We start from the raw sequence: 57308 nt of genomic DNA on the forward strand, positions 1-57308 counted from the left end.
TTCCAGGGGCAGGGCAAGGTCGCGTTCGATTCGTTCAAGCTGCGTGCGGACGGGATCGCGAAGGAGCTGAACGCTTCGCTGGCGGCGATCCTCGGCGGTCAGTCGGGGATGGAGCAGGCGTTCGGGTCCGGTGACCAGGAGCAGGGCGAGAACGCGCGGCAGACGCAGGGCTCGGCGAACTTCGACGCGGCCCGCTTCCGCGGCCGCTAGACCGCCAGGTCCTCTTCCGCTTCATTTTTTTCGTTCACGGGGAGTGTGGTTGTGATGGCAGGTGGGACGGACCGTCGTGCGTACGACGTGGGTGCCTCGACGGAGGTGCAGGGCGGCATCAAGGCCGTGATCGGCCAGCTGGAGCAGGTGATCGCGGCGCGTGAGGCGCAGGTCGCGGCGGCGATGACGGATTTCGCGGCGGATGGTGTGGCGGATGACTACCACGCCAAGGAGCTGCGGTGGAAGAACGCGTCGCAGGAGGTCAAGAACATCATCCAGCTGCTGAACACGACGCTGGAGAAGAACGACGCGACGGCGCGCCAGACGCTCCAGCGGGCGAAGGCGGCCGTCGACAACATCGGCTGAACGAGCCGGGCATGAAGCAGGACAGTGGGCTGGTGGTACGGGGGGTAGTCGATGACGTCGTGGGACATTAAGCCGCAGGGCGTGCAGGGCCAGTTGAAGACGGTCGGCACGAACGCCGGCGAACTGGAGAAGGCTCTGAACGCCCTGCTGACAGCGATGTCGGAAGCGGCGCAGGCTGCGGGGACGGCCGTACCCGGCTCGGCGGCGGAGACGAAGATCGCCGGCCCCGTACCGGCCGGGCGGCCCCACCTCACCCAGAAGGCGATGGGCCCGGTCGCGGCCGCGCTGGGCGAGTACCTGACCGCCCGTAAGCCGGAGTTCAAATCGATGGCCGAGCGGATCGAGGCGTGCATCCTCGGCGCGGTGAAGGCCACGAACGAATACCTGGAAGGCGACCTCGACCAGGCCAAGGCCGCCCAGGACGCGGCCCGCGCCGTGAACCTTGACGTACTGCGTGACAAGCCGGGGGGCAAGAAGTGAGCGGGAACGCGCCGGTCGACCCGGCCGAGGTGCCGGTCTTCACCGGAGACCTGGCGGTACTGGACGAGAAGGTGAAGGCGATCTCGTCGGGCGGGGCCGCGGTCTCGACGAAGGCGAGCGACGTCCACACCAGCTTCGGCGGCATCCAGGCGTTCTACCAGGCCCCCGAGGCCGACCAGCTGTTCGCGACGACCAAGCCCGTCTCCGACCTGGGCCTGAAGCTCAGCTCCGACATGTGCACGATCGCCGGCGCCCTGGGCACGTACTCCCGCGACGCCGCCCCCGTCATCAAGAAGCTCGAGAGCCTCAAGGCGGAAGCCCAGTCCTTCCGAGAGAAGACCGACAAAGACGACAAGTGGCGTGAAGACGGCGATCTGATCGACGAGAACCTCGAGCGCCGCAACAAGATCGCCGAGGTCTGGGCCGAGTTCCAGGAAGTGGAACGGGCCGCCCACGCGAAGATCGTCGCCCTGGTCGGCGGCAAGCCGCTGCGGGTCAACGACGGCTCCAACGCCAAGGACATGTACGGCTACGACGCCGAGGCGATGAAGCAGTCCAAGTCCCTCCCCTGGGGCGACGCGGTCGAGGAGTCGATCCCCGCGTGGCAGGTGTGGGAGCACGCCTGGGAGTTCGGCAAGGGCGTCATCGTCGACGGCGTCTGGGGCACCCTCAAGGGCCTCGGCGGTCTCGTCGGCCTCCAGGGCTGGGACGTGTTCAAGCAGTCCTGGACGGGCCTGGCCAAGCTCGGCACCGGCCTCGCCATCATGACGATCCCCGGCGCCGGCCCGCTCTTCCTCGCCGCCCCCGACGACAAACTCCCCTCCTGGCTTCGCGACTCCCGCACCGCGATGAAGGAGACGGGCAAGGCCCTCCTTGCGTGGGACCAGTGGGGCTCCAACCCCTCCCGCGCGGCCGGCGCGGTCACCTTCAACGTCCTGACCACGGTGTTCACCGGCGGTGCGGGCGGCGCGGTCGCGGGCGCGGGCAAGGCGGGCGCGGTCGCCAAGGCCCTGTCCTTCGCGGGCAAGGCCGGCCGGGCCATCGACCCGATGACGTACATGTTCAAGGGCGCGGGCGCCGGCATCTCCAAGATCGGCGATGTCATGGCCGGCCTGAAGGGCATGGGCCACATCGAGATACCGAAGATCGACGTGGACGGCGCGGTATCGCTGCCCGAGGGCGCCATCCACCTCCCCGACGGCGCGATCCAGCTCCCCAAGGGCGCCGCGGTCCCGGAGGGGGCGATCAAACTCCCCAACGACACCATCAAACTCCCCGAGGGCACCGCCGCCCTGCCGCCGGGCACGGTCAAGCTGCCCGTGGACGGCCCGTCGCAGTTCATGGACCCCAAGGGCAACATCTACGACGCGAACGGCGCGATCACCCAGCACGCGAAGGACGCCCCGACGGGCAAGCCGGACGCGGACGCCGACGTCCCGCGGGCCGACGCCCCGAAGACGGACTCCCCGGCCACGGTCAAGGTCCCGGAACGCGAACTGGCCGGCGTCGGCGGCCGCGGCGGCGATGACCCCATCCGCCTCGGCTCCGACCACTCGGGCCCGGTCCACGCTGTCCCCGACGGCCCGCCCGGCCCGCGCGGCAACGACAACACCCCCGGCGGCCACGCCCCGGACAACACCCCGCGGGTCGACGCCCCGAAGACGGACTCCCCGGTCCCGGCCAGGGTCCCGGAACGCGAACTGGCGGGTGTCGGCGGCCGCGGCGGCTCCAACATCTCCGACCCGGTCCACGCGATGGACAACGGCCCGCGCGGCTTCGACAACACACCGGGCGGCCACGCCCCGGACAACATGCCCCGCAACGACCTGAACAACCCGGGCGCCACCCCCCGCCCGGACACCCCGGTCACCCACGGCACCGACACCCCGACCGGAGGCGGCTCCCGCCCGGACGGCCCCGGCGGAGGCGGCACCCACCCGGACACCCCGGGCACAGGAGGCACCCACGACCCCCTGGGCGGCCGCGGCCCCGGCAGCTTCGACAACCTCCCGGGCCTCGGTGACGACGCGGCCCGGGCGGGCGACGGAACGACTCCGGCGGGCGGTCAGGGTGGTCAGCCGACGCCGTCCGGTTCCGGGCACCCGCTGACGCCCGAACAGGTCAAGGCCAAGCAGGACGAGTTCGTGGCGAAGGCGAACGATCCCGACAAGACCTGGTTCAACCAGTACTACCGGTCGGACGGGCACCGCCTCAGCATCCACACCACGATCGACGACGTCGAGCTGCCCATTCTGGCGAAGGACAGCGACGGGTCCTGGATCTCCAAGAACAGCCTTCCGTCCGCCGGCTCCGAGACCAAGTTCGGCCGCGATGCGTTCCTCCGCGACGAGTCCCATCCCGCCATCGACCACCTCGACGACGTCGCCAGGGACCGCAAGGCCTCCGTGGAACTGGCCAACGCCGAGCGCGCGCACAAGGCCTCGCCCACCGCCGAGACGCTGGACGACCTGGCGAAAGCCCAGGAGCGTTTCGACACGCGCATGACCCCGCGGTGGGGCGAGAACACCTCCAACAACACCTCGTTCTCGGAACGCCTGGGCGAGGACGCGGCACGGCTGCACGTGGTCCCGGAGCGGTTCCCCGGCTCGGTGGAGCAGCCTCTGCCGAAGACGCCCAACGGTGCCAACATGTTCGACCAGCTGTACCGCCGCCCGGACGGCAAGCTGATGATCATCGAGGCGAAGGCGCCCTCTTCCGGCCTCCTCTGGCGCAAGGGCGTCGGTCCGGCCGAGGGCTTCATGGTGAAGCAGGGCACCGAGCCGTACCTGCGGACCATCATCGCCGAGATGGAACTCCGGCCGAATCTGAAGGTGACCGACGGCTCGGGCAGAGTGTGGACGAACCGGGAGCTTGCCGATGAGCTCACGAGGGCCCTGGACGGCAAGAACCTGGAGTACGCCATGGTGAAGGCCAGGGACGGCGGCAGTAAGTACGCTGGGGCCGTCCTCGAATTCTTCAAGATCTGACAAAGGAGACAGCGTCCGTGATCGTGCCGCGCCAGGACTATCCGAAGGACGAGATGGCGGGAGTGGTCCCCGGCATGGAGGATTCGCTGTCCTATTCGCTGGAGGAGATCGAGACCTCGCACAACTCCAGGTCCGGTGCGGTCATGAGGTCGCTGAACGTCGCCCTGGTCCGCTGTGTCGGGGACCCCGGTGCCGTCATGCTGGAGACCTGGGAGTCCTGGCTGCTGGCCATGCAGGTGCACTCGGCCGTCTTCGCCGCCACCGCACCCGACCAGGAAACGATCACCTGCAAGATCCGCCAAGAGGAACGCCACCTCGCCACCACCGGCCCGCAGACCTACCTCAACGCGAACACCTGGCTCAACGCCTTCTACCTCGCGATCATCTGCCGTGAGGCAGCCCGCCTCGACATGCTGGCCCAGATCCCGGTGTCCCTGCTGCGCGACTTCGGCGGCGCACTGGACGAGTACACCTATGCCTGGGTGGAGACCCTCCAGAGCTTCTGGCTCCGCCGTGACGACCTGCGCACACACCTGGTGCAGGCCGTGGACCTGAGCGCTCCCGAGCAGGCCCGCGTCATCGACCCTGAGGAAATGGCCAACCTCCGCTACCCGCCGATCATGATGCTCTACCGCTACCTGCGCAACGACGCCGCCGGCTTCAACGAAGCCCTGGCCGACGCCGTCCGCTGGCACAAGGAGTACTGGACCGCCAACGAGGACCGGCAGCAGAACATCCTCGGCATCGTGGCCCTCGGCCCGCTGGCGATCGCCTGCCTGGCGAAGGCCAACGGCCTCCCGGTCGAGGTCCAGACCGACTACCTCCCCGAAGCCCTCCTCGACTTCGCCTGGCGCGGCGAGTTCGACGCCTGACACCACAAGTCCGCGCGCAGCACGGGAGTCGGCGCCGAGTTCGACGAGTACCTCAACACTGGATCGAGACGCTCCAGAACGGCTGGTTCGGCCGGTCCGATGAGCTGATGCCGAACACGCGCTCACAGTCGGTCTTCGACGTCACAGACAGTCAGCATGCCCATCCGCTGATCACTCTTCGCAGTGATATGCATTTCGGGGCAGAATCCCAAAGCCGGTCATAGGAGTTCCGATCTGCGCAGACACTCCGCCAGAAGGGAACTCAGATGGGTCGACCATTCACAGCCCGGGTCATTGCCGCTCTCGCCACTACGGCCGCGCTGGCCGCGTTACCTCCCGCCGACGCGCACGCCAGCGCCATCGGCTCGACGCCCGTGGCCACCTTCGACTACCAGGTCGGAGGCGTCACGATGAAGGTTCCCACAGGCTGCATGTTCACCCACATCATCCGCGGCGAGGACAAGAACATCACGTACCAGAACGCCGGCGTGGACTGCGGATTCGTCGGCGCCCTCAACGCCGGTTTCTGCAACTGGCGCATCGACTTCACCTACGCGGACACCGGCAACAAGACGTACCGCACCTCCCGCGGCAAGACCCACACCGAATGCAAGATCAATCCGATGCGCAACAACGCACCCCAGAAGCTCCCCCGATACGGCAAGGCCTGCGCCCACCTCAACATCAACGGCGTGCGCCGGGTCAGCCAGTGCCACCACATCACGAAGTGAGCCGCACATGAGCCCCCAGCCCACTCCTCCCGCAGACCCCGCCTCGGAAGCCAGACGCCGACGTGCCGGCATCGTCGCCTTCCTCACCGGCCTCGCCGCGTCCTTCGCCTTCTTCGCGTTCTTCCCCGGTCTCCCCCACGTGATCGACTGGGGCGCCATCATCGTGTCCCTCGTCGTCGGCGGGCTCGCCCGCTGGGCGTGCCTGGCCCTGGCGAACAGGGACGTCCGCTGCCGGAAATAGCAAAAGCCCCAGGTCACGGCGAGTGAGTCCTGGGGCTTCTACAGAGCCGCCTTCGGGATTCGAACCCGAGACCTACGCATTACGAGTGCGTTGCTCTGGCCAACTGAGCTAAGGCGGCACCGCTGGTCAGACAAGTATTCCCTCGAAGAGGTGCTCTCATCAGCAGCGGCGCCAAGTCTACAGGGTTTCGGCGGGTGCCCTGAACCAGGTTTGCGGCGGTGGGACGTACGTCACATATCGGGATGAATCTGCCGGTCCTGAGGCCCTGGGGCGGGCCGACTCAGCACTTCTTGCCGTCCGCCGGGGTCCTGCCCTCGAGGAGGTACTGGTTGATCGAGGTGTCGATGCAGTCGCTGCCGCGCCCGTACGCCGTGTGGCCGTCGCCGTCGTACGTGAGGAGGGTGCCCGACTCGAGCTGGTCCGCCAGGGCCTGGGCCCACTTGTACGGGGTCGCGGGGTCGCGGGTGGTGCCGACGACCAGGATCGGCGCGGCGCCCTTCGCGGTCAGCGGCTTCGAGGTGCCCGTGGCCTTCACCGGCCAGTACGCGCAGTTCAGCGAGGCCCAGGCGAAGCCCTCTCCGAAGACCGGGGAGGCCTTCTGGAAGGACGGCAGGGCCGAGGCGACCGCCTCCGGGCCGGCGAAGGCGGGGGCCTGGTCGAGGCAGTTGACGGCGGCGTTCGCGAACATCAGGTTGGGGTACTTGCCGTCCGGTTCGCGCTGGTAGTAGCTGTCGGCCAGGCTCAGCAGGGACGCCCCGTCGCCGTCCATCGCCGCCGTGAGCGCCTCGCGCAGCTGCGGCCAGGCCCCCTCGTCGTACAGCGCCTCGATCACGCCCGTCGTGGCGAGGGCCTCACCCAGGGGGCGGGCCGGTTCGCCCGTGGGCACCGGCTGGGCGTCGAGCTTGCGGAAGAACTCCTTCAGGCGCGCCGCCACCGCGTCCGGCCCGCCCTTGCCGAGCGGGCAGTCGGTCTGCTTCGCGCAGTCCTTCGCGAAGGCGGTGAAGGCCCGTTCGAAGCCCTCCGTCTGGTCCCGGTTGAGGTCGACCGCCGGACGGGCGGGGTCCATCGCGCCGTCCAGCACCAGCCGCCCGACCCGGCCGGGGAAGAGGTCCGCGTACGTCGCCCCCAGGAAGGTGCCGTACGAGGCGCCGACGTACGTGAGCTTCTCGTCGCCGAGCACCGCGCGCAGCAGGTCCATGTCGCGGGCGGCGTCCACGGTGGACACGTGCGGCAGGATGCGCTGCGAGCGCGCCTGGCAGCCGGCGGCGAACTCCTTGAAGGCCGCTACCAGCAGCGCCTGCTCGGCGGCGTCGTCGGGGGTCTGGTCCACCTGTGTGTACTTGTCCATCGCCGGGCCGGTCAGGCACTCGACGGGGCTGCTGCGGTCCACCCCGCGCGGGTCGAAGGAGACCATGTCGTACCGCGCCCGGACGGGCGCGGGATAGCCGATCCCCGCGTACGCCTGGAGGTATCCGATGCCGGATCCGCCCGGGCCGCCCGGGTTGACCACCAGGGAACCGAGCCGCTTGCCCGGGCCGGTGGCCTGGCGGCGGGACACCGCGATGTCGACGTCCTGGCCGGAGCCGGCCTTCGCGTAGTCCAGTGGGGCCTTCATGGTGGAGCACTGGAACCCGGGGACACCGCAGTCGCGCCAGCTCAGCTTCTGCTCGTAGTACGGGCGCAGCGCGGCCGGATCGGGGGACGGCCGCTGCGACGGCGCACCGGATCCCCCTGTGGAGGACGCGGCCGCCCGGGGTCCCGCAGACCCGCCGGAGGTGCAGCCGGCGAGCAGCAGCCCGGCGGCTGCGATCACGGTCCCGGTGGTACGCAGCAGGCGACTGGTGTCCATCCCCGGAGCCTACGTCCTCCCGGCCGGACCCAGGCCGTGGCCCCGCGCCGGACGGAGGAACCCCTTCCGCGCCCGTGCAGGGTGGGGCGCGGGCGGGGCGCGGGCGTGGCCCGGACGGGGAGCCGTCCGGGCCCCGGTGACGGGTCCGCCCGTACGGGTGAGTCGGTCAACCGGACGTTGACGCCGGGGCGGGTCAGCCCGCGCGCAGGGACATCGTCATCGCCTCGACCGCGAGCAGCGGGGCCACATTGCGGTCCAGGGCCTCCCGGCAGGCGATGATCGCCTCGATCCGGCGCAGTGTCCGCTCGGGACCGGAGGCGCGGGCGATCCGGTCGAGGTCCGGCCGTATCTCCTCGTTGGCGATGGCCACGGACGAGCCGAGCTGCAGGGCCAGCACGTCCCGGTAGAAGCCGGTGAGATCGGTCAGCGCCAGGTCCAGGCTGTCGCGCTGGGTCCGGGTGCGGCGGCGCTTCTGCCGGTCCTCCAGCTCCTTCATGACGCCCGCCGTGCCGCGCGGCATGCGGCTGCCGGCGCCCGCCTGGGCACCGAGCGCGGCCCTCAGCTCCTCGGTCTCCTTGGTGTCGACCTCCTCGGCGACCTGCTTGGCGTCCTCGGCGGCGGCGTCGACGAGCTCCTGTGCGGCCTTGAGGCAGCCGCCCACGTCGTCGACGCGGAGCGGCAGCTTCAGCACGGTGGCACGGCGGGAGCGAGCGGCCTCGTCGGTCGCCAGCCTGCGGGCCCGGCCGATGTGCCCCTGGGTCGCGCGGGCGGCGGCCGCGGCGACGGCGGGCTCGATCCCGTCACGCCGGACCAGTACCTCGGCCACAGCGGCGACGGGCGGGGTGCGCAGGGTCAGGTGCCGGCAGCGGGAGCGGATCGTCGGCAGCACGTCCTCCAGGGAGGGCGCGCACAGCAGCCACACCGTCCGCGGAGCGGGCTCCTCCACGGCCTTGAGGAGCACATTGCCCGCGCCCTCCGTGAGCCGGTCGGCGTCCTCCAGGACGATGACCTGCCAGCGGCCCACGGCCGGGGAGAGCTGTGCGCGGCGCACCAGGTCGCGGGTCTCCTTCACACCGATCGACAGCAGATCGGTGCGGACGATCTCCACATCGGCGTGCGTGCCGATCACGGTGGTGTGGCAGCCGTCGCAGAACCCGCAGCCCGGCTCGCCCCCGAGGGCGCGGTCGGGGCTGGTGCACTGCAGGGCGGCCGCGAAGGCACGGGCGGCGGTGGACCGCCCCGAGCCCGGCGGCCCGGTGAACAGCCAGGCGTGGGTCATCTTGGAAGCGACGGGCGGCGCGGTACCGTCCGTGATCGCCGTGACCAGGGCATCGGCATCGCGGGCGGCGGCGGCGAGCTGCTTCTGGACCCGCTCCTGTCCCACCAGGTCGTCCCATACGGGCATCCCGCCCACCACCTTTCACTTCACTCTGCGTGCACCCATTGTGGCGCGCGGCACTGACAATCCGGTCCGGCCCCGGTCAGCGCCGCCGGCGCGGGCCCCGCTCGTCGTCGTCGCCGTACTCGTCGTCCCGGCGGCCCAGCAGTTCGTCCGCCAGCGTCGGCAGATCGTCCAGCGGGGTCTCCTCGGCCCAGTCCGACCGTGCCCGGCGCGGGCGGCCGTCCTCGCCGAGCACCGGGAGCTCACGCGTCCGGTCCGCGCCGGAGGCGCCGCCGCTGACGCCGCCGCTGCCGGAGTCCCGGAAGATGCCCGGCGGCACCCGGTCGGCCGGGTTCTCCTCGGAGCGCCGGGCCGTGGGCCGCGCGGCCTGCGGGCGTGCCGGGGGCAGCACGGCCGTCTCGTCGGCCGGTCCCACGGGGGGCAGCACGGCCGTCTCGTCGGCCGGTCCCACGGGAGGCAGTACCGCCGTCTCGTCGGCCGGTCCCACGGGAGGCAGTACCGCCGTCTCGTCGGCCGGTCCCACGGGAGGCTTCGTCGTGTCCACCTTCGGAACGGGGACGGTCTGCGTGATGTCGTCGGGCTGGACGACCCGCCTGAGCGCCGGCGTCTCCAGCGTCACCGCGTCGTCCGGGTGCGGACCGTCCGCTTCCGGAGCAGGAACCTGCTCGGCACGAGCCTGCTCGGCAGGAGCGGGCGGTGCCGACGCAGCCGCCGAAGCCGCTGCGGCAGCCGACGCCCGGGCCGCCGCCTCGGCAGCCGCAGCCGCAGCCAGCCGGCGCGCTTCCTCGGCCTTCAGCAGGGCCTCCTCGGCCCGCCGCTGCTTCTCCAGCCGCCGTTCTTCGGCCTCGGCCCGCAGCCGGGCCTCCTCCTCGGCCTGCCGGCGCAGCCGCTCGGCCTCGGCCGCCCGCGCCTTCTCCTCGGCCTCCGCACGCAGCCGCTCGGCCTCGGCCCGGGCCCGTGCCTCTTCCTCGGCACGGATCCGCTCCTCCTCCGCCTTGCGGGCGGCCTCCGCCTCGGCCTTGATCCGGGCGGCCTCGGCCTCGCGGGCGAGGCGGGCCTCCTCCTCGGCCTTCAGCCGGGCTTCCTCCGCCTTGCGCGCGGCCTCTTCCTCCGCCTTGCGGCGGGCCTCCGCCTCGGCGAGCCGACGGGCTTCCGCCTGCGCGGCCACCTCGGCCTCGGAGAGCGGGAGCATCCGGTCCAGCCGGTGCCGTACGACGGTGGTCACCGAGTCCGGGTCCTGGCCCGCGTCGACCACCAGGTAGCGCCCGGGGTCGGACGCGGCCAGGGTCAGGAACCCGGCCCGCACCCGCTGGTGGAACTCGGCCGGCTCCGACTCCAGCCGGTCCGGAGCCTCCGTGAACCGCTCGCGCGCCGCCTCCGGCGACACATCGAGCAGCACGGTCAGGTTCGGGACGAGCCCGTCGGTGGCCCAGCGCGAGATCCTGGCGATCTCGGTCGGGGAGAGATCGCGGCCGGCGCCCTGGTAGGCCACGGACGAGTCGATGTAGCGGTCCGAGATGACCACCGCTCCGCGCTCCAGGGCCGGGCGCACCACCGTGTCCACGTGCTCGGCGCGGTCGGCGGCGTACAGCAGGGCCTCGGCGCGGTTCGACAGCCCCGCCGAGGAGATGTCGAGCAGGATGGAGCGCAGCCGCTTGCCGACCGGCGTGGCCCCGGGCTCGCGGGTCACGACGACCTCGTGCCCCTTGCCCCGTATCCAGTCGGCGAGCGCCTCCACCTGGGTGGACTTGCCGGCGCCGTCGCCGCCCTCCAGGGCGATGAAGAACCCGGTGCCGGACGGCGCCTGCACCGGCTCCCCGCCGCGCAGCGCCTCGCGCAGGTCCCGCCGCAGGGGTACGCCGCTGCGGTCGTCGGCCTTGGCCAGGACCACGGCCGCGACGGGCAGCAGCAGCGCACCGACCAGCATCAGGGTGAAGGCGGCGCCGCCGTAGGCGAAGACGACATCGCCGCCGCCCAGCCGGTGCGGCCCGATCACCGCGGCCAGCACCGGGGCGAGGACGGCTCCGAGCGCCACGGCCACGCGTACGACCGCGTGCAGGTGCTCGGTGACCCGCGTCCGCCGGAACTCCTCGGTCTCCTGGTCCAGCAGCGTGTGGCCGGAGTTGGCGGCGACTCCCGCGGCGGCGCCGGCGAGCAGCGACAGGAACAGCACGGTCGCCGTGTCCCGGATCAGCCCGGCCAGCAGCAGCGCGAGCCCCGCCACCGCTATGGCGAGGGACAGCAGCCGGCGCCGGGACAGGGCGGGGAGCACTTTGCCGGCCTGGGTGGCGCGGATGCCGGCGGCGGTGCCGCCGACCAGCGCGAGGACGAACAGCGCGAAGGCGGCCGGGCCGCCGCCGAGGTCGAAGGCCAGCAGTACGGCCACGGACACGGCGCAGGACACCGCTCCGGCGACCGCCGCTCCGGCCAGGACCAGCAGCGGGATGGCGCCGGTCCGGCCCTTGTCGGGCCGGTCGCCCGCCTTGGGGGCGCGCAGTCCCTCCAGCGGCGAACGCGGCCGCGGGGTCTTCGCCCCGGGCAGCACGAGCGGCAGCAGCAGCGACACGGACGCCGCGAAGAGTCCGGAGGCCACGTACGAACCCAGCGCGGCCTGGTTCGCGGCGAACCAGTCGATGCCGAGCCCGAGGGCCTTGCCGACGAGGGTGGCGGCGAGCAGCGCGGCCGCGGCGATCGGGAGCGCCGCGAAGGCGGTACGCAGGGTCAGCCGGCGCAGCGCGTCCAGGTGGTCCGGCAGCGGCCGTACGGTCGCCCCCTCGGGCGGCGGCACCGGCAGCAGCGCGGGAGCGGCGCTCTCCTTGGCCAGGGTCCACAGCCGCTCCGCGGCGCCCGCGACGAAGACGGTGGCCAGCAGCGCGGTGAGCGCGTGGGCCGGGATCCAGTCGAGCCACAGCGGGGCGACGACGAAGAGCCCGAGCCGGAAACCGTCGGCGCCGATCATGGTCCAGCGGCGGTCCAGCTTGCCGCCGGGGGCGAGCAGTCCGGAGAGCGGGCCCAGCAGGACCGCGCCGAAGAACAGGGTGGCGAGGATCCGGACTCCGAAGACGACGGCCACGGCGAGGGCCGCACCCCGGTAGCCGCCGCCGAAGGCTCCTTCGGTGACGGCCGCCTGGAGGGCCAGCAGCACCAGCACCAGCAGGGCGAGGGCATCGCCGATGCCGCTCACGAGCTGGGCGCTCCACAGCCGGCGCAGCCTGGGGGTGCGCAGCAGTGCGCGCACCGCACGCTCGCGGGAATCCGCGGCTAGGGCTTCGTCGTAGGTGGGGTTCGCGGGGGCGGTCACGACCGTTGGCTGCTCGGCTCGCGTCATCCGCCCAGCCTATCCGCTGCGCTTGGCCGGTGCGGAAGCCTGTGGACAAGGTCCGCTGTGACCCCGGCCCCACCTCTCCCGGCGCTCCCCGCACAAGCGGCCCCGGCCCCGGCTGCGCCCGGCTTTCGGGGCTCCGCCCCGGCCCCCGCGCCTCAAAAACGCCGGTGGGGCTGGAATTGCGCTCCGCGCAACCCAGCCCCACCAGTTCCGCCTGCGGCTACTCGTCCGCCTTCTTGGCCGCGGTCTTCTTCGCCGCCGTCTTCTTGGCGGTCGTCTTCTTCGCCGCCGTCGTCTTCTTCGCGGCAGCGGTCTTCGTCGCCGTCGCCTTCTTCGCGGGGGCCTTCTTGGCCGGGGCCTTCTTCGCCGTCTTCTTGGCCGGGCCCTTCGCCCGCTTCTCCGCGAGCAGCTCGTAGCCCCGCTCCGGCGTGATCGTCTCGACGTCGTCGTCCCGCCGCAGCGTCGCGTTCGTCTCGCCGTCGGTCACGTACGGCCCGAAGCGGCCGTCCTTGACCACCACCGGCTTCTCGCTGACCGGGTCCGTGCCCAGCTCCTTCAGCGGGGGCTTGGCCGCGGCCCGGCCCCGCTGCTTGGGCTGCGCGTAGATCGCCAGCGCCTCGTCCAGCGTGATCGAGAAGAGCTGGTCCTCGGTCTCCAGCGACCGCGAGTCCGTGCCCTTCTTCAGGTACGGGCCGTAGCGGCCGTTCTGGGCCGTGATCTCCACGCCCTCCGCGTCCACGCCGACCACGCGCGGCAGCGACATCAGCTTCAGCGCGTCGTCCAGCGTGACCGTGTCCAGGCTCATCGACTTGAAGAGCGAGGCCGTCCGCGGCTTGACCGCGTTCTTGCCCGTCTTCGGCGTGCCCTCGGGAAGGATCTCGGTCACGTACGGGCCGTAGCGGCCGTCCTTCGCGACGATCTCGTTCCCGCTGACCGGGTCCTTGCCCAGCGCGAACTCGCCGCTCGGCTTGGCGAAGAGCTCCTCCGCGTACGCGACCGTCAGCTCGTCCGGAGCCATGTCGTCCGGTACGTCGGCCCGCTGGTGGCCCTCCGCGTCCTTCTCGCCCCGCTCCACGTACGGCCCGTAGCGGCCGACCCGCAGGACGATGCCCTCGCCGACCGGGAAGGAGGAGATCTCCCGTGCGTCGATCGCGCCCAGGTCCGTGACCAGCTCCTTCAGACCGCCGAGGTGGTCCCCGTCGGCGGGCACGACCTCGGTCGCGTCCTCCGAGCCGAAGTAGAACCGCTTCAGCCACGGCACGGACTGGGCCTCGCCCCGCGCGATGCGGTCGAGGTCGTCCTCCATCTTCGCGGTGAAGTCGTAGTCGACGAGCCGGCCGAAGTGCGTCTCCAGCAGGTTCACCACGGCGAACGACAGGAAGGACGGCACGAGCGCCGTGCCCTTCTTGAAGACGTAGCCGCGGTCGAGGATCGTGCCGATGATCGACGCGTACGTCGACGGGCGGCCGATCTCGCGCTCTTCCAGCTCCTTGACCAGCGAGGCCTCGGTGTAGCGGGCCGGCGGCTTGGTCGAGTGGCCGTCCGCCGTGATCTCCTCGGCGGCGAGCGCGTCGCCCTCCGCGACCTGCGGCAGGCGCTTCTCGCGGTCGTCGAGCTCGGCGTTCGGGTCGTCCGCGCCCTCGACGTAGGCCTTCATGAAGCCGTGGAAGGTGATCGTCTTGCCGGAGGCGGTGAACTCGGCGTCCCGCCCGTCGCCCGCCCGGCCGCCGATCTTCACGGTGACGCTGTTGCCGACCGCGTCCTTCATCTGGGAGGCGACGGTCCGCTTCCAGATGAGCTCGTAGAGACGGAACTGATCGCCGGTGAGGCCGGTCTCCGCCGGGGTGCGGAAACGATCACCCGAAGGACGAATCGCCTCGTGCGCCTCCTGGGCGTTCTTGACCTTGCCGGCGTAGACGCGCGGCTTCTCCGGCAGGTAGTCGGCCCCGTAGAGCTGCGTGACCTGCGCCCGGGCCGCCGACACCGCGGTGTCCGACAGCGTCGTGGAGTCGGTACGCATGTACGTGATGAAGCCGTTCTCGTACAGCTTCTGCGCGACCTGCATGGTCGCCTTCGCACCGAAGCCCAGCTTGCGCGAGGCCTCCTGCTGGAGCGTGGTCGTACGGAACGGGGCGTACGGGGAGCGGCGGTACGGCTTGGACTCGACCGAGCGGACGGCGAACGAGGTGTCCGCCAGCGCGGCGGCGAGCGCCCGCGCATTGGCCTCGTCGAGGTGCAGCACCTCGCTCTTGAGCTGCCCGTTCGAGCCGAAGTCGCGGCCCTGCGCGACGCGCTTGCCGTCCACCGTGTTCAGGCGGGCGACCAGCGTCGAGGGGTCGGAGGCTCCCCCAGCCTCCGGCCGGGGGGACCCCCATCCGGTGCGCCCGGTGGCGAAGGTTCCGGTGAGGTCCCAGTACTCGGCGGAGCGGAAGGCGATGCGCTCGCGCTCCCGCTCGACGACGAGGCGGGTGGCCACCGACTGGACGCGGCCGGCCGACAGCCGCGGCATGACCTTCTTCCACAGGACCGGCGAGACCTCGTAGCCGTAGAGGCGGTCGAGGATGCGGCGGGTCTCCTGGGCGTCGACCATGCGCTGGTTGAGCTCGCGCGGGTTGGCGACGGCGTCGCGGATCGCGTCCTTGGTGATCTCGTGGAAGACCATCCGGTGGACGGGGACCTTGGGCTTGAGGACTTCCTGCAGGTGCCACGCGATGGCTTCGCCCTCGCGGTCCTCATCGGTGGCGAGGAAGAGTTCGTCGGACTCGGCCAGCAGCTCCTTGAGCTTCCTGACCTGGGCCTTCTTGTCAGCGTTGACGACGTAGATCGGCTGGAAGTCGTGCTCGACGTCCACGCCGAGACGGCGGACCTCGCCGGTGTACTTGTCGGGAACCTCGGCCGCGCCGTTCGGGAGGTCGCGGATGTGCCCGACGCTCGCCTCGACGACGTAACCCGGGCCGAGGTAGCCCTTGATCGTCTTCGCCTTGGCAGGGGACTCGACGATGACGAGTCGGCGGCCGCCCTTTGCGGTCTCGCTAGTCGGGGACAACTTGGCTCTTCTCTCCGGTCGGCACTCGGTCGCAGTACGGCGACGCTGCGGAGTGTGACGGTACAACCCGCCCCCGTGTCAAACGGCACAAGCCCGCAACGGCCACTCGAACGGTAACCCGACAAGTGCCGGTTCTGCCGCCCGGATGCTTCGGCGGGCCCCTGCCGGTCACCGGGCCGAGTGTCCGCGGGGCCGTCTGGCCCCGCCCCCCGGGCCCCCTCCGCCACCGGCTTCCACACCGGCTTCCACACCGGCTTTCAAGGCCGGACCGGACCGGGCGGGCCCCCGCCTCAGAGCCTCGCGAGCGACCCTGAGCGACCACGCCCCGAGGGCGGGCGACGTACCGCCGGCGGGCAGTGCCGGCGGTACGGCCACGACGGGGCGCACGCCCTCGGCCACCGGCGCGCCGCGCAGGGCGCGCGCCCCCGTCCAGGCCGGCAGAGCGGCCCCGAACAGCAGGAACACGGCGCCCGCGAAGATCGCAGGGCCGCGCTCCCTACCGCTCTGCCCATCCCCGGGCCGCTCGCGGGATCCCCCCGAATCCCGCTGCGCGAGAGCCTTCCAGCCTTTCGGGTACGGCGGGCGAACCCTGGGTTACATCCCGGTTGCGGCTACTGCGCGGGGCCCTCGACCGGCTCCAGAAAACCCTGCTCGACCAGCATCCGGATCGCCTCCGGAGTCCGGTCGCGCAGGACGACCGGGTCCTCCTGCACCAGGTGCGCGATCGCGTCCAGGATCCGGCCCGCGGTCAGTGAGCCGTCACACACTCCGGCGAAGCCCGCCCCGACCGTGTCGACCTTGGTCGCGCGCCGCATCCCGCGGTTCTGCCGCAGCACGACGTGCTCCGGATCCTCCGAGCCGGGCGCGCCGACCTGCTCCTGCACCACCTCGACGGCCAGCTGGAAATAGCCCTCCAGCAGCGCCGCGTCATCGTGTTCGCGCAGGTAGTCCTGGCGGGCGAAGTGGGCCAGGACGGTCTCGCCGAGCGGCTGCTCCACCGAGTGCGGCCACTCCTCCACCACGATCGACGGCTCGGCCGCGTCCGTCCGGCGCAGGGTGATCCACCCGAATCCGACCGACTTCGTCTTGCGGGCCTCGAACTCGTCCAGCCAGTCCTCGTACCGCCGCGCGTATTCGGCGGGGTCGGTGCGGTGGTCGCCCGCGTCCCGCAGCCACAGCTCGGCGTACTGCGTCACGTCCTGTACGTCGCGCTGCACGATCCACGCGTCGCAGCCGCGCGGCACCCAGGCGCGGACCCGGTCGCGCCAGTCCTCGCCCTCCACGTGCTGCCAGTTACCGAGGAACTGCGCGTACCCGCCGGGGTTGAGGTGCGCGCCGGCCTCCTGGACCAGGGTCCGGCACAGGTCGTCACCGCCCATGCCGCCGTCGCGGTACGTGAGGCGGGCGCCGGGTGAGATCACGAACGGCGGGTTGGACACGATCAGGTCGTACGTGGCGTCCCCGACCGGCTCGAAGAGCGACCCGGCGAGCAGTTGGGGCTCCGGGGCGCCGGACAGCGCCAGCGTCAGCCGGGTGAACTCCAGGGCCCGGGGGTTGACGTCGGTGGCGGTGACCCGGGTGGCGTGCTGGGCCGCGTGCAGCGCCTGGATGCCCGATCCGGTCCCGAGGTCGAGGGCGGAGCCCACCGGGACGCGCACGGTGATCCCGGCCAGCGTGGTGGAGGCGCCCCCGACCCCCAGGACCACGCCCTCCTCGCGGCTGCCGATCCCGCCCGCCCCGCCGACGGCGCAGCCGAGGTCGGAGACGATGAACCAGTCCTCGCCGTCGGGTCCGCCGTACGGGCGCACGTCGACGGTGGCGTGCACCTCGTCGCCCTCCCGGCGCAGCCAGCCGTCGGCCAGCGCCGCCTCCACGGGCAGCACCTCCGCGGCGTGCACGTACGGCTCCGGCTGCTGCAGCAGGAACAGCCGGACCAGGCTGGCGAGGCCGTTGCCGCGGCTCCGGGTGGCGCGCAGCGCGGGGACCGTCTCGCTGCGGGCGAGCGCGGCGTAGGCGGGGGCGCCGAGCAGGTCGAGCAGCCCGTCGGCGGTGAAGCCGGCGGCCAGCAGGGCGGTGCGCAGTTCGGCGGCGTGGTCGGGCGAGGGGAGGCTGGTGGTACTCACCCCACCATTGTGGCCGTTGGGGCCGACAATCCGTGCCCCCGCGCGGCCGACGGCGCGGGGGACCTCAAGCCGGGGGCCGACTCCGGGCGGGGCCGGGACGTGACGGGGCGGACGCCGGGCGGGGCCGGACGTGACGGGGCGGCCGCGCCCCCTGGGAACGCGGCCGCCCCGGCCGTCGTCAGCTCACCGGCCCGCCGGGCTACTTGGGCGACGGCGAGGGCGGCGCCACCTGGCAGCCCTTCTGGTTGTTCATGGCCTTGTCCAGGCCGCCCGCGTTGAGCTCGGCAAGTGCGTCCTTGCCGCCCTTCGTGGCCTCCTGGAGGCCACCCGCGAGCTCCTTGAGGCCCTCGGCGAACTTCGTCTGGTCCTTGGCGTCGAGGGCGTCCATCTTGGCCTTCAGGTCGGCGTAGCCCTTGGAGGTGTCCTCGAAGCCCTTGACCGCCGCGTCCAGGGTCGCCTGGCCGTTCTTGACCGGGGGAACTCCCGCCCCCTGCAGCGCTGTCCCCATCGTCTTGTACGACTCGGACATCGTCGCGAACGCCGCCGAGTCGGTCTTCTGGACCTCCTCGGGCTTGCTGCTCTCCGTCGCCACGCGCTTGATCTCGGCGTTGGCCGCCTCGACCTTCTTGAGCTCGGGCTCCCACTGGTCGCAGACCTTCTTGGCCCAGGCGTCGGCCTTCTTGTCGCTGTCGTCCCCGCCGCAGCCGGACAGGACGAGCATCAGTACCGCACCGCCCGACAATGCGGCCGCAAGCTTCTTGTTCACCGGATTGGTCCCTTCGAAGGCTCTCGGCCCGGAAGATACACGGCCGCCATCCGGCTCCGCACAAAGGCGGACAGACGGCGCGTCAGTCCGCGCCGCCTGTCCGCCCTTCGGGCTACGGTCGTACGGCCGGCCCTGCCCGGCCCGTACGCCTGCCCCTGCCGCTGTCGTGCCTCCGGTCAGGAGACCGTCGCGGGGTCGGGCTGCTGGCCCACCCGCTCGGCGGCTCCGCTCTCGTTCTCCCCGCCGACGGCGATGCCGCGCCGCTTGGAGATGTACACCGCGCCGATGATGACGCCGATCGCGAGGACCGCGACGACCGCCCGTACGGTCACACTGGTGTCGGGGCCGTAGCTGAACTGCACCACCGCCGGGGCGATCAGCAGCGCCACCAGGTTCATGACCTTGAGCAGCGGGTTGATGGCCGGACCGGCGGTGTCCTTGAACGGGTCGCCGACCGTGTCGCCGATGACGACCGCGGCGTGGGCCTCGCTGCCCTTGCCGCCGTGGTGGCCGTCTTCGACGAGCTTCTTCGCGTTGTCCCAGGCACCCCCGGAGTTGGCGAGGAAGACCGCCATGAGCGTGCCCGTGCCGATGGCGCCCGCGAGGAAGGAGCCGAGGGCGCCGACGCCGAGGGTGAAGCCCACCGCGATCGGGGTGAGGACGGCGAGCAGGCCGGGCGTGGCGAGCTCGCGCAGCGCGTCCTTGGTGCAGATGTCCACGACGCGCCCGTACTCGGGCTTCTCGGAGTAGTCCATGATCCCGGGGTGCTCGCGGAACTGCCGGCGCACCTCGTAGACCACGGCGCCCGCGGAGCGGGAGACCGCGTTGATGGCCAGGCCCGAGAACAGGAACACGACCGCCGCGCCGAGGATCAGCCCGACCAGGTTGTTGGGCTGTGCGATGTCCAGGCTGAGGTTCATCTCCCCGGCCTTGGCCCCGACTTCCCTGACCGCGGTGGCGATCGCGTCGTTGTACGAGCCGAACAGCGCGGCCGCGGCGAGCACGGCCGTGGCGATGGCGATGCCCTTGGTGATGGCCTTGGTGGTGTTGCCCACCGCGTCCAGGTCGGTCAGGACCTGCGCCCCGGCTCCCTCGACGTCGCCCGACATCTCGGCGATGCCCTGGGCGTTGTCGGAGACCGGCCCGAAGGTGTCCATGGCGACGATCACGCCGACGGTGGTCAGCAGGCCGGTGCCGGCCAGGGCCACCGCGAAGAGCGCGAGCATGATCGACGTACCGCCGAGCAGGAACGCCCCGTACACGCCGAGGCCGATCAGCAGCGCCGTGTAGACCGCGGATTCCAGACCGACCGAGATGCCGGCGAGGACGACGGTGGCCGCTCCGGTGAGGGAGGACTTGCCGATGTCCCGGACGGGACGGCGGTTGGTCTCGGTGAAGTAGCCCGTGAGCTGCTGGATCAGGGCCGCCAGCACGATGCCGATCGCGACGGCGACGACGGCCAGGACGCGCGGGTCGCCGGAGTGGTTCGTGATCGCGGCGCTCTCGACGCCCTGCAGCTCCTTGTAGGTGGCCGGCAGGTAGGCGTAGACGGCGATCGCGACCAGCACCAGGGAGATCACGGCGGAGATGAAGAAGCCGCGGTTGATGGCGGTCATGCCGCTGCGGTCGCTGCGGCGCGGGGCGACGGCGAAGATGCCGATCATCGCGGTGATCACGCCGATCGCGGGGACGATCAGCGGGAAGGCCAGGCCCAGGTCGCCGAAGGCGGCCTTGCCGAGGATGAGCGCGGCCACCAGGGTCACGGCGTACGACTCGAAGAGGTCGGCGGCCATTCCCGCGCAGTCGCCGACGTTGTCGCCCACGTTGTCGGCGATGGTCGCGGCATTGCGCGGGTCGTCCTCCGGAATGCCCTGCTCGACCTTGCCGACCAGGTCGGCGCCGACGTCGGCGGCCTTGGTGAAGATGCCGCCGCCGACACGCATGAACATCGCGATCAGCGCGGCGCCGAGGCCGAAGCCCTCCAGGACCTTGGGGGCGTCGGCCGCGTAGACCAGGACGACGCAGGAGGCGCCGAGCAGGCCGAGGCCGACGGTGAACATGCCGACCACGCCGCCCGTACGGAAGGCGATCTTCATCGCCTTGTGGGAGACCTCGGTCAGGTCCTTGGCGGGCTCGCCCTCGGCGGGGGTGGCCTCGCGTGCGGCGGCGGCGACGCGGACGTTGGCGCGGACCGCGAGCCGCATGCCGATGTAACCGGTGGCCGCCGAGAAGAGCGCGCCCACCAGGAAGAAGGCGGAACGTCCCGCCCGCTGCGACCAGGTGTCGGCGGGGAGCAGGAAGAGCAGGAAGAACACCACGACGGCGAAGACGCCGAGGGTGCGCAGCTGACGGCCCAGGTAGGCGTTGGCGCCCTCCTGCACGGCCGCGGCGATCTTCTTCATGCTGTCGGTTCCCTCGTCGGCGGCGAGGACCTGGCGGACCAGGATCTGCGCGACGACGAGCGCGGCGATTGCCACGGCCGCGATGACGATCACGATGAGCCGGTTGTCATCGGTGAGTACTGCGGCTGCCAGATCAGAGGTGCGATCCGACGCGATAGGGGTGAAGAGCCCCGTCATTCGTCCTCCTTGACGTGATGAGCTCAAGATGTGGACGGATTGTAGGGAGCGCGCCCTGATCAAAACAGTGCACAGGAAACGGAATTGGCGTGCTCTTGCTCCTCAGCAATAGATCGCGTCACTCCATTACCCTCGAAAGTGGTAATGGGGCAAAGCCATTGACGCCGGGTCATTGATCTAGGGAAATGAAAAAGGCCCTGCTCAGCAGGGCCTTGATAAAGATCGGAAGATACGAAGGATTCCGCGCGCAGTGGATCTACGGCAGCTCGGAGGCTCCCGCGACGGGCCAGCTCATCCGGATGGTCCCGCCCGATTCACCACTGGTCACCTCGACGTCGTCGACGAGCCCGCTGATCACCGCGAGACCCATCTCGTCCTCGCCGTCGATGTCGTGGTCCAGAACGGCCGCGATGCCGGACACGGCATCGGCCGGGCCGCCGGCCGGTCCGGGAAGCTCGTCGCCGACCTCGATGGAGAACACCTTCTCCTCCTCGGTCAGCACGACCCGGACGGGCGCGGTCAGCCCGTTGCTGCGGTGCAGTCCGACGGCGCGCGAGCAGGCCTCGCCCACGGCGAGGCGGACCTCGTCGAGGACGGCTTCCTCCACCCCGGCCCGGCGCGCCACCGCGGCCGCGACGAGGCGGGCCGTCCGGACGTGTTCGGGCTGGGCGCTGAAGCGCAGTTCAACGGTGGCCATGCGCGTCCCCCTCGGACTACGGGCGTGCCTTGACAGGGGCCCGGGCCATCAGCGGCCCGGTACCCCGCCTCTCCTTCGGCTCCTTGTCTCCGGAGCCGTCAGTCGGTGGCGTTGACGGCGTCTTCCACGGAGGTGTGGATCGGGAACACCTTGGTCAGACCGGTGATGCGGAAGATCTTCAGGATGCGCTCCTGGTTGCACACCAGACGCAGCGAGCCCTCGTGCGCGCGGACGCGCTTGAGGCCTCCCACGAGCACACCGAGCCCAGTGGAGTCGAGGAAGTCCACTCGCTCCATGTCGACAACCAAGTGGTAGCTGCCGTCGTTCACCAACTCGACCAACTGCTCGCGCAGCTTGGGCGCGGTATACACATCAATCTCGCCACCGACCTCTACGACCGTACGGTCGCCTACAGTGCGAGTCGACAGGGACAGGTCCACGGATCCTCCAGCACCTTGCTATCGAGCGGCGCCCCCCAGGGGCCTCCCCACCCGAAGGTAGGTGAGGGATTGGCTGCCGCGATGGCATTCAATCACTTACCGGCAGGCGCGCACGACGCCTTGGGACCATTGTCCCGCACGCCAGTGACACACTCGGTTCCAATGGCCAATACTCACCGTCCCGGTCGGCCCATGGCACCCGAGGACCCCAGACCCACCCCCGGCACGGTCCTCGACCGGCTGTCACGGGGGCCTTCCCGGGCTGCGCGCATCACCCATACGGAGCACTTGCCCCCTCGAGAGGGCCGTCATGCAGTCTGGCCCGACCGCATCCGAACGGATGTCGTAGCCGCGATTCAGGCAGCCGGGATCGCCCATCCGTGGGAACACCAGGCCGCGGCGGCCGCGCACGGCCTCGACGGGGAGTCCGTCGTGGTGGCCACCGGTACCGCCTCGGGCAAGTCCCTGGCCTATCTGGCGCCCGTGCTCTCCGCCCTCGCGGACGGCGCCGAGGCCCCGAACGGGCGCGGCGCCACCGGCCTCTACCTCGCTCCCACCAAGGCTCTGGCGGCCGACCAGCGGCGCGCCGTACGGGAACTGGCCGCCCCGCTCGGCAACGCGGTCCGCCCCGCCGTCTACGACGGCGACACGCCGGTAGAAGAACGCGAATGGGTGCGCCAGTACGCCAATTACGTCCTCACCAACCCCGACATGCTGCACCGCGGCATCCTCCCGGCCCACCCCCGCTGGTCCTCCTTCCTCAAGGCCCTGCGCTACGTCGTGATCGACGAGTGCCACACCTACCGCGGCGTCTTCGGCTCCCACGTGGCGCAGGTGCTGCGCCGGCTGCGGCGGCTGTGCGCCCGCTACGGCTCCGATCCGGTGTTCCTGCTGGCCTCGGCCACCGCCAGCGACCCCGCGGCGGCGGCGTCCCGGCTGACCGGAACCCGCGTGATCGAGATCACCGAGGACGCCTCGCCGCGCGGCGAAGTCGTCTTCGCCCTGTGGGAGCCGCCGCTCCTGAGCGAGCTGCGGGGCGAGAAGGGCGCCCCCGTACGCCGTACGGCCACGGCGGAGACCGCCGACCTGCTGACCGACCTGGTCGTCCAGGGGGTCCGCACGGTGGCCTTCGTGCGCTCCCGGCGCGGCGCCGAGCTGATCTCGGTAATCGCCCAGGAACGCCTCTCCGCGATGCCATCGGCGGCCGACGCCGCGGGCTCCCGCTCGCTGGCCCGGCGGGTCGCCGCCTACCGCGGCGGCTACCTGCCCGAGGAGCGCCGGGCCCTGGAGCGGGCCCTGCACTCCGGCGAGCTGCTGGGCCTGGCCGCCACGACCGCCCTGGAGCTGGGCGTGGACGTGTCGGGCCTGGACGCCGTCCTGATCACCGGCTACCCGGGCACCAGGGCCTCCCTGTGGCAGCAGGCGGGCCGCGCCGGGCGTTCGGGCCAGGGCGCCCTGGCCGTGCTGATCGCCCGCGACGACCCGCTGGACACCTACCTCGTCCACCACCCCGAGGCGCTGTTCAAGCAGCCCGTCGAAGCCACCGTGCTGGACCCGGACAATCCGTACGTCCTCGCCCCCCACCTGTGCGCGGCCGCGGCGGAGCTTCCGCTGACCGAGGCGGACCTCGATCTCTTCGGCCCGGCGACCAAGGAGCTCCTCCCGCAGCTCGAAGCGGCGAAACTGCTCCGCCGGCGGGCCACGGCCTGGCACTGGACCCGCCGGGAGCGGGCCTCGGACCTGACCGACATCCGGGGCGGCGGCGGCCGCCCGGTGCAGATCGTCGAGGCCTCGACCGGGCGGCTGCTGGGCACGGTCGACGAGTCGGCCGCGCACACCGCCGTCCACGACGGGGCCGTCCACCTCCACCAGGGCCGCACCTATCTGGTGAAGCACCTGGACCTGGAGGACGCGGCTGCCCTCGTCGAGGAGGCGAACCCGCCCTTCTCCACCACCGCCCGCGACATCACCTCCATCTCCGTCCTGGAGACCGATACCGAGGTCCCCTGGGGCCCGGCCCGGCTCTGCTACGGCTCCGTCGAGGTCACCAACCAGGTCGTCTCCTATCTGCGGCGCAAACTGATCACCGGCGAGGTGCTGGGCGAGGCCAAGCTGGACCTGCCGCCCCGCACCCTGCGCACCAGGGCCGTGTGGTGGACGGTCACCGAGGACCAGCTAGACGAGGCCCGGATCAACCCGGAGATCCTCGGCGGCGCCCTGCACGCCGCCGAACACGCCTCCATCGGCCTGCTCCCGCTGTTCGCCACCTGCGACCGCTGGGACATCGGCGGCGTCTCCGTGCCGCTCCATCCCGACACCCTCCTCCCCACGGTCTTCGTCTACGACGGCCACCCCGGCGGCGCCGGATTCGCGGAGCGGGCCTTCCACACGGCCCGCGCCTGGCTGACGGCGACCCGCGATGCCATCGCGGCCTGCGAATGCGCGGCCGGCTGCCCCTCCTGCATCCAGTCGCCCAAGTGCGGCAACGGCAACGACCCGCTCCACAAACGCGGCGCGATCCGCCTCCTCACCCGCCTCCTGGCGCAATCTCCTCCCGAGGCGGACCCGCCCGGGCCCGGATCGCCGGGGTAAAGACCCCGGCCGCCGGGCGGGCCGTAACCTCCGCGACCTCGCCCCGGAGGCTGCAGGCGGCCAGGGCCGCGCCCTGCGCCCGGGCCACCCGCAGCGCCGCTCCACAGGCCCTCTCCGGCCCGTGGGCCCAGGAGGCCGCGGCCGCGAGCGCCGCCAGGTCCGCGGCGGCCGCCGCCCGGTGCCGGGCCGCCACCGCCTGGCCCAGCAGCAGCACACCGCCGAACACCGCCCCCAGGACCGTCGCCACCAGCACCGCCCACACCGTCGCCGAACCCCGGTCCCGGCTCACGACGGCGGCCCCACGCTGTCCTCGGCCAGGGCCACCGCCTGCGCCCCGAGCCGTACCTGCAGTCCGCGCGGGCCCGGAGCGGGGGCCGCCACCCGCACCCGCCAGAGGTCTCCCTCCCGCTCCAGCTCCACCCGCGCCCCCGACGGCGCGGCCGCCCGGGCCGCCGCCAGGGCCGTCTCCGCGGGCTCCGACCGGGCAGCCGCCCGGGCCCCGGCCCGGGCCGCGTCCACGCACCGGATCTGCGCGGCCGCCGCCATCAACGCCCACACCAGCAGCGCGGCGAACAGCACCAGAGCCGGGATCACCAGGGCGGCTTCCGCCGTCACATATCCGCGGTCACCGCTTTTCCGGGCTGCTGCGGATTCGCCTTCAGAACGGCACATCGAGCGCCTTCCCGATGGTCGACTGAAGGGCGGTGGAGACCACTTCACTCGTCACCACCTTGTACAGAACCGCGGCGAACGCACAGGCCGCGATGGTGCCCATGGCGTATTCCGAAGTGGACATCCCCGCATCGCCTCCGCGACCGCGCAGTGCGGTCCGCACCCGAAACCAGATGATCCTCATGGCAACTCCTGTTGATTTCCGTTGTTGATGTGATGGGTTCATGTGACGTCAGGTGTGCGAGAGAAGGCCGGAGGCCATTCCGATCACCACCGGTGCGACGCCGATCGCGAGAAATGCGGGGAGGAAACACAGCCCGACCGGGGCCGTGACGAGCACCGCCGCCCGCTGCGCCCTGGCGCCCGCCCGCCGGGTCCGGTCCTCGCGGAGGGCCGAGGCGAGCCGGGAGACCGCTTCCGCCGCGGGAGCTCCCGTCCGGGCGGCCCGCTCCAGGCATTCGGCGAGGACGCGGGCGCCCGGTATCTCCGCCAACCTCCCCCACCCGGCTCCCGGTTCACCGCCGAGCCGCAGCTCCGCCCCGGCCCGCGCCAGCCGCTCGCCCACCGGCCCGCCCAGTGACTCCCCCACGACCTCCGCGGCCTCCACCGGGCCGGCCCCGGCTGCCAGGCAGGCGGCCAACAGGTCTGCGGCGAACGGCAGCTGACGCTCCATCTCCCGTGGATCCACCTCGGCCGGCGGGCGCGGTCTGGCCTGCCAGCGCCACACCCCAAGCGCCGCCAGAGCGCCGACGGCCCCACCGGCCGCGCCGCCGACGAGCACCCACCCCGCCACCAGCGCCCCGGCCGGCGCCCCCCATCCGGCCACCGCCCCGCGCAACCGGGCTCGCCACACCGGCTCCCGAGGAGTCGGCCGCACCCCCAGCAGGAGCCCGGCCCTGCGCCGGGCCCGCCGGTCACGCAGCCGTGCCGCCAGTGCCGACACCGCGCACAGCGCCGCCACCGCCAGCCACAGCGCCATCCCCAGCCTGTGGACCGCGAAGCCGCCCATCACCGCTCCCCCATCCGTACGATCCGCCGGCACCACACCAGCCCCAGCGCCTCCAGCAGCGCGCCCGCGACCAGGCACCCCCAGCCGATCGGGGTGTGCAGCAGCACCCGCAGCGGATCCGCCCCCAGCCCGGTGCCGATCACCAGCCCCACCAGGGGCAGCAGGGCGAGCACCACCGCCGTGGAGCGTGCCCCGGCCAGCTGGGCGCGCAGTGACTCCTGCCGGTCCCGCTCGGCCCGCAGGGCGCCTTCCAGCCGGTCCAGCCCGGCGGCCAGGCCCGCACCGCCGTCCACCGACACCCGCCAGCAGGCGGCCATCCCGGCCAGCCCTTCCGCGCCGGGCTCGCGGGCCGCCTGGCGCAGTGCCCCGGGCACGTCCCCGCCGAACGCCGCCGCGGCCAGCACCCCTGCCTCCGCCGCTCCCGGACCGCCGGGACCGGGCGCCGTACGCCGTATCGCCGCCGTCAGGGCCTGCCCGGGCTGCGCGCCCGCCCGCAGCTCCGCCACCACCGCACCGCACAGCGCCACCACCTCGGCGGCCCGCGCCGCCCGGGCCCGCTCCCCCGCCCGCGTCCGCAGCCACCGCCGCACCAGCGGCACCGCGGCGGCCCCGGCCAGCAGCGGGATCAGAGATCCGCCGACCACCGCGACCAGCAGCCCGGCCCCGAGGCCGGCCCACTCCCGCCACCGCGCCGACCGCACCCGTACGCCGGCCAGCAGCCACTCCACACGGGCCGGACCGCGCGGCACGACGGGACCGCCCCCGGCCAGCACCACCCGGGCCCGCCGGGACACCCGGTCCGCACCGGCCGATCCCCAGGCGGCCGCTGCGGCGCACAGCACCCCGGCGAGCACCGGCAGCGGCACCGCCGCCCCGGGGCTCACCGGGCACCTCGCAGCAACGGGCGCAGCCGCTCCCAGCCCCGCTCCCGTACGAAGCCCCGCGCGGCCCAGCGCAGCGCCGGTACGGTGACCACCAGCCCGGCGGCATCCCGCTCCAGCACGTGCACCTCGGCCACCCGGCGCCGCCCTTCGCGGTCCCGGACGAGGTGGACCACCAGGGTCAGCGCGGCCGCCAACTGGCTGTGCAGGGCGGCCCGGTCGAGCCCGGCGGCCGTCCCCAGGGCCTCCAGGCGGGCCGGCACATGAGCGGCCGCATTGGCGTGGACGGTGCCGCAGCCCCCTTCGTGTCCGGTGTTCAAAGCGGCCAGCAGATCAGCGACTTCGGGTCCGCGGACCTCGCCGACCACCAGCCGGTCGGGGCGCATCCGCAGCGCCTGGCGCACCAGGTCGGCCAGCGTGACCAGGCCCGCGCCCTCCTGGTTCGCGGGCCGGGTCTCCAGCCGCACCACGTGCGGATGATCGGGGCGCAGCTCGGCCGAATCCTCTGCCAGCACGATCCGCTCGCCCGGACCGACCAGCCCCAACAGGGCACTGAGCAGAGTGGTCTTGCCCGTCCCCGTCCCGCCCGAGACGAGGAACGACAGCCGGGCCTCGACCATCTCCCGGAGCAGCCGGTGCCCGCCCGGCGGCAGGGTGCCCGCCGCGACCAGCTCCTCCAGGGTGAACGCGCGCGGCCGCACCACGCGCAGCGAGAGGCAGGCCGACCCGACGGACACCGGGGGGAGCACCGCGTGCAGCCGGGTGCCGTCCGGCATGCGGGCGTCCACCCAGGGCCGGGCGTCATCCAGCCGGCGGCCCGCCACGGCGGCCAGCCGCTGGGCGAGCCTGCGCACGCCCTCGGGTCCCTCGAAGGTCACCCCGGTCAGCTCCAGGCCGCCGCCCCGGTCCACCCACACCCGGTCGGGGGCCGCCACCAGCACGTCGGTGACCTCCGGGTCGGCGAGCAGCGGCTCCAGGGGGCCCGCGCCGACCAGCTCGGACCGCAACTCGGCGGCGACACCGAGCACTTCCGCGTCGCCCAGCAGGCGGCCCTGCGCCCGAAGGGCCGCCGCCACCCGCGCCGGGGTCGGCTCCGCCCCGGTCTCGGCGAGCCGCCTGCGCACCGCGTCCAGGAGCACCGCGCTCATGCCGGCACCCCCTGGGCGGAGCCGAGCGCGCGCTGCCAGAAACCGTCGCAGAAGCGGGCCAGGGCACCTCGCCCCTGCGCCCCCGGCGGTTCCCCCTCGGCCACCCGGCCCGGGAGCCCCACTTCGACCGGCACCTCACCGGCCAGCGGCGCTCCCAGGAGGTCCGCCACGGCCTCCGGTTCGAGGCCGCCCGGGCAGCGCCCCCGTACGACGACGCGCACGTCCCGGGCCACCATCCGCACCCCGGCCGCCACCCGGCCCGCGGCGGCCACCGCCCTCAGCTCGCCCGGCACCACCATCAGCACCAGGTCGAGCTGGGCCAGCACCTCGGCCACGGCTTCGTCGACCCTCCGCGGGAGGTCGACCACCACGACCCCGCCCCGGCGCCGTGCGGCGGCGACCACCGACCGCATCGCGGCGGGCGGCACCACCACCCGGTCCCCGCGGTCCCAGCTGAGCACGCGCAGGGCGTGCAGTTCGGGCAGGGACTCCTCCAGGGCTCCCGCGCCGACCCGTCCGCGCGAGCCTGCGAAGTCGGGCCAGCGCAGTCCTTCCGCGGTCTCGCCCCCGAGCAGGACGTCCATGCCGCCGCCCAGCGGGTCCCCGTCGATGAGGATGGTCCGCTCTCCGGTGCGTGCGGCCCGCACGGCCAGGGCGCAGGCGAGGGTGGAGGCGCCGGCCCCGCCGCTGCCGCCGATCACCCCGACGGCGAGGGCGGGCCGCCCGGCCCCCTCCACGACGTCGGCGATCCGGTCGACGAGGCGGTTCTCGGCGTCGGGGAGCCTCAGCACCTGCTCGGCGCCGATCTCCACCGCCCGCTGCCACACCGCGGGGTCGTCCAGGTCCCGGCCGACCAGGAGGACGCCGTCCCGGCGCGGCGCCCCGCGCACCCGCCGCGCCGCGTCGTCCCCGACGAGCACGAGCGGCGCGGACTCCCAGCCGGCGCCACCGCCGGGACCGTCCTCACCGGTCTGCTCCGGCATCTCGTGGTGCACGTGCGGCTCGGCGCCCGCGGCGGCGCACAGCCGCAGCAGGTCATCGAGCAGCACGGGATCCTCGGTGATGATCAGCGGACGCCCGCCGGCGCCCCGGACCGGCGCCGCCGGCGTGGTTCCCGCTCTGGCCGCCACGGCCTCCGGTGTTTCACACGACTTCGATCGAGCCACGATCTCCGCCCCCTTCTCCCTGCGAAATCCAGCACCGCGGACTTCGCGGCCGGAATCACCGTGCCGCCATCGGGAAAAAGAAGTGGATCTTGCTTCAAAACTGTGGACAACGAGTCGATTGTGAATAACCCGGTCACCCTCACAGGTGAGTTCCGCAGCGCTCCGGAACCACTACGCACCGTCACGAGTCTGAAGGGGTGAGGGCCTTCGCCGGGAGGCTCCGCACAGGAAGGGGGGCCGCAGGGATGGTCACTTGGGGCCGAAGGCAGGGACGCGAACCGCGTCCGGACATGCGACGACCCCCGCCGGGGGGGAGAGCGGGGGTCGTCCCCACGGTCCGACTCGGGGGGGGAGGAGCCAGACCGGGTTAGCACGGTCGCGAACGATCCGTGACTTCCATGGTGTACCCGAGAGCCTTCTCAGGCAAACCCACGCGCCACACCTTACGCCGAATGGTGGGCGCATATGCTCGGAGCGTGGAAAATCAGCCCTTGCCGCACTCCTCGCCTCGTACCGCAGCCTTCTTCGACCTGGACAAGACGGTCATTGCGAAGTCGAGCACCCTGACGTTCAGCAAGTCCTTCTACCAGGGCGGACTGATCAACCGGCGAGCGGTGCTGCGCACCGCGTACACGCAGTTCATCTTCCTGGCCGGCGGAGCCGACCACGATCAGATGGAACGGATGCGCGAGTACCTCTCCGCCCTCTGCAAGGGGTGGAACGTGCAGCAGGTCCGGGAGATCGTCGCGGAAGCCCTGCACGACCTCATCGACCCGATCATCTACGACGAGGCCGCGTCCCTCATCGAGGCCCATCACACCGCGGGCCGCGACGTGGTGATCGTGTCGACCTCCGGTGCGGAAGTGGTCGAGCCCATCGGGGAGATGCTCGGCGCCGACCGCGTCGTCGCCACGCGCATGGTCGTGGGCGAGGACGGCTGCTTCACCGGCGAAATCGAGTACTACGCCTACGGACCGACGAAGGCGGAAGCCGTCCGCGAGCTCGCCGAGTCCGAGGGATACGACCTCGCCCGCTGCTACGCCTACAGCGACTCCGTCACGGACATCCCGATGCTGGAGGCGGTCGGACACCCGCACGCCGTCAATCCCGACCGCGCGCTGCGCCGGGAGGCGCTGGCCCGGGAGTGGCCGGTGCTCGTCTTCAACCGCCCCGTGCGGCTGAAGCAGCGGCTTCCCGGCCTGTCGATGCCGGCGCGGCCCGCGCTCGTCGCCGCGGCTGCCGTGGGCGCGGCCGCCGCCACCGCCGGGCTGGTCTGGTACGCGAGCCGGCGCCGGGCCAGCGCGCTGGCCGCGGCCGCCTCCGCCTGACCACGCCGACCGAATGGGCCGCTGACCGAATGTCCTGACCTGGGGCGATACGGGCCGTCCGGTTCGGCCCCACTCGCCCGGACTCGCCCCGGAAAGTAAAAACTGGAGCCAGGGCTTTCGCATGGCTCCCAAGCGGAGTACAAATAAAGCAACGGCCCGCGAGACCAAAGAACATCCGAGAGGATCATCTTTAAAACGCAGTAAGGCCCACGGACCGAAGCATGAACGCCGAGCACCCACGCGACGTCGACCCGTCGATTACGGGCCAGCCGCACCAGGTGACGGGCAAAGTCCCCGACCTGATGGGCAACTATCGAGGACGCTTGGTAACTCGGCGTAAGTGCCAGCGGCGACACCACAGCAGTACGGTGTCGCCGCAACCCATGTCCGGGCGGAAAACCCGGCGGGAGCCTCAGGCCGCGCCGCGCTGCAGCGCCTCGCAGACCGCCGTCGACTCGCGCACGCCGAGTTCGATCGCCCGGCCGCAGTGCGCGATCCAGGCGGCCATCCCCTCCGGGGTACCCGAGACGTAGCCCTCGAAGGCCGCCAGGTAGGCATCCAGACCCTGCTCCGCGTGACCGACCTCCGCCGGGCAGATCGCCTTCGGGTCCAGACCGCTGTTGATCAGGACGATGCGCTCGGCCGCCCGCGCCACCAGGCCGTTGCAGGTGGCGAAGGGACGCAGGGCCAGCAGCTCCCCGTGCACCACCGCCGCCGTGATCAGTGCCGGGGCGGAGCCGCCCGCGATGATCAGGCGGGACAGGCCGTCCAGCCGGCCCGCAACCTCGTCGGCGCCCGGCAGCGGGAGGCCGATCAGCGGTTCGTCCACCGTCTCGCCCGCCAGGCGCGGCCGGCCGACCACGTCTCCGTCCGCCACCGACCCCGACGCGACCAGGTGCAGCCGCGCCAGCACCCGGAGCGGCGACTGGCGCCAGATGCTCAGCAGCTGGCCGGCCTCCGCCGTGAGCCGCAGCGCGGCCCCCACCGTCAGCGCCTCGGCCTCCGCACCGAAGTCGGTCCGGCGCCGCACCTCCTCCAGCGCCCAGTCGGCGCCGGACAGGGCCGCGCTCGCGCGGGCGCCGCGCAGGGCGGCCTCCGAGGTGATCTCGCCGCTGCGACGGCGCATGACCCGGTGCCCGTAGACCCGGTCCACGGCCTTGCGTACGGAATCCACGGAATCGGCGACACCCGGCAGCCCGGCCAGGGCGGCCAACGGGTCAGAAGCGCTACTCATAAGTAGGGAGCCTACGCACTGCGCACCCGTAGCACCGACCCCTCCTTGGAGTGGTCTTCTTCACTCACCTTGACAACGCAGCGCTTTCGACCCACTACGCTTGGTGAACATGAAGATCGCTTTCGTGGGAAAGGGCGGCAGCGGCAAGACCACGCTGTCCTCCCTCTTCATCCGCCACCTCGCCGCCAATGAGGCCCCCGTCGTCGCGGTGGACGCCGACATCAACCAGCACCTGGGCTCCGCCCTCGGACTCGGCGAGGACGAGGCCGCCGAACTGCCCGCCCTGGGCGCGCACCTGCCGCTGATCAAGGACTACCTGCGGGGCTCCAACCCGCGCATCGCGTCCGCCGACACGATGATCAAGACCACGCCGCCCGGCCGGGGTTCGCGCCTGCTGCGGGTCACCGAGGACAACCCGGTGTACGAGGCCTGCGCGCGCACGCTCCTGCTCGACGGAGAGCCCGTACGGCTCATGGCCACCGGGCCGTTCACCGAGGCCGATCTGGGCGTGGCCTGCTACCACTCCAAGGTCGGGGCGGTCGAGCTCTGCCTCAACCACCTCGTCGACGGCCCCGACGAGTACGTCGTCGTCGACATGACCGCGGGCTCCGACTCCTTCGCCTCCGGCATGTTCACCCGCTTCGACGTGACCTTCCTGGTCGCCGAGCCCACCCGCAAGGGCGTGTCCGTCTACCGCCAGTACAAGGAGTACGCGCGGGACTTCGGGGTCGCGCTCAAGGTCGTCGGCAACAAGGTGCAGGGCCCGGAGGACATCGAGTTCCTCCAGGACGAGGTCGGTGAGGACCTGCTGGTCACCGTCGGGCACTCCGACTGGGTGCGCGCCATGGAGAAGGGCCGGCCGGCCGCCTTCGAGCTGCTGGAGGCGACGAACCGGCTCGCGCTGCAGTCCCTCCAGGACGCGGCGGACGACTCGTACGCGCACCGCGACTGGGACCGGTACACCGAGCAGATGGTGCGGTTCCACCTGAAGAACGCGGAGAGCTGGGGCAACGCCAAGACCGGGGTCGACCTGGCGGACCAGGTCGACCCCGGCTTCGTCCTGCGCGAAGGCGCCGAGGGGGCCGAGGGGGCCGAAGACGCCGAGGGCGCCGGAGAGGGAGTCGAGGCCCTCGTCAGTCCTCGTCCGCCCCGGCTTCGGCCGGCTCCTCAGCCGGCGTGACCACGGCGGGGGCCGTCGGCGGTGCGGGCGGCGGCCCCGCGGTCAGGAACTTCGCCCAGCCCTGCTTCGGCGCCTCGCCGACGTCGAGGGTGCGCAGCCACTCCACGACCTTGGGGTCCTGGGCGTCCAGCCAGTCCGCCAGCTCGCGGAACGGCACGCAGCGGACCTCCTTCTGGGTGCACATCCCCTTGATGGACTCCTCGACGGCGCGCATGTAGGTGCCGCCGTTCCAGGACTCGAAGTGGTTGCCGATGATCAGCGGCGCCCGGTTGCCCTGGTAGGCGCGGTCGAAGGCCTGGCGCAGGCCGTCGCGCATCTGGTCGCCCCAGTACGCGTGCTGCGAGGGGTCGCCCTGTGAGGTCGTCCCGGACTGGTTGGTCATGAAGTTGTAGTCCATGCTCAGGGTCTCGAAGGCGCGGCCCGGCACGGGGACCAGCTGCAGCGGAATGTCCCAGAGCCCGTCCGTCTTCTTGGGCCAGATCTGCTTGCTGATGCCGCTGGAGTCGTAGCGGAAGCCCAGTTTCTTCGCCGCCAGCATGAAGTTCTTCTGGCCCTCGAGGCAGGGGGTGCGGGCCCCGATGAGCTCCTTGTCGTAGTCGAAGGGGAGCGCCTCCATGTTCTTCAGGCCCGCGTTCGTCTTCCAGTTCTTCACGAAGGACTTGGCCTGGCTGATCTCGCTCTTCCACTCGTCCACGGACCAGGTGCCGACACCGCCGTCGGGGCCGCAGAAGTGGCCGTTGAAGTGCGTGCCGATCTCATTTCCCTCGAGCCAGGCCGCGCGCACCTGGGTGGCGGTGTCCTTGATGCCCTGGAGGTCGCCGAAGCCGATGTCCGAACGGCCGGGTCCGTGCTGCGGGGCGACGTAGAGGGAACGTTTCTCTTCCGGGAGCATGTACACGCCGCTGAGGAAGTACGTCATCCGGGCGTTGTACTTCTTGCCGACCTCGCGGAAGTGCGAGAAGAGCTTCTGGCTGTCCTCGCCGGCCCCGTCCCACGAGAACACCACGAACTGAGGAGGCTTCTCGCCGGGCTTCAGCTTCTGCGCCGTCCGGACGACGTTCGGCTGCGCGCCGGTGTAGGCGGTCGAACCGTCGCCGATGGGGCGGTTGACACTGCCGGGGGCCTCGGGGGCGGCGGCGCCCTTCCGTGCGTGCTGGGGGCCGGAGGCCGGGGACTTGGCGGGTTCCGAGCCACTGCACCCGGCGGCTCCCAGGGCCAGCGCCGTGGCGACCAGGCCGCCGGCGATCTTCTTCGTGGCGGCGATCATCCGCCCCACCTCTCCCTCGCAGTTCCATCGCAGGACTTCCGCGCCGCAACGTCCCATGCGGTCCACCGTGAGGAAGGTGTGACAAGCCGTACAAAATGCTTAATCACCCTGGAGGGTTAATTCATAGGCCATTTGCCCGTATTTCCCACCACAGCCCTTTACTCTCCATTACCATCCATTTACCGAGTGTTGAGACTCCCGCCGCTTCATCCCTCCCCCCGAGGAGACGGGACCTTATGACAGCCACTTCACGTACACCCGCAGTAGACACAGAGATCCGCACCACGCCCGGCAAACAGATCCGCAAGGACCTGCCGGCGGACCTCTCCGCCTCCGCCGCCGTGTTCCTGATCGCCCTGCCGCTCTCCCTCGGCATCGCCCTGGCCACCGGCGCCCCGCTCCAGGCCGGACTGGTCGCGGCGGCCGTCGGCGGGATCGTCGCCGGCCGGTTCGGCGGAGCCCCGCTCCAGGTGAGCGGCCCCGCGGCCGGACTCACGGTGGTCACCGCCGAGTTGATCCAGCACTACGGATGGCGCACCACCTGCGCCATCACCGTGCTCGCCGGGTTCTGCCAGCTGGGCCTCGCCCTGCTGCGCACCGCCCGGTCGGCGCTCATGGTCAGCCCCGCCATCGTGCACGGCATGCTCGCCGGCATCGGCGTGACCATCGCGCTGGCCCAGCTGCACATCGTGCTCGGCGGCACCCCGCAGAGCTCCGCCGTGGCGAACGTACTTGGCCTGCCGGGGCAGTTGGCGGACCTGCACCCGGTCGCGCTCGGCGTCAGCGTGCTGACGCTCGTCGTCCTGCTCGGCTGGCCGCGGCTGCCCGGACCGACGGGCCGCGCCCTGCGCAAGGTCCCGGCGGCGCTCGCCGCCGTCGCCACGGCCACCGCCTTCGCCGCCCTGGCCGGGCTCTCCCTGCCCCGGGTCGACCTGCCGTCCTGGCGCAGCCACGCCCTGCCCGAACTGCCCGAGGGGCCGGTCCTCGGCCTCATCGCCGCCGTACTGACCATCACCCTGGTCGGCAGTGTGGAGTCCCTGCTCTCCGCGGTCGCGACCGACAAGCTCATCGCCTCCGAGCGCGGTACGGGCAACCGCCCGCCGCGCGCCGACCTCAACCGCGAACTGCGCGGGCAGGGCGCGGCGAACATCGTCTCCGGAGCACTGGGCGGCCTGCCGATCACGGGCGTCGCCGTCCGCAGCGTGGCCAACGTCAAGGCCGGCGCGGCCAGCCGGAAGTCGACCATGCTGCACGGTTTCTGGGTCATGCTCGCGGCCGGGCTGCTGGTCCCGGTCCTCGACCTGATCCCGCTCGCCGCGCTGGCCGCCCTGGTCATGGCGGTGGGCGTGCAGATGGTGAGCATCACGCACCTGCGCAGCGTCACCCGGCACCGGGAGATCCCGGTCTACGCGACGACCATCGTGGCCGTGGTCCTCGGCGGGGTACTCGAGGGCGTGGCCATCGGCATCGCGGTCGCGGTCGCCCTCGCCCTGCACCGGCTGGCCCGGACCCGGATCACGCTGGAACAGCTGGACGACGGCGTCCACCGGGTCTGGGCGCGCGGGCAGTTGACCTTCCTCGCCGTACCGCGGCTGAGCCGGGTGCTCAACCAGATTCCGCACGAGGGGCGCGCGGTGGTCGAGCTGGACGGCTCGTTCATGGACCACGCGGCATACGAGACGCTTCGGGACTGGCAGGACTCGCACCTCGCCCACGGCGGATCGGTACAGGTCACCGGCCACCGGGCCGACGGGTCCCAGCACTCCGACCCGGCCCGGCGCACCCCGCAGCGCGGCGGGCACCAGTGCTGCCGCCCCTGGACCCCGTGGCAGAACCACTGCGACCACCGTGTCGACGACACCCCCGCGGACCCGGACACCGCCACCGCCACCGAAGCAGCACCGGCGGCCGCGGCCGCGACCGCCGCCGCGGCCCCGGCTCCGCGGCGGCGCGGCGCCGGGCAGCTGGCCAGCGGGATCAGCGCCTTCCAGCGCGACACCGCACCGCACGTACGGGACGAGCTGGCCCGCCTGGCCCGCGAGGGGCAGCGGCCCTCCCAGCTCTTCCTCACCTGCGCCGACTCCCGCCTCGTCACCAGCATGATCACGGCCAGCGGACCGGGCGACCTGTTCACCGTCCGCAACGTCGGCAACCTCGTCCCGCTGCCGGGCGCCGAGTCCACCGACGACTCCGTCGCGGCGGCCATCGAGTACGCGGTGGACGTGCTCAAGGTGGACAGCATCACGGTGTGCGGGCACTCGGGCTGCGGAGCCATGCAGGCGCTGCTCAACTCCTCCCCCGGAGCGCCCATGACCCCGCTGCGCCGCTGGCTCCGGCACGGTCTGCCCAGCCTGGAGCGGATGGCCAGCCGCCACCACGCCTGGGCCAGGATCTCGGGCCGGCTCCCGGCGGACGCCGTGGAGCAGCTGTGCCTGACCAACGTGGTGCAGCAGCTGGAGCACCTGCGGGCGCACGAATCGGTGGCCCGGCGGCTCGCCGAAGGCACGCTGGAGCTGCACGGGATGTACTTCCACGTGGGTGAGGCCCAGGCCTACCTGCTGTCCGAGGGCGAGGACTTCTTCGACTGCCGGGTCTTCGACACGGTCGGCCAGAACGCCTGATTCGCGACAGCGTCACGGCATGTTCGAACCGATACCCTCCGGTATCCGTGCCATCGTTTGGCCCCTTTCCGCACCTTGCAGCGGGAAGGGGCCGTCGGCACGCACCCCGGCGTGATATAGGTCTAAACCAATTCTCGGCTACCTCTTGTCACCCGGGCCGCCGGCTGATGAGCTATGCCGGGGACACAACGGACACCCTGGGAAAGGGATATGTCGTGAGCAATGAAAGCCTGGCCAATCTGCTCAAGGAGGAGCGGCGGTTCGCACCGCCTGCCGATCTGGCCGCCGCCGCCAACGTGACACAGGCGGCGTACGCACAGGCCGACGCGGACCGGCTGGGCTTCTGGGCCGAGCAGGCCCGGCGGCTCACCTGGGCCACGGAGCCGACCGAGACGCTCGACTGGACGAACCCGCCCTTCGCGAAGTGGTTCGCGGACGGCAAGCTGAACGTCGCGTACAACTGCGTGGACCGGCACGTGGAGGCAGGCAACGGCGAGCGCGTCGCCCTCCACTTCGAGGGCGAGCCCGGCGACAGCCGCTCGATCACCTACGCGCAGCTCAAGGACGAGGTCTCCAAGGCGGCCAACGCCCTGACCGAGCTGGGCGTCCAGGCCGGCGACCGCGTCGCCGTCTACCTTCCGATGATCCCCGAGGCGGTCGTGGCGATGCTCGCCTGCGCCCGGATCGGGGCCGCGCACTCCGTGGTCTTCGGCGGCTTCTCCGCCGACGCCGTCGCCTCGCGCATCCAGGACGCCGACGCCAAGCTGGTCATCACCGCCGACGGCGGCTACCGCCGCGGCAAGGCGACCGCCCTGAAGCCGGCCATCGACGAGGCCGTCGGCAAGTGCCCGCAGGTCGAGCACGTGCTCGTCGTGCGGCGCACCGGCCAGGAGACCGCCTTCACCGAGGGCCGCGACGTCTGGTGGCACGACGTGGTCGGCCGGCAGTCCGCCGAGCACACCCCGCAGGCCTTCGACGCCGAGCACCCGCTCTTCATCCTGTACACCTCGGGGACCACGGGGAAGCCCAAGGGCATCCTGCACACCTCGGGCGGCTACCTGACGCAGGCGGCGTACACCCACCACGCGGTGTTCGACCTGAAGCCGGAGACCGACGTCTACTGGTGCACCGCCGACATCGGCTGGGTGACCGGGCACTCGTACATCGTCTACGGGCCCCTCGCGAACGGCGCCACCCAAGTGATGTACGAGGGCACGCCGGACACCCCGCACCAGGGCCGGTTCTGGGAGATCGTGCAGAAGTACCGCGTCACCATCCTTTACACGGCGCCCACGGCCATCCGCACGTTCATGAAGTGGGGCGACGACATCCCCGCGAAGTTCGACCTCTCGAGCCTGCGCGTGCTGGGCTCGGTCGGCGAGCCGATCAACCCCGAGGCGTGGATCTGGTACCGCAAGCACATCGGCGGCGACCGCTGCCCGATCGTGGACACCTGGTGGCAGACCGAGACCGGCGCGATGATGATCTCCCCGCTGCCGGGCGTCACGGAGACCAAGCCGGGCTCGGCGCAGCGCGCGCTGCCCGGAATCTCCGCCACCGTCGTGGACGACGAAGCGAACGAGGTCCCGGACGGCGGAGGCGGCTACCTGGTCCTGACCGAGCCGTGGCCGTCGATGCTGCGCACCATCTGGGGCGACGACCAGCGGTTCATCGACACCTACTGGTCGCGGTTCGAGGGCAAGTACTTCGCGGGCGACGGCGCCAAGAAGGACGACGACGGCGACATCTGGCTGCTCGGCCGGGTGGACGACGTGATGCTGGTGTCCGGCCACAACATCTCGACGACCGAGGTCGAGTCGGCGCTCGTCTCGCACCCCGCGGTCGCCGAGGCAGCCGTGGTCGGCGCCAACGACGAGACCACCGGCCAGGCCATCGTGGCCTTCGTCATCCTGCGCGGCAGCGCCTCGGAGACCGGCAGCCTGGTCGCCGACCTGCGCAACCACGTGGGCGCCACGCTCGGCCCCATCGCCAAGCCGAAGCGGATCCTCCCGGTCCAGGAACTGCCGAAGACCCGCTCGGGCAAGATCATGCGCCGCCTCCTGCGCGACGTGGCGGAGAACCGCACGGTCGGTGACGTCACCACGCTCGCCGACTCCTCGGTCATGGACCTGATCCAGAGCAAGCTGCCGTCCGCGTCCAGCGAGGACTGACCGACGACATAGCGGGACCACGGGCATCGGCCCATCGGCCCCTCGGGCCTGGAGGGGGCGTCCGGCGCGCGCACAGCGTGCCGGACGCCCCCTCCGCGCTTAAGGTGAAGATCATCCGATACGACTACGCGACCCTGTGTAGGGTAAGGAAAGCGTCAAGACGTACGACGCTCGAACACTCAGGGTGCGCCGGGAAGTCTGGTCGGCAACTGCATGAAGCATGCCGTCGACCAACCGGAGGTGTCCCACCGTGGCCGCGCCCACCCCCACCGACTCGCAGAGCCGCAAGCTCCTCGGCCGGCTGTCGCTGCCCGAGCGGCGGTTCGTCGCCGACGCCCTGCGCGCCGAGACCGTCGGCGGTGTCCTGCTCCTCGTGGCCGCCGTCGCCGCCCTGATCTGGGCCAACACCCCCGCCCTGACGGAGAGCTACAAGACCGTCCGGGATGTTCACATCGGCCCCGGATTCCTCGGCCTGGACCTGTCGATCCAGCACTGGGCGGCCGACGGCCTGCTGGCGGTCTTCTTCTTCGTGGCCGGCATCGAGCTCAAGCGCGAGCTGGTCGCGGGCGACCTGCGCGACCCCAAGGCCGCCGCCCTCCCCGTCATCGCCGCGCTCTGCGGCATGGCCGCCCCCGCCGGGGTCTACGCCCTCGTCACCACGTTCGGCAACGGGTCCATGGACGGCTGGGCGGTCCCGACCGCCACCGACATCGCCTTCGCGCTCGCCGTCCTCGCGGTCATCGGCACCTCGCTGCCCTCCGCCCTGCGCGCGTTCCTGCTCACCCTCGCCGTCGTCGACGACCTCTTCGCGATCATCATCATCGCGGTGTTCTTCACCAGCGAGATCGACTTCCTGGCCCTGGGCGGCGCGGTCGTGGGCCTCGCGCTGTTCTGGTTCCTGCTCCGCAAGGGCGTCCGCGGCTGGTACGTCCACGTACCGCTCGCCCTCGCCATCTGGGGCCTGATGTACAACAGCGGCGTCCACGCCACCATCGCCGGTGTCGCCATGGGCCTGATGCTGCGCTGCACCCGCAACGAGGGCGAGGACCACTCACCCGGCGAGCACATCGAGCACCTCGTACGGCCGGTCTCGGCCGGTCTCGCCGTACCGCTCTTCGCGCTCTTCTCGGCCGGCGTCTCCCTCTCCGACGAGTCCATCGGCCAGGTCTTCACCCGGCCCGAGACCCTCGGCGTGGTCCTCGGCCTGGTCGTCGGCAAGGCGGTGGGCATCTTCGGCGGCACCTGGCTGGCCGCCCGCTTCACCAAGGCCGAGCTGAACGAGGACCTCGCCTGGCCGGACGTACTCGCCGTCGCCTCCCTCGCCGGGATCGGGTTCACCGTCTCGCTGCTGATCGGTGAACTCGCCTTCGCCGAGGACGAGGTCCTGACCGACGAGATCAAGGCCGCGGTCCTCATCGGCTCGCTCATCGCCGCCGTGTTCGCCTGCGTCCTGCTCAAGCTCCGCGACCGCAGGTACCGGGCCCTCACCGAGGCCGAGGAGCGCGACGAGGACCGCGACGGCATTCCGGACATCTACGAGGAGCACACCGCGGCGTACCACATGCGCATGGCGAAGATCCACGAGGAGAAGGCCGCGGAGCACCGGCGCAGGGCCGAAGCGGCGGCCGGGTCCAGCATCGAGGGCGACCGTCCGGCATGATCTGACGCAGGACGGCGTACAGACGCGGCAGACGACAGAGGGAGAGAGCGATGAGCGCAGTGGACCAAGGGGCGCGGGGAGCCGAGCGCACACTCGGCCAGCTGGTCGCCTCGGCCACCGCCGAGATGTCGGCCCTGGTGCACGACGAGATCGCCCTCGCCAAGGTGGAGATCAAGCAGGACGTCAAGCGCGCGGGCATCGGGAGCGGTGCCGCGATCGTCGCCGGCGTGCTGGTGCTCTTCTCCCTCCCCGTACTGAGTTTCGCCGCGGCCTACGGCATCCATAACCTCGGGCTCGGCCTCGCCTGGTCCTTCCTGATCGTCGGCGGCGCGTTCTGGCTGCTCGCGGGCCTCGTCGGGCTGCTCGCCGCGGTCAAGTTCAAGAAGGTCAAGCCGCCGGTGAAGACCATCGAATCGGTCAAGCAGACCGCGGCGCTCGTCGGGACCGTCAAGCCGCACGCGCGGCCGGTGAGTGACAAGGCCGTGGGTGTGGCACGCTCGTCCTCATGACAGCGCCCTCGCCTGACCCCGGCAATCCGCCCACCGCCGCCTCGGCGATCCGGCTCGATCTGCCCGGCGGGCAGGCGGTGACGCACCGGGACGTCGCCGCCAACGGCGCCCGCTTCCACGTCGCCGAACTCGGTGACGGGCCGCTGGTGCTGCTGCTGCACGGCTTCCCGCAGTTCTGGTGGACCTGGCGGCACCAGATGACCGCGCTCGCGGACGCCGGCTACCGGGCCGTCGCGATGGACCTGCGCGGAGTCGGCGGCAGCGACCGCACCCCGCGCGGCTACGACCCGGCCAATCTGGCACTCGACATCACCGGGGTCGTACGGTCCCTCGGCGAGCCGGACGCCGCGCTCGTCGGACACGACCTGGGCGGCTACCTCGCCTGGACGGCGGCCGTGATGCGGCCCAAGCTCGTGCGCCGCCTGGTCGTCTCCTCCATGCCCCACCCGCGCCGCTGGCGTTCGGCGATGCTGTCCGACTTCGGCCAGACCCGGGCCAGTTCACACATCTGGGGCTTCCAGCGGCCCTTCGTCCCCGAGCGGCAGCTCGTCGCCGACGACGGGGCGCTCGTCGCGGAGCTGATCCGCGGCTGGTCCGGGCCACGGCTCCAGGAGGACGGCGCCGACGAGGAGGCGCTGGCCGTGTACCGGCGGGCGATGTGCATCCCGTCCACCGCGCACTGCTCGATCGAGCCCTACCGCTGGATGATGCGGTCGATGGCGCGGCCCGACGGCCTCCAGTTCAACCGGCGCATGAAGCGGCCGGTGCGGGTGCCGACGCTGCACCTGCACGGCTCGCTCGACCCGGTGATGCGCACGCGCAGCGCGGCCGGATCCGGCCAGTACGTCGAAGCCCCGTACCGGTGGCGGCTGTTCGACGGGCTCGGGCACTTCCCGCACGAGGAGGACCCGGTGGCCTTCTCGACCGAGCTCGTGAACTGGCTCAAGGACCCCGAACCGGACCGGTGATGGGTATGACAACCATTCAATTGCCTCGCGCATAGGCCAATTGGCCGCCCTGTACGGGGTTACCGACCATGGGGCACGGGCACAGCTCGGAGTATGGGCTGGACGCACGACTACGGTGACACCGCACACGAACGCCGCTCGGCAGCGACGCCGGGCCCCCGCGGGAGGACCGGCCGCGACGGCCATGACCTCCGCCTCGGGATCCCGCGCATCCTGCGCCGCCGGGCCCTGTGGGTCTCGGCGCGCCTGCGCCATCCGCGGACGTAGAGAGCCGACGTAGAGAGCCGGCGGGTTCGCCGGGCCCCAGCACGGGCCCGGCGTCCCGGTGTCAGAGGGCGCACCCCTGGCTGTCGACCCGCTGTTCGGCGATCCGGCCGATCCGGATGTCGTCACGGATCTCGTCCACCGTCAGGGCGTAGCCGGTGTTCGCGTCGTCGCGGGACTTCGCGAACACCACTCCGTACACCTTGCCGTCGGGCGTGAGCAGCGGGCCGCCCGAGTTGCCCTGCCGGACCGTCGCGTACAGCGAGTAGACGTCGCGCCGCACGGTGCCGCGGTGGTAGATGTCCGGGCCGTCGGCGTTGATCCGGCCGCGGACGCGCGCGGCACGGATGTCGTACGCGCCGTTCTCGGGGAAGCCGGCCACGATCGCGTCGCTGCCGCCGACCGCGTCCCGGTCGGCGAACTCCAGCGCCGGGGCCTTCAGGTTCGGCACGTCCAGGACGGCGATGTCGCGCTCCCAGTCGTAGAGCACGACCTTGCCGTCGTAGCGCTTGCCCTCGCCTCCGATCTGCACGGTCGGTTCGCCGACCCCGCCGACGACGTGCGCGTTGGTCATCACCTTGCCGGGCGCGAAGACGAAGCCGGTGCCCTCCAGCACCTTGCTGCAGCTGGGCGCCGTGCCGACGACCTTCACGATCGAGCGCTTGGCCTGCTCGGTGACGGGGCTCCGGGCGAGCGCCGGATCAGGCGCCCTGACCTCGGTGATGGGCTCGTTGGAGAACGGGCTGAACACCTGCGGGAAGCCGTTGCGCGCGAGAGTGGAACTGAAGTCCGAGAACCAGGTGTTCGCCTGCGCCGGCAGCACCCGCGACACGCCGAGCAGCACCTTGGAGTTGCGGACTTCCTTGCCCAGCGTGGGCAGCGAGGTTGCGGCGAGCGCGGAGCCGATCAGCCAGGCCACCAGCAGCATCGCGACCACGTTGACCAGGGCCCCGCCGGTCGCGTCCAGCACGCGCGCCGGCGACCAGGTGATGTAGCGGCGGAGCCGGCTGCCGAGGTGCGTGGTCAGGGCCTGGCCGATCGAGGCACAGACGATGATCGCGACGACGGCGATCACGACGACCGTGGTGGACACCTGGGTGCCGTTGTCGGTCACCCGGTCCCAGATCAGCGGAAGCAGGGACACGGCGACGAGGCCACCGCCGAGGAAGCCGATCACCGACAGGATGCCGACGACGAACCCCTGGCGGTAGCCGACGATCGCGAACCACACGGCCGCGAGCAGCAACAAGATGTCCAGCACGTTCACTGGGTCACCGTCTCACGCGCGCCAGTCGAGCGGGACGTGCCGCGAGCGGTCCCAGGGGCGCTCCCAGCCCGCGAAGTGCAGCAGCCGGTCGATCACCCCGGCGGTGAAACCCCAGACCAGAGCCGATTCGACGGTGAAACCCGGCCCCAGGTGGCCGCTCGGGTGGACGGCCGTGACCCGGTGCTCGGGGTCCGTGAGATCCGCCACGGGCACCGTGAAGACGCGGGCCGTCTCGGCCGGGTCCACGGCGCCGACCGGGCTCGGGGTGTGCCACCAGCCGAGGACCGGGGTGACGACGAACTCGCTGACCGGGATGTAGAGCCGGGGCAGCACTCCGAAGAGCTGGACTCCGGACGGGTCGAGGCCGGTCTCCTCCTCGGCCTCGCGCAGCGCGGCGCGCAGCGGGCCGGTGGTGTGCGGATCGCCGTCCTCCGGGTCGAGGGCGCCGCCCGGGAAGGAGGCCTGGCCCGCGTGCGAGCGGAGGGTGCCGGCGCGCTCCATGAGCAGCAGCTCGGGCCCACGGGGGCCTTCGCCGAACAGCACGAGCACCGCGGACTGGCGCCCTCGGCCGTCCTCGGGCGGCAGGAAGCGGCTCAGCTGCAGCGGCTCGACCGTCCGGGCGGCCTCGACGACGGGATCCAGCCAGGCGGGCAGGCCGTCGGTGCTGAGGGTCGTACTGCTGCCCGTACGGGCTCCCGCCGCCGTCCCGTCCCGTGTGTCGCTACCGCGCGTCATAGGCACCCCTGTCCGTCCGTGTTCTCCCACAACGCCAAACGCGATGCGGGTACCGATTCGTTCCGTTACGGCGCCGGGGCACCCAGCGGCGGCGCCGGGAGGCCCGGGTAGTCCGGGGGCGGGCTCAGGCGCTGGCCGGGCTGGCCGCCCTTCTCGTACTTCAGCAGCTTGCGCGCCTTCTCCGGGTCCGTTTCGCCCTCCCCGTACGCCGGGCAGAGCGGGGCGATCGGACAGGCCCCGCAGGCCGGCTTGCGGGCGTGGCAGATCCGGCGGCCGTGGAAGACGACGCGGTGCGAGAGCATCGTCCACTCGCTCTTGGGGAAGATCGCGCAGATCTCCGCCTCGACCTTCTCCGGATCCTCCTGATCGGTCCACTTCCAGCGGCGCACGAGCCGGCCGAAGTGGGTGTCAACGGTGATCCCCGGGACGCCGAACGCGTTGCCGAGGACCACGTTCGCCGTCTTGCGGCCCACTCCGGGCAGGGTCACCAGGTCCTCGAGCCGCCCCGGCACCTCGCCGCCGAACCTGTCCCGCAGGGCCTGGGAGAGGCCGAGCAGGGACTTGGCCTTCATCCGGAAGAACCCGGTCGGCCGGATCAGCTCCTCCAGGTCCTCCGGGGCGGCCGCGGCCATGTCCTCAGGGGTCGGGTAGGCCGCGAACAGGGCCGGGGTCGTCTGGTTCACCCGCAGGTCCGTGGTCTGCGCGGACAGGACGGTCGCCACGAGCAGCTCGAAGGGGTTGCGGAAGTCGAGCTCCGGATGGGCGTACGGATAGATCTCGGCCAGCTCGCGGTTGATGCGGCGGGCCCGGCGCACCATGGCCAGGCGGGATTCCGCCCTCGCCGCTGATGGCTTAACGGCGGTTTTCTTGGCCGAATCTTTGCCCTGGGAGGCAGCTGGGACCTCCGCGGACGCCCCCGAAGGGCCTTGTTCGCCCACAGCTGAATTATGGGCCGCCATCACTCCCGCGGACCCCTTGGCCTGTGCTCTCACCGGCTTATTGGACACCCGGCCAGCCTAAGGCCGGGCGCTGACACCCGCCCGGACCTCAGGTAACACCACCCTGATTGGTCTCCCACCGCACAGCACGGGCGTCCGTCCGGCATCCTTGGTAGTGATTGATCGCACTGTTTGAGCCGTCCGGCAAAATGGGGGGCCGGTCCCCTGAGCTGGTCGACATAGGAGAGAAACTCGTGGACGACGTTCTGCGGCGCGCCCCGCTCTTCGCGGCGCTCGATGACGAGCAGGCCGCGGAGCTCCGCGCCTCCATGGGCGAGGTGACCCTCGCACGCGGTGACGCCCTGTTCCACGAGGGCGACCCCGGCGACCGGCTGTATGTCGTGACCGAGGGCAAGGTGAAGCTCCACCGCACCTCCCCCGACGGCCGCGAGAACATGCTGGCCGTCCTCGGCCCCGGCGAGCTGATCGGCGAACTGTCGCTGTTCGACCCGGGCCCGCGTACCGCCACCGCCACCGCGCTGACCGAGGTCAAGCTCCTCGGCCTCGGGCACGGCGACCTCCAGCCCTGGCTCAACGCCCGGCCCGAGGTCGCGACCGCGCTGCTGCGCGCCGTCGCGCGGCGCCTGCGCAAGACCAATGACCAGATGTCCGACCTGGTCTTCTCCGATGTCCCCGGCCGTGTGGCACGGGCGCTCCTCGACCTGTCGCGCCGCTTCGGCGTGCAGTCGGAGGAGGGCATCCACGTGGTGCACGACCTCACGCAGGAAGAGCTCGCGCAGCTCGTCGGCGCCTCCCGCGAAACCGTGAACAAGGCCCTGGCCGACTTCGCGGGCCGCGGCTGGCTGCGCCTCGAGGCGCGCGCGGTGATCCTGCTGGACGTGGAGCGGCTCGCCAAGCGCTCTCGCTGACGCCGGTCTTGACGGTCGAGGGGTCCTGCCCGGATGGGCGGGGCCCCTTTCGCGTCTTCGGGTGCGCGCGTTGCGAGGGCTCCGCCCCCCAGCCCCCGCGCCTCGAACGCCGGCGAGGCTGAACGTGCACAGTGGAGGCATGGAGCACAGGGGTGTCGACGCGTACGGGTACTTCGAGCGGGAGGGTTCCCTCGGGAAGATTCCCGGGGAGTTCAGGGCCGTCGTCGCCGCCGCCCGGGAACGGATCGGCGAGGCGTACGGGCGGCGGCTGCACAGCGCCTACCTGTACGGGTCCGTGCCGCGCGGGACGGCCCGGCCCGGACGGTCCGACCTCGACCTGCTGCTCGCCCTGCACCACGAGCCCGCCGACGAGGACCGGGCCGCCGCCGACGTACTGGCGCGCGGGCTCGACGAGGACTTCCCGGTCATCGACGGGGCCGGCATCCTGCTCTACGGCAAGGACACCCTGCTCAGCGAGCCGGAACGGTACGACCTCGGCTGGTTCCTCGCCTGCCTGTGCACCCCGCTGCTCGGCGCCGATCTGGCCGAGCACCTGCCCCGTTACCGCCCGGACGGCCTGCTCGCCCGGGAGACCAACGGCGACCTGGCCGACCTCCTGCCCTCCTGGCGGGCCAGGGCCCAGGCCGCCTCGACCCCGGACGAGTACCGCAGGCTCAGCCGGATCTTCGCGCGGCGCCTGGTGCGCACCGGATTCACCCTGGTCATGCCGCGGTGGGGCGGCTGGACCAGCGATCTCGCCGAGTCCGCGGAGGTCTTCGGCACGTACTACCCGCAGCGCGCGGCCCAGATGCGGGCGGCGGCCGCCGTGGCACTGGATCCCGTCGCGGACCCGGCCGTGCTGCGCGCGTACATCGAGGACCTCGGGCCGTGGCTCGCGGACGAGTACACGGCGCGGCACGGCACGAAGACCCCCAGGCCGGACTAGAAATCGGGGCCGCCCGGGATCAGGCCGTGCTCCTGGAGGTACTCGAGCTGCGCCCGTACGGACCATTCCGCGGCCGGCCACAGGGAGCGGTCCACGTCCGCGTAGACGTGGGCGACGACCGCCTCCGGGGTGACGAAGCCGTCCTCGACGGCGGTCTCGACCTGGGCGAGGCGGTGGGCGCGATGGGCCAGGTAGTACTCGACGACGCCCTGGGCGTCCTCCAGGACCGGCCCGTGGCCCGGCAGGACGGTGTGCACGCCGTCGTCGACGGTGAGCGAGCGCAGGCGGCGCAGGGAGTCCAGGTAGTCCCCCAGGCGGCCGTCGGGGTGCGCGACGACGGTGGTGCCGCGGCCGAGGATGGTGTCTCCGGTCAGGACGGCACGGTCGGCGGGCAGGTGGAAGCAGAGCGAGTCGCCGGTGTGCCCGGGGGTCGGGACCACGCGCAGCTCCAGGCCGCCCGTCCTGATCACGTCCCCGGCGGCCAGCCCCTCGTCACCCAGCCGCAGCGCCGGGTCCAGGGCGCGGACCTTGGTGCCGGTGAGCTCGGCGAAGCGGCCGGCGCCCTCGGCGTGGTCGGGATGGCCGTGGGTGAGCAGGGTCAGGGCGATCCGCTTCCCGGCCTGCTCGGCGGTGTCGATGACCGCCCGGAGGTGGGCCTCGTCCAGCGGGCCCGGGTCGATGACGACGGCCTGGGCGGACCCGGGCTCCGAGAGCAGCCAGGTGTTGGTGCCGTCCAGGGTCATCGCGGAGGCGTTGGGGGCCAGGACGTTGACCGCGCGGGCGGTGGCCGGTCCTGAGGTGACGATTCCGCGGGGCTGGCCGGGGAGTGCGGCGGCGTCGGTCATGAGGAGCCTCCGGGGCGCACTCGCTTGGTGAACTCGTCGTGGCCCGGCCAGCTGAGCACCAGCTCGCCGTTCTCCAGCGCGGCCCGGGCCAGTACGGGCGCCAGGTCCTGCGCCCCGGCCGCGGCGAGCGCCTCGGCGGCGCTCCCGTACGGCTCCAGGGAGCGCAGGGTGGAGATGGTGGGCGGCATCATCAGCAGCTCGCCCTTGTCGTAGCCGTCGGCCGCGTCGGCCGGGCGGATCCAGACGGTCCGGTCGGCCTCGGTGGAGGCGTTGCGGGTGCGCTGGCCCTCGGGGAGGGCCGCGACGAAGAACCAGGTGTCGTAGCGGCGCGGTTCGAACTCGGGGGTGATCCAGCGCGCCCAGGCCCCGAGCAGGTCGGAACGCAGCCGCAGGCCGCGGCGGTCCAGGAACGCCGCGAAGGACAGCTCCCGCGCCACGAGGGCCAGCCGGTCGGCCTCCCAGTCGTCGCCGGTGGTGTCACCGACGACGGAGCCGGGGGTCTCCCCGGCGAGCAGCACGCCCGCCTCCTCGAAGGTCTCCCGTACGGCTCCGCAGACGATGGCCTGGGCGGTACGGGCGTCCGTGCCGAGGCGGCGCGCCCAGGCGTCCCGGCTCGGGCCCGCCCAGCCGACCTGGTGTTCCTCGTCGCGGGGGTCGACCCCGCCGCCGGGATAGGCGTACGCGCCTCCGGCGAAGGCCATGGAGGCGCGGCGGCGCAGCATGTGCACGACGGGACCGGCGGGGGTGTCGCGCAGCAGCATCACGGTGGCGGCGCGCTTCGGTTCCACGGGGGTGAGGGAACCGTCGGCGAGCGCGCGGATGCGCGCGGGCCACTCCGGCGGGTACCACTGGCCTCCGGCGGGGGGCGGGGTGGGCTGCGCCTGCTGCTGATTCGGCATGCCGGGATGCTACGGCCATCCGGCCCGATGTTCGAGGGTCTGCCGCTGCGGCGGGCCCCTGGCGCTCCGCCCCAGGCCCCCCACGCCTCACACGCCGGCGGGGCTGGATCCGGCCGGAGGGGCTGGATTGCGGCGGCTGCCGTCCGTCCAGCCCCGTCGGGGGTCAGGCTCCCGGAACGAGTTCGACCTGGATCTCGATCTCCACCGGTGCGTCCAGCGGGAGCACCGCCACGCCCACCGCGCTGCGCGCATGGACGCCCTTGTCGCCGAGGACGGCGCCGAGGAGCTCACTCGCACCGTTCAGCACGCCCGGCTGGGCGGTGAAGTCGGGGGCCGAGGCGACGAAGCCGACGACCTTCACGACACGCGCGATCTTGTCGAGGTCGCCGATGACCGACTTGACGGCGGCCAGGGCGTTCAGCGCGCACGTGGCGGCCAGTTCCTTGGCCTGCTCCGGCGAGACCTCGGCGCCGACCTTGCCGGTGACCGGCAGGTTGCCCTTGACCATCGGCAGCTGGCCCGCGGTGTAGACGTACGAGCCCGAGCGGACGGCCGGCTGGTACGTGGCCAGCGGCGGGACGACCTCGGGCAGGGTCAGGCCGAGCTCGGCCAGCTTCGCCTCGACGACGCCGCTCATGCCTTCTCCCGCTTGAGGTAGGCCACGAGCTGCTCGGGGTTGTTCGGCCCGGGCACGACCTGGACGAGCTCCCAGCCGTCCTCGCCCCAGGTGTCCAGGATCTGCTTGGTGGCGTGGACCAGCAGCGGGACGGTCGCGTATTCGAACTTCTTGGTCATGGGAGCGAGGGTAGTGCCTGCGGTCCGGGGCGAAGGAATTAGGCTCGGACGCTGTGAGCAGGCTCCAGGTGGTCAGCGGCAAGGGCGGCACCGGCAAGACCACGGTCGCCGCGGCACTCGCGCTCGCCCTCGCACGCGAGGGCAAGCGGACTCTTCTCGTGGAGGTCGAGGGCAGGCAGGGCATCGCACAGATCTTCGGGACCGAGGCGCTCCCGTACGAGGAGCGCAAGATCGCCGTGGCGCCCGGCGGCAGCGGGGAGGTCTTCGCGCTCGCCATCGACGCCGAACGGGCGCTGCTGGACTACCTCCAGATGTTCTACAAGCTCGGCTCCGCGGGCCGCGCGCTCAAGAAGCTCGGCGCCATCGACTTCGCGACGACCATCGCGCCCGGTCTGCGCGACGTGCTGCTGACGGGCAAGGCCTGCGAGGCGGTGCGGCGCAAGGACAAGGCGGGCCGGTTCGTCTACGACCACGTGGTCATGGACGCCCCGCCGACCGGGCGGATCACCCGCTTCCTGAACGTCAACGACGAGGTGGCGGGCCTGGCCCGGTTCGGGCCGATCCACAACCAGGCCCAGGCCGTCATGAAGGTGCTCAAGTCCGCGGAGACGGCGGTGCACCTGGTCACCCTCCTGGAGGAGATGCCCGTCCAGGAGACCGCGGACGGGATCGAGGAACTGCGGCAGGCCGGGCTGCCTGTCGGGCGGATCGTCGTCAACATGGTGCGCCCGCACCACCTGGACGAAGACACCCTGCGTGCCGCGGCCGAGGACCACCGGGCCGGCGTGGCCCAGGCGCTGTCCCGGGCGGGCCTGGGCGGCGCCCGCCGCGGCGGGCTGGCCGAGCGGCTGGTGGACCCGCTGCTCGCGCAGGCCGCCGAGCACGCGGGCCGGGTGGAGCTGGAGCGTGCGCAGCGCGCCGTACTGGCGGGGCTGGACGTGCCGGCGTACGAACTCCCGCTGCTCGGCGCGGGGGTGGATCTGGCCGGGTTGTACGAGCTGGCCAAGGAACTGCGGAAGCAGTCGGTGGCCGAATGAGCGAGGGGGTGGACACCGTGGGCCTGGACACTCCGCCGCGGCTGGCGGTCGACGGGCTGCTGGACGATCCGCAGACCCGGATCATCGTGTGCTGCGGGGCGGGCGGGGTCGGCAAGACCACCACCGCCGCGGCGCTGGGCGTACGGGCGGCCGAGCGCGGGCGGAAGGCGGTGGTGCTCACCATCGACCCGGCGCGGCGGCTCGCGCAGTCGATGGGCATCGACTCGCTGGACAACACCCCGCGCAGGGTCACGGGGGTGGGGACCGCGGCGGCGGACGGCGGTGAACTGCACGCCATGATGCTGGACATGAAGCGGACCTTCGACGAGATCGTCGAGGCGCACGCGGACCGCGAGCGGGCCGCGGCCATTCTCGCCAACCCCTTCTACCAGTCCCTGTCGGCCGGCTTCGCGGGCACGCAGGAGTACATGGCGATGGAGAAGCTGGGGCAGCTGCGGGCCAGGGACGACTGGGACCTGATCATTGTGGACACCCCGCCGAGCCGGTCCGCCCTGGACTTCCTGGACGCGCCGAAGCGGCTCGGGTCCTTCCTGGACGGGAAGTTCATCCGCGTGCTGATGGCTCCGGCGAAGGTGGGCGGCCGGGCCGGGATGAAGTTCCTGAATGTCGGCATGTCGATGATGACGGGCACGCTGAGCAAGCTGATGGGTGCCTCGCTGCTGAAGGACGTACAGACCTTCGTGGCCGCGATGGACACCATGTTCGGCGGTTTCCGCACGCGCGCGGACGCCACCTTCCGGCTGCTCCAGGCTCCCGGTACGGCCTTCCTCGTGGTCGCGGCTCCCGAACCGGACGCCCTGCGCGAGGCGGCGTACTTCGTGGAGCGGCTGGCCGCGGAGAAGATGCCGCTGGCCGGTCTGGTACTGAACCGGGTGCACGGCAGCGGCGCCGACCAGCTGTCCGCCGAGCGGGCCCTGGCCGCCGCAGAGAATCTTGAGGACGGCGGCATTGTCGATCAGGAGTCCGGGAAAGCTGGACCTCGTGACGCCACCGACGACGGCTCCCCCGCCCCCGACGTGGACGAGATCACGGCAGGACTGCTGCGGCTGCACGCCGAACGGATGCAGATGATCGCGCGCGAGCGGCGCACGCGCGACCGCTTCACCTCACTGCACCCCGAGGTGGCAGTGGCCGAAGTGGCGGCCCTGCCCGGCGATGTGCACGACCTCGCCGGGCTACGGGCCATCGGAGAGCGACTCGCGGCCGGGGTTCCGGCCGGAGCATAGGCGTTCGCCGTTCGTACGACGTGGCGCCCGGGTGATCTACCCGGCTGCCGCGTACGTCTCGTACGGAACGTCGATCTCCTCGTCGGCATCCATGGTGAGGATGCCCGTGCTGCGCTCGTACTCCGTGCGCGCGGTTTCGAGCAGCCGTCGCCACGAGGTGACGGTGGGACGCCTGCGCAGCAGCGCACGGCGTTCCCGCTCGGTCATTCCGCCCCACACGCCGAACTCGACGCGATTGTCGAGCGCGTCGGCCAGGCACTCGGTCCGCACCGGACATCCGGTGCACACCGCCTTGGCCCTGTTCTGTGCCGCTCCTTGTACGAACAGTTCATCCGGATCGGTAGTGCGGCAGGCTGCCTGCGCACTCCAGTCGGTAACCCAGCCCATGCCGGCGCCGTCCTCTCCCGAATCGAGGCTCCCCCACGGCGGCAGCGGCATATTCACCGCTGCCAGTTGAGGACGTTACGGAAGGCGAGCACAGTGCAACACCCCCGACGGGCCCAATCTTGAATGGTCCGAACGGACTATGGGTAAGCGGCAGATCACCCGACGGAGTGATCGGACGACATGCCCGGCCATTCCGGCGATTCGGGTGAAATCACCGAGTCGCCAGTGGGGTGCGTTCCTCGCAGCAGGCGGGATTCGGACATGAGTCCACCCCATTCGGGAAGGGTGAAAATCAAGCCGGGGGGTTGATGTCGCACCGCGCTGCTGTGACAGTTGAGGACAGCTTAGGCCAAGGCATTCGCGTGTGTCCGGCGAATGAGAACGTAGGCTGCCCTCCATGGGAAAGAAGCGCTCGGGCGGCGGGCTCACGGGGAGCCAGCAGGCCGCCAAGTTCCTCGGGGTGTCCGTTCTCTCCGGAGTTGTGCTGGCCGGCATGGCGATTCCGGCGGCAGGCGCCCTGGGGCTCGCGGCCAAGGGCACGGTCGAGGGATTCGATGAGATCCCGGCCAATCTCAAGACTCCGCCGCTGAGCCAGCGGACCACGATTCTGGACTCCGAAGGTGGCTTGATCGCCACTGTCTATTCGCGAGACCGGCAGGTGGTCCCCCTCACGGCGATCTCCCCGTACATGCAGAAGGCGATCGTCGCCATCGAGGACTCGCGTTTCTACGAGCACGGCGCGGTCGACCTGAAGGGCATCCTGCGCGCGGTCAACCGCAACGCACAGGAGGGCGGCGCGGCACAGGGTGCCTCGACGCTCACCCAGCAGTACGTGAAGAACGTCTTCGTGGAAGAGGCCGGTGACGACGAGACGAAGGTCCGCGCGGCCCAGGAGAAGAGCCTCGGGCGCAAGATCCGCGAGCTGAAGTACGCGATCCAGGTCGAGGAGGAGCTCGGGAAGAAGAAGATCCTCGAGAACTACCTGAACATCACGTTCTTCGGGCAGCAGGCGTTCGGAATCGAATCCGCCGCCCAGCGCTACTTCAGCAAGCCGGCCAAGGACCTGACCCTGGAGGAGTCCGCGCTGCTGGCGGGCGTCGTCCAGTCGCCGAGCCGGTACGACCCGGTGAACGACGTGACCGAGGCGACGAAGCGCCGCAACCTCGTCCTGCAGCGGATGGCCGACATCAGGGAAATCTCCCAGGCGGAGGCGGACGCGGCGAAGGCGAAGCCGGTCGTACTGAAGGTGACCAAGCCCAAGAACGGCTGCATCACCGCGGTCAAGGGCGCCGGGTTCTTCTGCGACTTCGTCAAGAACTCCTTCCTGACCGACGCGGTCTTCGGCAAGACGCGCGAGGAGCGGGCCAAGGTCTGGAACCAGGGGGGTCTGACGATCCGCACCACCCTGGACCCGCAGGCACAGGACGCGGCCAACGAGTCGATCAAGGACCACGTCTACCAGGAGGACTCGATCGCGACGGCCGTGACCATGGTCCAGCCGGGCACGGGCCGGGTGCTGGCGATGGGGCAGTCCAAGCCGTACGGCTTCGGGAAGAACGAGACGCAGATCAACTACTCCGTGGACAAGCGGATGGGCGGCTCGAACTTCGGCTTCCAGGTCGGCTCCACCTTCAAGCCGTTCATCGCGGCCGCCGCCATAGAGCGGGGCATGCCGCCGACCAAGGTGTACCCGGCGCCGAACAAGATGGACTACCCGAGCCCGGTGCAGAAGTGCGACGGCAGCAACTGGCTCAACCTGCCGCTCTCGAACGGCAAGCTGCAGACGGCCGAGAACGAGACCGAGGACGAGGTCGGTCCGTACGCGATGAAGACGGCGATGGAGAAGTCCATCAACACCTACTTCGTGCAGATGATCTCGGAGATCGGCCTCTGCCCGGTCATGGAGATGACGCAGAAGCTCGGCGTGGTCCCGGCCAACGGCGAGAAGCTGGTGGAGGCCCCCTCGATCGCGCTGGGCTCCGCCGAGCTCTCCCCGCTGACGATGGCCAACGCGTACGCGACCTTCGCCAACCGCGGTGTCCACTGCACCCCGGTGGCCATCGAGTCGATCACCGACGCGCACGGCAAGGCGCTCGCCGTGCCGAAGGCCAAGTGCGACCGGGTGATGGCTCAGGAGACGGCCGACACCATCAACACCCTGCTGCGCGGAGTGGTCGACTCCGGAACCGGTGAGCGGGCCGGCCTGACCGACCGCGACAGCGCGGGCAAGACCGGTACGACGGACTCCCGGTACAACGCCTGGTTCGTCGGCTACACCCCGAACATCTCGGGCGCGGTGTGGGTCGGCTCGGGCGGCGCGAAGAAGATCACGATGGAGAACATCGAGATCGGCGGCCGGTACTACAACAAGGTCTTCGGCGGCGGCCTGCCCGGCCCGATCTGGAAGGACGCGATCACCGGCGCGCTCGCCGGACGCGAGGCCCCCGCCTTCACCACCGTCGGCATCCCGGAGCCCGTGCTCCCGGGCGGCAGCAACGGCGGCAGGCCGGCCACAAACCCGGGCAAGCCCGTGAAGCCCGGCAAGCCCGGCGGTGACAACAAGCCCGGCGGGCGGCCCGGCGGTACGACGGACGGCGGTACGACGGGCGGCACGCCGGACTTCCCGTTCCCGGGGATCACCGTCGAGCCCGGCCTGATCGGCGGCCGCGACACCCAGTAGGACCGAGGGCGGAAGCGGAACGCGAGGGGCCCTCAGCCGGATTCCGGCTGAGGGCCCCTCCTTCGCGTGCGGCTCAGGAGAGCTGCTGCTTGACGACGGCGGCGACGCGCCCGCCCTCGGCCAGCCCGGCGACCTTCGGGTTCACGATCTTCATGACGGCGCCCATGGCGCGCGGCCCCTCGGCGCCCGCCGCCCGGGCCTCCTCGACGGCCTGCGCCACGATCGCGACGAGCTCCTCGTCGGTCAGCTGCTTGGGCAGGTACGTGTCGAGGAACTCGCCCTCCGCGGTCTCCCGGGCGGCCTGCTCGGGACGGCCGCCCTGGGCGAAGGCATCGGCGGCCTCGCGGCGCTTCTTCGCCTCCTTGGCGATCACCTTGAGGACTTCCTCGTCGGAGAGCACGCGTGCCTCCTTGCCCGCGACCTCCTGGTTGGTGATCGCGGAGAGGGTCAGCCGCAGGGTGGACGAGTGCAGCTCGTTCCGCTCCCTGATGGCGGTCGTGAGGTCTTCCTGGAGCTTGGCCTTGAGCGTGGTCATGACCTGAGTCTGCCACCTGCGGGGGCGGTGGCGCCCGCCGGTTTTCCGGGTCTGCGACGATGGGGCCATGCGTGCGCGTTACGGAGTCCCCCTGAAGGCTGCTGCCGGAATCGCCGCGGTGGGGGCCGCGGGCGTGGCCTATGCCGCCGGTTTCGAGGCGCGGTCCTTCCGACTGCGCCGGGTCACGGTGCCCGTCCTCCCCCGGGGGATGCGCCCGTTGCGCGTGCTCCAGGTCTCGGACATCCACATGGTCGGCGGTCAGCGCAAGAAGCGCGCCTGGCTGCAGTCGCTGGCGGGCCTGCGCCCCGACTTCGTCGTCAACACCGGCGACAACCTCTCGGACACCGAGGGCATCCCGGAGGTGCTCGACGCGCTGGGCCCCCTGATGGACTTCCCGGGCGTGTACGTCTTCGGGTCGAACGACTACTACGGGCCCCGGCTGCGCAATCCCGGGCGCTACCTGCTCGAGAAGGCCCAGGGCCGGCACGGGCTGAACGGCAACAAGCCGGTCGTCGGGGCCGTCCACAACCCCTGGGAGGAGATGCGGGACGCCTTCGACGCGGCGGGCTGGCGCAACCTCACCAACACCCGGGCGCGACTGAAGGTGGAGGGCCTGGAGCTGGCCTTCACCGGCCTGGACGACCCGCACATCAAGCGCGACCGGTACGAGCAGGTCGCGGGCGGCCCGGAGCCGGACGCGGACTTCTCCCTGGCCGTGGTGCACGCCCCGTACCTGCGGGTCCTCGATGCCTTCACCGCCGACCGGTACCCGCTGATCCTCGCCGGGCACACGCACGGCGGACAGCTGTGCATCCCCTTCTACGGGGCGCTCGTCACCAACTGCGACCTGGACACCGAGCGGGTGAAGGGCCTCTCCGCGCACGAGGCGGGCGGCCACCGCGCGTACCTCCACGTCTCGGCCGGCTGCGGCACCAACCGGTTCACCCCGGTCCGCTTCGCGTGCCCGCCGGAAGCGACGCTGCTGACCCTGACGCCGAAGGCACCGGCGTAAGGCCCGTCGGCACGGGTACGCCGACGGGGAGCGCCGCGCCGGCCGCGCGCCCCCTCCGCGAAAACCGGATTTCGTCTCCGGCCGAGGGTCCGCTAAAGTAATCGATGTCGCCAGGACAGCAAGTGCTGCAAGGGTGACGATCGGGGTGTAGCGCAGCTTGGCAGCGCGCTTCGTTCGGGACGAAGAGGTCGTGGGTTCAAATCCCGCCACCCCGACAGAGTAAGACCAGGTGAGGCACCTACCGATTTCGGTAGGTGCCTCACCTGTTTCCG

47 protein-coding genes, 2 tRNA genes and 1 pseudogene are annotated in these 57308 nt (G+C 71.8%); 22 read left to right on the forward strand and 28 right to left on the reverse strand.

Annotation, left to right across the window (positions count from 1 at the left end):
• The 7 genes and pseudogenes from ACZ6I1_RS29960 to ACZ6I1_RS29990 all read left to right on the forward strand — a co-directional run.
• Window positions 1-210: pseudogene (locus tag ACZ6I1_RS29960) on the forward strand (hypothetical protein); the annotation flags it as partial.
• Between the two features lie 54 nt (window positions 211-264).
• Entirely contained in the window at window positions 265-576 is a 312-nt protein-coding gene (locus ACZ6I1_RS29965) for a pore-forming ESAT-6 family protein (RefSeq protein WP_446594877.1), read from the forward strand.
• A gap of 51 nt (window positions 577-627) precedes the next feature.
• On the forward strand, window positions 628-1056 hold the full coding sequence (locus ACZ6I1_RS29970; RefSeq protein WP_469292032.1) for a DUF6507 family protein: 429 nt from the start codon (window positions 628-630) through the stop codon (window positions 1054-1056).
• Window positions 1053-4043 (forward strand): hypothetical protein, encoded by a 2991-nt coding sequence (locus ACZ6I1_RS29975; RefSeq protein WP_469292033.1) that lies wholly within the window; start codon window positions 1053-1055, stop codon window positions 4041-4043. Before ACZ6I1_RS29970 ends, ACZ6I1_RS29975 begins: the two co-directional genes overlap by 4 nt.
• 17 nt (window positions 4044-4060) lie before the next feature.
• Window positions 4061-4915 (forward strand): immunity 49 family protein, encoded by an 855-nt coding sequence (locus ACZ6I1_RS29980; RefSeq protein WP_469292034.1) that lies wholly within the window; start codon window positions 4061-4063, stop codon window positions 4913-4915.
• A 266-nt stretch (window positions 4916-5181) separates the two neighbouring features.
• On the forward strand, window positions 5182-5646 hold the full coding sequence (locus ACZ6I1_RS29985) for a hypothetical protein (protein WP_469292035.1): 465 nt from the start codon (window positions 5182-5184) through the stop codon (window positions 5644-5646).
• A gap of 7 nt (window positions 5647-5653) precedes the next feature.
• Window positions 5654-5887 carry a hypothetical protein gene (locus ACZ6I1_RS29990; protein ID WP_469292036.1) on the forward strand — a complete coding sequence of 78 codons (234 nt, stop codon included), beginning with the start codon at window positions 5654-5656 and terminating at the stop codon, window positions 5885-5887.
• A gap of 44 nt (window positions 5888-5931) precedes the next feature.
• Here the strand turns inward: ACZ6I1_RS29990 and ACZ6I1_RS29995 are convergent.
• From ACZ6I1_RS29995 to bldG, 10 genes are all read right to left on the reverse strand, one after another.
• A tRNA-Thr gene (locus ACZ6I1_RS29995) sits at window positions 5932-6005 on the reverse strand.
• A 162-nt stretch (window positions 6006-6167) separates the two neighbouring features.
• Window positions 6168-7736, reverse strand: coding sequence for an alpha/beta hydrolase (locus ACZ6I1_RS30000; protein WP_469292037.1), 1569 nt, complete (start codon window positions 7734-7736; stop codon window positions 6168-6170).
• A gap of 193 nt (window positions 7737-7929) precedes the next feature.
• Window positions 7930-9141 carry a DNA polymerase III subunit delta' gene (locus tag ACZ6I1_RS30005; protein ID WP_469292038.1) on the reverse strand — a complete coding sequence of 404 codons (1212 nt, stop codon included), beginning with the start codon at window positions 9139-9141 and terminating at the stop codon, window positions 7930-7932.
• A 76-nt stretch (window positions 9142-9217) separates the two neighbouring features.
• Entirely contained in the window at window positions 9218-12466 is a 3249-nt protein-coding gene (gene tmk / locus ACZ6I1_RS30010) for a dTMP kinase (protein WP_469292039.1), read from the reverse strand.
• Window positions 12467-12683: 217 nt separating this feature from the next.
• A complete protein-coding gene (gene topA, locus ACZ6I1_RS30015) occupies window positions 12684-15509 on the reverse strand; it encodes a type I DNA topoisomerase (protein WP_469292040.1) in 2826 nt (941 codons plus the stop codon).
• A 611-nt stretch (window positions 15510-16120) separates the two neighbouring features.
• Window positions 16121-17632: a DUF7059 domain-containing protein gene (locus ACZ6I1_RS30020; RefSeq protein WP_469292041.1), complete on the reverse strand. Its 1512-nt coding sequence runs from the start codon at window positions 17630-17632 to the stop codon at window positions 16121-16123.
• Between the two features lie 199 nt (window positions 17633-17831).
• Window positions 17832-18398 (reverse strand): small secreted protein, encoded by a 567-nt coding sequence (locus ACZ6I1_RS30025; protein ID WP_469292042.1) that lies wholly within the window; start codon window positions 18396-18398, stop codon window positions 17832-17834.
• A gap of 176 nt (window positions 18399-18574) precedes the next feature.
• The gene (locus ACZ6I1_RS30030) at window positions 18575-20977 is read right to left on the reverse strand and encodes a sodium-translocating pyrophosphatase (protein WP_469292043.1); all 2403 of its coding nucleotides are present in this window, start codon (window positions 20975-20977) and stop codon (window positions 18575-18577) included.
• Between the two features lie 256 nt (window positions 20978-21233).
• Window positions 21234-21674, reverse strand: a complete 441-nt coding sequence (locus ACZ6I1_RS30035) for an ATP-binding protein (RefSeq protein ID WP_469292044.1) — start codon at window positions 21672-21674, stop codon at window positions 21234-21236.
• A 98-nt stretch (window positions 21675-21772) separates the two neighbouring features.
• Window positions 21773-22114, reverse strand: coding sequence for an anti-sigma factor antagonist BldG (gene bldG, locus ACZ6I1_RS30040; RefSeq protein WP_069920854.1), 342 nt, complete (start codon window positions 22112-22114; stop codon window positions 21773-21775).
• A gap of 81 nt (window positions 22115-22195) precedes the next feature.
• Here bldG and ACZ6I1_RS30045 point away from each other — a divergent pair, with 81 nt between their 5' ends.
• A complete protein-coding gene (locus tag ACZ6I1_RS30045; protein WP_469292045.1) occupies window positions 22196-24706 on the forward strand; it encodes a DEAD/DEAH box helicase in 2511 nt (836 codons plus the stop codon).
• On the opposite strand, the gene ACZ6I1_RS30050 is transcribed toward ACZ6I1_RS30045, so the two are convergent.
• From ACZ6I1_RS30050 to ssd, 7 genes are read right to left on the reverse strand one after another with little or no spacing between them, the layout of a single operon-like run.
• On the reverse strand, window positions 24642-24995 hold the full coding sequence (locus ACZ6I1_RS30050; RefSeq protein ID WP_469292046.1) for an Rv3654c family TadE-like protein: 354 nt from the start codon (window positions 24993-24995) through the stop codon (window positions 24642-24644). The genes ACZ6I1_RS30045 and ACZ6I1_RS30050 overlap by 65 nt on opposite strands.
• A complete protein-coding gene (locus ACZ6I1_RS30055; protein WP_469292047.1) occupies window positions 24992-25378 on the reverse strand; it encodes a TadE family type IV pilus minor pilin in 387 nt (128 codons plus the stop codon). Before ACZ6I1_RS30055 ends, ACZ6I1_RS30050 begins: the two co-directional genes overlap by 4 nt.
• Window positions 25365-25562 carry a DUF4244 domain-containing protein gene (locus ACZ6I1_RS30060; RefSeq protein WP_257555616.1) on the reverse strand — a complete coding sequence of 66 codons (198 nt, stop codon included), beginning with the start codon at window positions 25560-25562 and terminating at the stop codon, window positions 25365-25367. Before ACZ6I1_RS30060 ends, ACZ6I1_RS30055 begins: the two co-directional genes overlap by 14 nt.
• Before the next feature lie 48 nt (window positions 25563-25610).
• Window positions 25611-26387: a type II secretion system F family protein gene (locus ACZ6I1_RS30065; RefSeq protein ID WP_469292048.1), complete on the reverse strand. Its 777-nt coding sequence runs from the start codon at window positions 26385-26387 to the stop codon at window positions 25611-25613.
• Window positions 26387-27271, reverse strand: coding sequence for a type II secretion system F family protein (locus ACZ6I1_RS30070; RefSeq protein ID WP_469292049.1), 885 nt, complete (start codon window positions 27269-27271; stop codon window positions 26387-26389). Before ACZ6I1_RS30070 ends, ACZ6I1_RS30065 begins: the two co-directional genes overlap by 1 nt.
• The gene (locus ACZ6I1_RS30075; RefSeq protein WP_469292050.1) at window positions 27268-28416 is read right to left on the reverse strand and encodes a TadA family conjugal transfer-associated ATPase; all 1149 of its coding nucleotides are present in this window, start codon (window positions 28414-28416) and stop codon (window positions 27268-27270) included. The genes ACZ6I1_RS30070 and ACZ6I1_RS30075 overlap by 4 nt, the downstream gene beginning before the upstream one ends.
• Window positions 28413-29546 carry a septum site-determining protein Ssd gene (ssd, locus tag ACZ6I1_RS30080; protein ID WP_469292051.1) on the reverse strand — a complete coding sequence of 378 codons (1134 nt, stop codon included), beginning with the start codon at window positions 29544-29546 and terminating at the stop codon, window positions 28413-28415. Before ssd ends, ACZ6I1_RS30075 begins: the two co-directional genes overlap by 4 nt.
• A gap of 488 nt (window positions 29547-30034) precedes the next feature.
• Here ssd and ACZ6I1_RS30085 point away from each other — a divergent pair, with 488 nt between their 5' ends.
• The gene (locus tag ACZ6I1_RS30085) at window positions 30035-30910 is read left to right on the forward strand and encodes an HAD family hydrolase (RefSeq protein WP_469292052.1); all 876 of its coding nucleotides are present in this window, start codon (window positions 30035-30037) and stop codon (window positions 30908-30910) included.
• Window positions 30911-31322: 412 nt separating this feature from the next.
• Here the strand turns inward: ACZ6I1_RS30085 and ACZ6I1_RS30090 are convergent, their stop codons facing one another.
• Window positions 31323-32144: a Fic family protein gene (locus ACZ6I1_RS30090; RefSeq protein WP_469292053.1), complete on the reverse strand. Its 822-nt coding sequence runs from the start codon at window positions 32142-32144 to the stop codon at window positions 31323-31325.
• A gap of 109 nt (window positions 32145-32253) precedes the next feature.
• Between ACZ6I1_RS30090 and ACZ6I1_RS30095 the strand changes: the two genes are divergently transcribed.
• Complete coding sequence (locus ACZ6I1_RS30095) at window positions 32254-33324, forward strand: ATP-binding protein (RefSeq protein WP_469292054.1); 1071 nt, start codon at window positions 32254-32256, stop codon at window positions 33322-33324.
• Here the strand turns inward: ACZ6I1_RS30095 and ACZ6I1_RS30100 are convergent.
• Window positions 33278-34591, reverse strand: coding sequence for a polysaccharide deacetylase family protein (locus tag ACZ6I1_RS30100; RefSeq protein ID WP_469292055.1), 1314 nt, complete (start codon window positions 34589-34591; stop codon window positions 33278-33280). The genes ACZ6I1_RS30095 and ACZ6I1_RS30100 overlap by 47 nt on opposite strands.
• A 236-nt stretch (window positions 34592-34827) precedes the next feature.
• Here ACZ6I1_RS30100 and ACZ6I1_RS30105 point away from each other — a divergent pair, with 236 nt between their 5' ends.
• The 5 genes from ACZ6I1_RS30105 to ACZ6I1_RS30125 all read left to right on the forward strand — a co-directional run bounded on the left by ACZ6I1_RS30105 (window position 34828) and on the right by ACZ6I1_RS30125 (window position 42520).
• Window positions 34828-37212, forward strand: a complete 2385-nt coding sequence (locus ACZ6I1_RS30105) for a SulP family inorganic anion transporter (protein WP_469292056.1) — start codon at window positions 34828-34830, stop codon at window positions 37210-37212.
• Window positions 37213-37379: 167 nt separating this feature from the next.
• On the forward strand, window positions 37380-39383 hold the full coding sequence (acs, locus tag ACZ6I1_RS30110; RefSeq protein WP_469292057.1) for an acetate--CoA ligase: 2004 nt from the start codon (window positions 37380-37382) through the stop codon (window positions 39381-39383).
• A 250-nt stretch (window positions 39384-39633) separates the two neighbouring features.
• Entirely contained in the window at window positions 39634-41043 is a 1410-nt protein-coding gene (gene nhaA, locus ACZ6I1_RS30115; protein ID WP_469292058.1) for a Na+/H+ antiporter NhaA, read from the forward strand.
• A 50-nt stretch (window positions 41044-41093) separates the two neighbouring features.
• Window positions 41094-41552 (forward strand): phage holin family protein, encoded by a 459-nt coding sequence (locus tag ACZ6I1_RS30120; RefSeq protein ID WP_469292059.1) that lies wholly within the window; start codon window positions 41094-41096, stop codon window positions 41550-41552.
• Entirely contained in the window at window positions 41549-42520 is a 972-nt protein-coding gene (locus tag ACZ6I1_RS30125) for an alpha/beta fold hydrolase (RefSeq protein WP_469292060.1), read from the forward strand. The genes ACZ6I1_RS30120 and ACZ6I1_RS30125 overlap by 4 nt, the downstream gene beginning before the upstream one ends.
• 328 nt (window positions 42521-42848) lie before the next feature.
• Here ACZ6I1_RS30125 and ACZ6I1_RS30130 read toward each other — a convergent pair whose 3' ends face one another.
• The 3 genes from ACZ6I1_RS30130 to nth form a co-directional block, all read right to left on the reverse strand.
• Entirely contained in the window at window positions 42849-44051 is a 1203-nt protein-coding gene (locus ACZ6I1_RS30130) for a MarP family serine protease (RefSeq protein WP_469292061.1), read from the reverse strand.
• Between the two features lie 12 nt (window positions 44052-44063).
• Window positions 44064-44786 (reverse strand): NUDIX hydrolase, encoded by a 723-nt coding sequence (locus tag ACZ6I1_RS30135; protein ID WP_469292062.1) that lies wholly within the window; start codon window positions 44784-44786, stop codon window positions 44064-44066.
• 65 nt (window positions 44787-44851) lie between these two features.
• The gene (nth, locus tag ACZ6I1_RS30140) at window positions 44852-45724 is read right to left on the reverse strand and encodes an endonuclease III (RefSeq protein ID WP_469292063.1); all 873 of its coding nucleotides are present in this window, start codon (window positions 45722-45724) and stop codon (window positions 44852-44854) included.
• A 254-nt stretch (window positions 45725-45978) separates the two neighbouring features.
• Here nth and ACZ6I1_RS30145 point away from each other — a divergent pair, with 254 nt between their 5' ends.
• A complete protein-coding gene (locus ACZ6I1_RS30145; RefSeq protein ID WP_003981529.1) occupies window positions 45979-46653 on the forward strand; it encodes a Crp/Fnr family transcriptional regulator in 675 nt (224 codons plus the stop codon).
• Between the two features lie 139 nt (window positions 46654-46792).
• Entirely contained in the window at window positions 46793-47599 is an 807-nt protein-coding gene (locus ACZ6I1_RS30150; RefSeq protein ID WP_469292064.1) for a nucleotidyltransferase domain-containing protein, read from the forward strand.
• Here the strand turns inward: ACZ6I1_RS30150 and ACZ6I1_RS30155 are convergent.
• From ACZ6I1_RS30155 to ACZ6I1_RS30170, 4 genes are all read right to left on the reverse strand, one after another.
• The gene (locus tag ACZ6I1_RS30155) at window positions 47596-48444 is read right to left on the reverse strand and encodes an MBL fold metallo-hydrolase (RefSeq protein ID WP_469292065.1); all 849 of its coding nucleotides are present in this window, start codon (window positions 48442-48444) and stop codon (window positions 47596-47598) included. The two genes, ACZ6I1_RS30150 and ACZ6I1_RS30155, sit on opposite strands and share 4 nt — an antisense overlap.
• Window positions 48441-49343, reverse strand: coding sequence for an NUDIX hydrolase (locus ACZ6I1_RS30160; protein ID WP_469292066.1), 903 nt, complete (start codon window positions 49341-49343; stop codon window positions 48441-48443). Before ACZ6I1_RS30160 ends, ACZ6I1_RS30155 begins: the two co-directional genes overlap by 4 nt.
• Window positions 49344-49506: 163 nt before the next feature.
• The gene (locus ACZ6I1_RS30165) at window positions 49507-49980 is read right to left on the reverse strand and encodes a RidA family protein (protein ID WP_469292067.1); all 474 of its coding nucleotides are present in this window, start codon (window positions 49978-49980) and stop codon (window positions 49507-49509) included.
• Window positions 49977-50138, reverse strand: coding sequence for a DUF4177 domain-containing protein (locus ACZ6I1_RS30170; protein WP_007264966.1), 162 nt, complete (start codon window positions 50136-50138; stop codon window positions 49977-49979). The genes ACZ6I1_RS30165 and ACZ6I1_RS30170 overlap by 4 nt, the downstream gene beginning before the upstream one ends.
• Before the next feature lie 53 nt (window positions 50139-50191).
• Between ACZ6I1_RS30170 and bagA the strand changes: the two genes are divergently transcribed.
• Both bagA and bagB read left to right on the forward strand, forming a co-directional pair.
• The gene (gene bagA / locus ACZ6I1_RS30175; RefSeq protein ID WP_469292068.1) at window positions 50192-51175 is read left to right on the forward strand and encodes an ATPase BagA; all 984 of its coding nucleotides are present in this window, start codon (window positions 50192-50194) and stop codon (window positions 51173-51175) included.
• Window positions 51172-52422: an ATPase BagB gene (bagB, locus tag ACZ6I1_RS30180; RefSeq protein WP_469292069.1), complete on the forward strand. Its 1251-nt coding sequence runs from the start codon at window positions 51172-51174 to the stop codon at window positions 52420-52422. The genes bagA and bagB overlap by 4 nt, the downstream gene beginning before the upstream one ends.
• A 36-nt stretch (window positions 52423-52458) precedes the next feature.
• Here bagB and ACZ6I1_RS30185 read toward each other — a convergent pair whose 3' ends face one another.
• Window positions 52459-52809, reverse strand: a complete 351-nt coding sequence (locus ACZ6I1_RS30185; protein WP_257559391.1) for a WhiB family transcriptional regulator — start codon at window positions 52807-52809, stop codon at window positions 52459-52461.
• A 397-nt stretch (window positions 52810-53206) separates the two neighbouring features.
• Here ACZ6I1_RS30185 and ACZ6I1_RS30190 point away from each other — a divergent pair, with 397 nt between their 5' ends.
• Window positions 53207-55489, forward strand: coding sequence for a transglycosylase domain-containing protein (locus ACZ6I1_RS30190; protein ID WP_469292070.1), 2283 nt, complete (start codon window positions 53207-53209; stop codon window positions 55487-55489).
• Between the two features lie 73 nt (window positions 55490-55562).
• On the opposite strand, the gene ACZ6I1_RS30195 is transcribed toward ACZ6I1_RS30190, so the two are convergent.
• Window positions 55563-56024 (reverse strand): GatB/YqeY domain-containing protein, encoded by a 462-nt coding sequence (locus ACZ6I1_RS30195; RefSeq protein WP_469292071.1) that lies wholly within the window; start codon window positions 56022-56024, stop codon window positions 55563-55565.
• A 67-nt stretch (window positions 56025-56091) separates the two neighbouring features.
• Between ACZ6I1_RS30195 and ACZ6I1_RS30200 the strand changes: the two genes are divergently transcribed.
• A complete protein-coding gene (locus ACZ6I1_RS30200) occupies window positions 56092-57036 on the forward strand; it encodes a metallophosphoesterase (protein ID WP_469292072.1) in 945 nt (314 codons plus the stop codon).
• A gap of 141 nt (window positions 57037-57177) precedes the next feature.
• Window positions 57178-57251: transfer RNA gene (locus ACZ6I1_RS30205), tRNA-Pro, on the forward strand.
• Window positions 57252-57308: the final 57 nt, after the last annotated feature.

The organism is Streptomyces sp. NPDC046303, assembly GCF_055588085.1.

What these genes read in the sequence shown, in the direction of transcription:
- ACZ6I1_RS29965 (WP_446594877.1), top strand. Translation starts at nt 265, where the DNA reads ATGGCAGGTGGGACGGACCGTCGTGCGTACGACGTGGGTGCCTCGACG.
- ACZ6I1_RS29970 (WP_469292032.1), top strand. Translation starts at nt 628, where the DNA reads ATGACGTCGTGGGACATTAAGCCGCAGGGCGTGCAGGGCCAGTTGAAG.
- ACZ6I1_RS29985 (WP_469292035.1), top strand. Translation starts at nt 5,182, where the DNA reads ATGGGTCGACCATTCACAGCCCGGGTCATTGCCGCTCTCGCCACTACG.
- ACZ6I1_RS29990 (WP_469292036.1), top strand. Translation starts at nt 5,654, where the DNA reads ATGAGCCCCCAGCCCACTCCTCCCGCAGACCCCGCCTCGGAAGCCAGA.
- ACZ6I1_RS30000 (WP_469292037.1), bottom strand. Translation starts at nt 7,736, where the DNA reads ATGGACACCAGTCGCCTGCTGCGTACCACCGGGACCGTGATCGCAGCC.
- ACZ6I1_RS30005 (WP_469292038.1), bottom strand. Translation starts at nt 9,141, where the DNA reads ATGCCCGTATGGGACGACCTGGTGGGACAGGAGCGGGTCCAGAAGCAG.
- tmk (WP_469292039.1), bottom strand. Translation starts at nt 12,466, where the DNA reads ATGACGCGAGCCGAGCAGCCAACGGTCGTGACCGCCCCCGCGAACCCC.
- ACZ6I1_RS30030 (WP_469292043.1), bottom strand. Translation starts at nt 20,977, where the DNA reads ATGACGGGGCTCTTCACCCCTATCGCGTCGGATCGCACCTCTGATCTG.
- ACZ6I1_RS30035 (WP_469292044.1), bottom strand. Translation starts at nt 21,674, where the DNA reads ATGGCCACCGTTGAACTGCGCTTCAGCGCCCAGCCCGAACACGTCCGG.
- ACZ6I1_RS30045 (WP_469292045.1), top strand. Translation starts at nt 22,196, where the DNA reads ATGGCATTCAATCACTTACCGGCAGGCGCGCACGACGCCTTGGGACCA.
- ACZ6I1_RS30055 (WP_469292047.1), bottom strand. Translation starts at nt 25,378, where the DNA reads ATGTGCCGTTCTGAAGGCGAATCCGCAGCAGCCCGGAAAAGCGGTGAC.
- ACZ6I1_RS30060 (WP_257555616.1), bottom strand. Translation starts at nt 25,562, where the DNA reads ATGAGGATCATCTGGTTTCGGGTGCGGACCGCACTGCGCGGTCGCGGA.
- ACZ6I1_RS30065 (WP_469292048.1), bottom strand. Translation starts at nt 26,387, where the DNA reads ATGGGCGGCTTCGCGGTCCACAGGCTGGGGATGGCGCTGTGGCTGGCG.
- ACZ6I1_RS30075 (WP_469292050.1), bottom strand. Translation starts at nt 28,416, where the DNA reads ATGAGCGCGGTGCTCCTGGACGCGGTGCGCAGGCGGCTCGCCGAGACC.
- ACZ6I1_RS30085 (WP_469292052.1), top strand. Translation starts at nt 30,035, where the DNA reads ATGGTGGGCGCATATGCTCGGAGCGTGGAAAATCAGCCCTTGCCGCAC.
- ACZ6I1_RS30090 (WP_469292053.1), bottom strand. Translation starts at nt 32,144, where the DNA reads ATGAGTAGCGCTTCTGACCCGTTGGCCGCCCTGGCCGGGCTGCCGGGT.
- ACZ6I1_RS30095 (WP_469292054.1), top strand. Translation starts at nt 32,254, where the DNA reads ATGAAGATCGCTTTCGTGGGAAAGGGCGGCAGCGGCAAGACCACGCTG.
- ACZ6I1_RS30100 (WP_469292055.1), bottom strand. Translation starts at nt 34,591, where the DNA reads ATGATCGCCGCCACGAAGAAGATCGCCGGCGGCCTGGTCGCCACGGCG.
- ACZ6I1_RS30105 (WP_469292056.1), top strand. Translation starts at nt 34,828, where the DNA reads ATGACAGCCACTTCACGTACACCCGCAGTAGACACAGAGATCCGCACC.
- acs (WP_469292057.1), top strand. Translation starts at nt 37,380, where the DNA reads ATGAGCTATGCCGGGGACACAACGGACACCCTGGGAAAGGGATATGTC.
- ACZ6I1_RS30120 (WP_469292059.1), top strand. Translation starts at nt 41,094, where the DNA reads ATGAGCGCAGTGGACCAAGGGGCGCGGGGAGCCGAGCGCACACTCGGC.
- ACZ6I1_RS30125 (WP_469292060.1), top strand. Translation starts at nt 41,549, where the DNA reads ATGACAGCGCCCTCGCCTGACCCCGGCAATCCGCCCACCGCCGCCTCG.
- ACZ6I1_RS30135 (WP_469292062.1), bottom strand. Translation starts at nt 44,786, where the DNA reads ATGACGCGCGGTAGCGACACACGGGACGGGACGGCGGCGGGAGCCCGT.
- ACZ6I1_RS30150 (WP_469292064.1), top strand. Translation starts at nt 46,793, where the DNA reads ATGGAGCACAGGGGTGTCGACGCGTACGGGTACTTCGAGCGGGAGGGT.
- ACZ6I1_RS30155 (WP_469292065.1), bottom strand. Translation starts at nt 48,444, where the DNA reads ATGACCGACGCCGCCGCACTCCCCGGCCAGCCCCGCGGAATCGTCACC.
- ACZ6I1_RS30160 (WP_469292066.1), bottom strand. Translation starts at nt 49,343, where the DNA reads ATGCCGAATCAGCAGCAGGCGCAGCCCACCCCGCCCCCCGCCGGAGGC.
- ACZ6I1_RS30165 (WP_469292067.1), bottom strand. Translation starts at nt 49,980, where the DNA reads ATGAGCGGCGTCGTCGAGGCGAAGCTGGCCGAGCTCGGCCTGACCCTG.
- ACZ6I1_RS30170 (WP_007264966.1), bottom strand. Translation starts at nt 50,138, where the DNA reads ATGACCAAGAAGTTCGAATACGCGACCGTCCCGCTGCTGGTCCACGCC.
- bagB (WP_469292069.1), top strand. Translation starts at nt 51,172, where the DNA reads ATGAGCGAGGGGGTGGACACCGTGGGCCTGGACACTCCGCCGCGGCTG.
- ACZ6I1_RS30185 (WP_257559391.1), bottom strand. Translation starts at nt 52,809, where the DNA reads ATGGGCTGGGTTACCGACTGGAGTGCGCAGGCAGCCTGCCGCACTACC.
- ACZ6I1_RS30190 (WP_469292070.1), top strand. Translation starts at nt 53,207, where the DNA reads ATGGGAAAGAAGCGCTCGGGCGGCGGGCTCACGGGGAGCCAGCAGGCC.
- ACZ6I1_RS30195 (WP_469292071.1), bottom strand. Translation starts at nt 56,024, where the DNA reads ATGACCACGCTCAAGGCCAAGCTCCAGGAAGACCTCACGACCGCCATC.
- ACZ6I1_RS30200 (WP_469292072.1), top strand. Translation starts at nt 56,092, where the DNA reads ATGCGTGCGCGTTACGGAGTCCCCCTGAAGGCTGCTGCCGGAATCGCC.